44 protein-coding genes and 4 pseudogenes (1 of these 48 running past the window's edge) are annotated in these 57,671 nt (G+C 44.0%); 34 read left to right on the forward strand and 14 right to left on the reverse strand.

The window, feature by feature from the left end:
- Nucleotides 1-364: 364 nt before the first annotated feature.
- From ppc to ASG85_RS39605, 9 genes are all read left to right on the forward strand, one after another.
- Nucleotides 365-3,151 carry a phosphoenolpyruvate carboxylase gene (gene ppc, locus ASG85_RS18725; RefSeq protein WP_057303907.1) on the forward strand — a complete coding sequence of 929 codons (2,787 nt, stop codon included), beginning with the start codon at nucleotides 365-367 and terminating at the stop codon, nucleotides 3,149-3,151.
- 122 nt (nucleotides 3,152-3,273) lie between these two features.
- A complete protein-coding gene (locus ASG85_RS18730; protein ID WP_057303908.1) occupies nucleotides 3,274-4,143 on the forward strand; it encodes a DMT family transporter in 870 nt (289 codons plus the stop codon).
- A gap of 132 nt (nucleotides 4,144-4,275) precedes the next feature.
- Nucleotides 4,276-4,872 carry an RNA polymerase sigma factor SigW gene (gene sigW, locus ASG85_RS18735; RefSeq protein WP_060647440.1) on the forward strand — a complete coding sequence of 199 codons (597 nt, stop codon included), beginning with the start codon at nucleotides 4,276-4,278 and terminating at the stop codon, nucleotides 4,870-4,872.
- Between the two features lie 69 nt (nucleotides 4,873-4,941).
- Entirely contained in the window at nucleotides 4,942-5,547 is a 606-nt protein-coding gene (locus ASG85_RS18740) for a zf-HC2 domain-containing protein (RefSeq protein ID WP_057303910.1), read from the forward strand.
- A gap of 186 nt (nucleotides 5,548-5,733) precedes the next feature.
- The gene (cdaA, locus tag ASG85_RS18745) at nucleotides 5,734-6,549 is read left to right on the forward strand and encodes a diadenylate cyclase CdaA (protein WP_057303911.1); all 816 of its coding nucleotides are present in this window, start codon (nucleotides 5,734-5,736) and stop codon (nucleotides 6,547-6,549) included.
- Entirely contained in the window at nucleotides 6,542-7,786 is a 1,245-nt protein-coding gene (locus ASG85_RS18750; protein ID WP_060647441.1) for a YbbR-like domain-containing protein, read from the forward strand. Before cdaA ends, ASG85_RS18750 begins: the two co-directional genes overlap by 8 nt.
- Before the next feature lie 30 nt (nucleotides 7,787-7,816).
- Entirely contained in the window at nucleotides 7,817-9,157 is a 1,341-nt protein-coding gene (gene glmM / locus ASG85_RS18755; protein ID WP_060647442.1) for a phosphoglucosamine mutase, read from the forward strand.
- Between the two features lie 473 nt (nucleotides 9,158-9,630).
- Nucleotides 9,631-11,460: a glutamine--fructose-6-phosphate transaminase (isomerizing) gene (gene glmS / locus ASG85_RS18760; RefSeq protein ID WP_060647443.1), complete on the forward strand. Its 1,830-nt coding sequence runs from the start codon at nucleotides 9,631-9,633 to the stop codon at nucleotides 11,458-11,460.
- Between the two features lie 260 nt (nucleotides 11,461-11,720).
- On the forward strand, nucleotides 11,721-11,849 hold the full coding sequence (locus ASG85_RS39605) for a hypothetical protein (protein ID WP_268796125.1): 129 nt from the start codon (nucleotides 11,721-11,723) through the stop codon (nucleotides 11,847-11,849).
- A 317-nt stretch (nucleotides 11,850-12,166) separates the two neighbouring features.
- Here ASG85_RS39605 and ASG85_RS18765 read toward each other — a convergent pair whose 3' ends face one another.
- The 3 genes from ASG85_RS18765 to ASG85_RS18775 form a co-directional block, all read right to left on the reverse strand.
- Nucleotides 12,167-13,252: a stalk domain-containing protein gene (locus ASG85_RS18765; RefSeq protein ID WP_057303915.1), complete on the reverse strand. Its 1,086-nt coding sequence runs from the start codon at nucleotides 13,250-13,252 to the stop codon at nucleotides 12,167-12,169.
- Nucleotides 13,253-13,362: 110 nt separating this feature from the next.
- Nucleotides 13,363-13,596, reverse strand: a complete 234-nt coding sequence (locus tag ASG85_RS18770) for a hypothetical protein (protein ID WP_060647444.1) — start codon at nucleotides 13,594-13,596, stop codon at nucleotides 13,363-13,365.
- A 115-nt stretch (nucleotides 13,597-13,711) separates the two neighbouring features.
- A complete protein-coding gene (locus tag ASG85_RS18775; RefSeq protein ID WP_060647445.1) occupies nucleotides 13,712-14,521 on the reverse strand; it encodes an SDR family NAD(P)-dependent oxidoreductase in 810 nt (269 codons plus the stop codon).
- A 273-nt stretch (nucleotides 14,522-14,794) separates the two neighbouring features.
- Here ASG85_RS18775 and ASG85_RS18780 point away from each other — a divergent pair, with 273 nt between their 5' ends.
- The 4 genes from ASG85_RS18780 to ASG85_RS18795 all read left to right on the forward strand — a co-directional run bounded on the left by ASG85_RS18780 (nucleotide 14,795) and on the right by ASG85_RS18795 (nucleotide 18,897).
- A complete protein-coding gene (locus ASG85_RS18780; protein WP_060647446.1) occupies nucleotides 14,795-16,072 on the forward strand; it encodes a glycoside hydrolase family 1 protein in 1,278 nt (425 codons plus the stop codon).
- Nucleotides 16,073-16,096: 24 nt separating this feature from the next.
- Nucleotides 16,097-16,858 carry a glucose 1-dehydrogenase gene (locus ASG85_RS18785; RefSeq protein WP_060647508.1) on the forward strand — a complete coding sequence of 254 codons (762 nt, stop codon included), beginning with the start codon at nucleotides 16,097-16,099 and terminating at the stop codon, nucleotides 16,856-16,858.
- A 174-nt stretch (nucleotides 16,859-17,032) separates the two neighbouring features.
- A complete protein-coding gene (locus tag ASG85_RS18790) occupies nucleotides 17,033-17,998 on the forward strand; it encodes an ABC transporter permease (RefSeq protein WP_060647447.1) in 966 nt (321 codons plus the stop codon).
- A 14-nt stretch (nucleotides 17,999-18,012) separates the two neighbouring features.
- Nucleotides 18,013-18,897, forward strand: a complete 885-nt coding sequence (locus ASG85_RS18795; protein WP_057303920.1) for a carbohydrate ABC transporter permease — start codon at nucleotides 18,013-18,015, stop codon at nucleotides 18,895-18,897.
- A gap of 282 nt (nucleotides 18,898-19,179) precedes the next feature.
- On the opposite strand, the gene ASG85_RS18800 is transcribed toward ASG85_RS18795, so the two are convergent.
- Nucleotides 19,180-20,349 (reverse strand): RNA-guided endonuclease InsQ/TnpB family protein, encoded by a 1,170-nt coding sequence (locus ASG85_RS18800; RefSeq protein ID WP_060647448.1) that lies wholly within the window; start codon nucleotides 20,347-20,349, stop codon nucleotides 19,180-19,182.
- Between the two features lie 277 nt (nucleotides 20,350-20,626).
- Between ASG85_RS18800 and ASG85_RS18805 the strand changes: the two genes are divergently transcribed.
- From ASG85_RS18805 to ASG85_RS18865, 14 genes are all read left to right on the forward strand, one after another.
- Nucleotides 20,627-22,384 (forward strand): sensor histidine kinase, encoded by a 1,758-nt coding sequence (locus ASG85_RS18805; protein ID WP_063860331.1) that lies wholly within the window; start codon nucleotides 20,627-20,629, stop codon nucleotides 22,382-22,384.
- Complete coding sequence (locus ASG85_RS18810; protein WP_060647449.1) at nucleotides 22,381-23,985, forward strand: response regulator transcription factor; 1,605 nt, start codon at nucleotides 22,381-22,383, stop codon at nucleotides 23,983-23,985. The genes ASG85_RS18805 and ASG85_RS18810 overlap by 4 nt, the downstream gene beginning before the upstream one ends.
- Before the next feature lie 100 nt (nucleotides 23,986-24,085).
- On the forward strand, nucleotides 24,086-25,618 hold the full coding sequence (locus ASG85_RS18815; protein ID WP_060647450.1) for an ABC transporter substrate-binding protein: 1,533 nt from the start codon (nucleotides 24,086-24,088) through the stop codon (nucleotides 25,616-25,618).
- A 180-nt stretch (nucleotides 25,619-25,798) separates the two neighbouring features.
- The gene (locus ASG85_RS38000) at nucleotides 25,799-25,975 is read left to right on the forward strand and encodes a hypothetical protein (protein ID WP_156396682.1); all 177 of its coding nucleotides are present in this window, start codon (nucleotides 25,799-25,801) and stop codon (nucleotides 25,973-25,975) included.
- Nucleotides 25,976-26,026: 51 nt separating this feature from the next.
- Nucleotides 26,027-28,840, forward strand: coding sequence for an alpha-L-rhamnosidase (locus ASG85_RS18820; protein WP_060647451.1), 2,814 nt, complete (start codon nucleotides 26,027-26,029; stop codon nucleotides 28,838-28,840).
- Nucleotides 28,837-31,143 (forward strand): glycoside hydrolase family 2 protein, encoded by a 2,307-nt coding sequence (locus ASG85_RS18825; protein ID WP_060647452.1) that lies wholly within the window; start codon nucleotides 28,837-28,839, stop codon nucleotides 31,141-31,143. The genes ASG85_RS18820 and ASG85_RS18825 overlap by 4 nt, the downstream gene beginning before the upstream one ends.
- 140 nt (nucleotides 31,144-31,283) lie before the next feature.
- Entirely contained in the window at nucleotides 31,284-32,840 is a 1,557-nt protein-coding gene (locus ASG85_RS18830; RefSeq protein ID WP_057303926.1) for an extracellular solute-binding protein, read from the forward strand.
- 240 nt (nucleotides 32,841-33,080) lie between these two features.
- Nucleotides 33,081-35,060: a helix-turn-helix transcriptional regulator gene (locus ASG85_RS18835; RefSeq protein WP_162257273.1), complete on the forward strand. Its 1,980-nt coding sequence runs from the start codon at nucleotides 33,081-33,083 to the stop codon at nucleotides 35,058-35,060.
- Nucleotides 35,061-35,318: 258 nt separating this feature from the next.
- Entirely contained in the window at nucleotides 35,319-36,224 is a 906-nt protein-coding gene (locus ASG85_RS18840; protein ID WP_060647454.1) for an ABC transporter permease, read from the forward strand.
- A 2-nt stretch (nucleotides 36,225-36,226) separates the two neighbouring features.
- A complete protein-coding gene (locus ASG85_RS18845) occupies nucleotides 36,227-37,096 on the forward strand; it encodes a carbohydrate ABC transporter permease (protein ID WP_082562226.1) in 870 nt (289 codons plus the stop codon).
- 70 nt (nucleotides 37,097-37,166) lie between these two features.
- Nucleotides 37,167-38,759, forward strand: a complete 1,593-nt coding sequence (locus ASG85_RS18850) for a hypothetical protein (protein WP_057303929.1) — start codon at nucleotides 37,167-37,169, stop codon at nucleotides 38,757-38,759.
- Nucleotides 38,760-38,865: 106 nt separating this feature from the next.
- Nucleotides 38,866-41,511, forward strand: coding sequence for a glycosylhydrolase-like jelly roll fold domain-containing protein (locus tag ASG85_RS18855; protein WP_057303930.1), 2,646 nt, complete (start codon nucleotides 38,866-38,868; stop codon nucleotides 41,509-41,511).
- A gap of 528 nt (nucleotides 41,512-42,039) precedes the next feature.
- Nucleotides 42,040-43,305, forward strand: a complete 1,266-nt coding sequence (locus ASG85_RS18860) for a prolyl oligopeptidase family serine peptidase (protein ID WP_060647455.1) — start codon at nucleotides 42,040-42,042, stop codon at nucleotides 43,303-43,305.
- A gap of 216 nt (nucleotides 43,306-43,521) precedes the next feature.
- Complete coding sequence (locus ASG85_RS18865) at nucleotides 43,522-44,070, forward strand: GNAT family N-acetyltransferase (protein WP_060647456.1); 549 nt, start codon at nucleotides 43,522-43,524, stop codon at nucleotides 44,068-44,070.
- 184 nt (nucleotides 44,071-44,254) lie between these two features.
- On the opposite strand, the gene ASG85_RS18870 is transcribed toward ASG85_RS18865, so the two are convergent.
- The 6 genes and pseudogenes from ASG85_RS18870 to ASG85_RS18885 all read right to left on the reverse strand — a co-directional run bounded on the left by ASG85_RS18870 (nucleotide 44,255) and on the right by ASG85_RS18885 (nucleotide 47,192).
- Nucleotides 44,255-45,022, reverse strand: coding sequence for an ABC transporter permease (locus ASG85_RS18870; RefSeq protein ID WP_060647457.1), 768 nt, complete (start codon nucleotides 45,020-45,022; stop codon nucleotides 44,255-44,257).
- A pseudogene (locus ASG85_RS39220) lies at nucleotides 45,023-45,310 on the reverse strand (ABC transporter ATP-binding protein); the annotation flags it as partial.
- 1 nt (nucleotide 45,311) lies between these two features.
- Nucleotides 45,312-45,661: pseudogene (locus tag ASG85_RS39225) on the reverse strand (ATP-binding cassette domain-containing protein); the annotation flags it as partial.
- A 1-nt stretch (nucleotide 45,662) separates the two neighbouring features.
- Nucleotides 45,663-45,970: pseudogene (locus ASG85_RS39230) on the reverse strand (ATP-binding cassette domain-containing protein); the annotation flags it as partial.
- Between the two features lie 12 nt (nucleotides 45,971-45,982).
- The gene (locus ASG85_RS18880) at nucleotides 45,983-46,849 is read right to left on the reverse strand and encodes a pentapeptide repeat-containing protein (protein ID WP_060647459.1); all 867 of its coding nucleotides are present in this window, start codon (nucleotides 46,847-46,849) and stop codon (nucleotides 45,983-45,985) included.
- Nucleotides 46,850-46,862: 13 nt separating this feature from the next.
- Nucleotides 46,863-47,192 carry a PadR family transcriptional regulator gene (locus ASG85_RS18885; RefSeq protein ID WP_057303936.1) on the reverse strand — a complete coding sequence of 110 codons (330 nt, stop codon included), beginning with the start codon at nucleotides 47,190-47,192 and terminating at the stop codon, nucleotides 46,863-46,865.
- A gap of 371 nt (nucleotides 47,193-47,563) precedes the next feature.
- Between ASG85_RS18885 and ASG85_RS18890 the strand changes: the two genes are divergently transcribed.
- From ASG85_RS18890 to ASG85_RS18905, 4 genes are all read left to right on the forward strand, one after another.
- Nucleotides 47,564-49,339: a Rieske (2Fe-2S) protein gene (locus ASG85_RS18890; RefSeq protein ID WP_060647460.1), complete on the forward strand. Its 1,776-nt coding sequence runs from the start codon at nucleotides 47,564-47,566 to the stop codon at nucleotides 49,337-49,339.
- A gap of 349 nt (nucleotides 49,340-49,688) precedes the next feature.
- Nucleotides 49,689-50,141, forward strand: coding sequence for a MarR family winged helix-turn-helix transcriptional regulator (locus ASG85_RS18895; RefSeq protein WP_057303939.1), 453 nt, complete (start codon nucleotides 49,689-49,691; stop codon nucleotides 50,139-50,141).
- A gap of 24 nt (nucleotides 50,142-50,165) precedes the next feature.
- Nucleotides 50,166-50,684, forward strand: a complete 519-nt coding sequence (locus tag ASG85_RS18900) for a GNAT family N-acetyltransferase (protein WP_060647461.1) — start codon at nucleotides 50,166-50,168, stop codon at nucleotides 50,682-50,684.
- A gap of 30 nt (nucleotides 50,685-50,714) precedes the next feature.
- Nucleotides 50,715-51,326 carry an FMN-binding negative transcriptional regulator gene (locus ASG85_RS18905; RefSeq protein ID WP_060647462.1) on the forward strand — a complete coding sequence of 204 codons (612 nt, stop codon included), beginning with the start codon at nucleotides 50,715-50,717 and terminating at the stop codon, nucleotides 51,324-51,326.
- Nucleotides 51,327-51,517: 191 nt separating this feature from the next.
- On the opposite strand, the gene ASG85_RS18910 is transcribed toward ASG85_RS18905, so the two are convergent.
- From ASG85_RS18910 to ASG85_RS18925, 4 genes are all read right to left on the reverse strand, one after another.
- Entirely contained in the window at nucleotides 51,518-52,099 is a 582-nt protein-coding gene (locus tag ASG85_RS18910) for a CGNR zinc finger domain-containing protein (protein ID WP_060647463.1), read from the reverse strand.
- 419 nt (nucleotides 52,100-52,518) lie between these two features.
- Complete coding sequence (locus ASG85_RS18915) at nucleotides 52,519-53,376, reverse strand: SDR family oxidoreductase (protein WP_156396689.1); 858 nt, start codon at nucleotides 53,374-53,376, stop codon at nucleotides 52,519-52,521.
- Between the two features lie 66 nt (nucleotides 53,377-53,442).
- Nucleotides 53,443-55,083, reverse strand: a complete 1,641-nt coding sequence (locus tag ASG85_RS18920; RefSeq protein WP_060647464.1) for a thiamine pyrophosphate-binding protein — start codon at nucleotides 55,081-55,083, stop codon at nucleotides 53,443-53,445.
- A gap of 33 nt (nucleotides 55,084-55,116) precedes the next feature.
- Nucleotides 55,117-56,235, reverse strand: coding sequence for a mandelate racemase/muconate lactonizing enzyme family protein (locus ASG85_RS18925; RefSeq protein WP_060647465.1), 1,119 nt, complete (start codon nucleotides 56,233-56,235; stop codon nucleotides 55,117-55,119).
- A gap of 180 nt (nucleotides 56,236-56,415) precedes the next feature.
- On the opposite strand from ASG85_RS18925, the gene ASG85_RS18930 reads away from it, so the two are divergent.
- The 3 genes and pseudogenes from ASG85_RS18930 to ASG85_RS18940 form a co-directional block, all read left to right on the forward strand.
- Nucleotides 56,416-56,814 carry a hypothetical protein gene (locus ASG85_RS18930; protein ID WP_057303945.1) on the forward strand — a complete coding sequence of 133 codons (399 nt, stop codon included), beginning with the start codon at nucleotides 56,416-56,418 and terminating at the stop codon, nucleotides 56,812-56,814.
- 79 nt (nucleotides 56,815-56,893) lie between these two features.
- A pseudogene (locus ASG85_RS38005) lies at nucleotides 56,894-56,998 on the forward strand (gluconate 2-dehydrogenase subunit 3 family protein); the annotation flags it as partial.
- A protein-coding gene (locus tag ASG85_RS18940; RefSeq protein WP_156396684.1) for a GMC family oxidoreductase crosses the window boundary here: on the forward strand, nucleotides 56,995-57,671 show its 5' end (the start). It continues 916 nt past the right edge of the window; only the first 677 of its 1,593 coding nucleotides appear in the window; the start codon lies at nucleotides 56,995-56,997; its stop codon lies off the right edge, out of view. The pseudogene ASG85_RS38005 and the gene ASG85_RS18940, both read left to right, overlap by 4 nt.

Raw genomic sequence — 57,671 nt, forward strand, 5'->3', positions numbered from 1 at the left:
GAATATACCCAAGTAGGACGCGCGTCCAAATATACCACTAGCCGCTTCCGTAGGAAGCATTTCAAATAAAGTATTTGGAGTATTCCCGCCGCCCGCTTTACATAAAAAGATCACCTACGGGTGGTCTTTTTATGTTTGATGGGAAAAGAAGAGAACCCACTTAGTTTCAATCGTCCGTTAAATTATATAGGCTGCAAAAGGCGCAATACATAAATTACCACGCTCAGGCGGGGCTTTTTTTTATTTTAATACTATGTGCAGAGGGCGGATTGTGGTAAAATATTCTGAAATGAGTTTTTATAGCATCTAGCTTTTGTAGAGAGAAGCATTAATGCAACATAGTGAATAGATGAGGTGGAGAGTTATGTTAGAGAATGATATTGTCCTACAGAAGCAAGCAACGAATAACCTGCTGCGCAGGGACGTACGCTTCTTGGGCCACATACTAGGTGAAGTTCTGGTTCATCAAGGCGGTAATGATCTGCTTGATGTTGTTGAGAGAATTCGAGAGATGAGTAAGTCTTTAAGAGCACACTATGTAATCGAGATATATGATGAATTCAAGAAAACGATCTCCTCCTTGGATCCGGAGATTCGTCATCAAGTGATTCGCGCATTCGCTATTTACTTCCAACTTGTTAATATTGCTGAGCAGAACCATCGGATCCGTCGTAAAAGAGATTACGAGCGTTCCTCTGGTGAATCCGTGCAGCCAGGTTCCATAGAGAGTATTGTGCAAGAGTTAAAGAATAATCATATTCCATATGCAGAGGTTCAAGAAATTCTTAAAGCTATCTCATTGGAACTAGTCATGACGGCACATCCAACCGAAGCCATGCGTAGAGCTGTGCTTGATATTAATCTGCGTATTTCGGAAGATATGATGAAACTCGATAATCCTATGCTGACTTATCGTGAGCGTGAGCAATTACGTGAGAAGCTGCTTGGAGAGGTTCTTAATCTTTGGCAAACGGACGAGCTTCGTGATCGGAAACCAACGGTTATTGATGAAGTTCGTAATGGTATGTATTTTTTTGACGAAACTTTGTTTGATGTACTTCCAGAGATCTATCATGAGCTTGAGCGCTGTTTAAATAAATATTACCCACAAGACTCATGGCATGTGCCTTCCTTCTTGAAATTCGGTTCATGGATTGGTGGAGACCGTGACGGTAACCCATCTGTTAGAGCAAATGTGACTTGGGAAACATTAGGTTTGCATCGTCAACTGGCTTTGCAGAAGTATGAAGAAGTTCTCAAAAAAACCCTTGAGCATATGAGCTTCAGTAAAAGCATTGTGAATGTTAGCGACGATCTAACTGAATCTATTCAATGCGACCGTGAAGCTATGGGGAATATACAGGACGTTTGGCGTAATGAGAAAGAACCATATCGCATCAAAACGACTTATATGATTGAGAAGGTCCATAACACTGGCAATCCCAATGTTCCTACAAACCAGAAGTACAACAGTCCGGAAGAGTTTATTAGTGATTTGAAGATCATCGAGGCTAGCTTGAGGATGCATTTTGCTGACTATGTAGCTGACAAATATATTAAAAAGCTTATTCGTCAGGTTGAGCTATTCGGCTTCCACTTGGCTGCTCTGGATATCAGACAGCATAGTAAAGAGCATGAGAATGCGATGACTGAGGTTTTGGCGAAAATGGGTATCACCAGTGATTACAGCAAGCTGTCGGAAGAGGAGAAAATCAGCCTCTTAACGGATGTACTGAATGATCCAAGACCGATTACATCTACGTATTTGGATTACTCCGAAAGTACTCAGGAGTGCATAGATGTATATCGGACTGTAGGCAAAGCACAGAAAGAATTCGGTCGCAATTGTATTAACAGCTATCTCATCAGCATGACGCAAGGAGCGAGTGACCTCTTGGAGGTTGTTGTCTTTGCGAAAGAAGCTGGATTATATCGCAAAGAGAGCGATGGCAGCGTGACGAGTACGCTTCAGTCTGTACCTCTTTTTGAGACGATTGATGACCTGCATGCGGCTCCTGGCATTATGAGCACGTTGTTAGCGATCCCTGCTTACAAAGCTAGCCTTGACCCTGTGACACAGCTCCATGAGATTATGCTGGGCTATTCAGACAGCAATAAAGACGGCGGTGTGATTACAGCAAACTGGGAGCTGCGCATGGCGCTTCAGGATATTACGGAAGCCGCTAAGCAATATGGCGTGAAGCTGAAGTTTTTCCATGGCCGTGGCGGAGCACTTGGTCGTGGTGGTATGCCGCTTAACCGCAGCATTCTGGCTCAGCCGGTTGAAACGCTCGGTGGCGGCATTAAGATTACGGAGCAAGGCGAAGTATTATCTTCCCGTTATTCTTTGCAAGGCATTGCTTACCGCAGCTTGGAGCAAGCGACTTTTGCTCTAATTACGGCATCTAAATTATCCCGTTCTCCGCAAAGAAATCCACTGGAAGACAAGTGGGAGAACATTATGCGTGGTATTTCGGAACAAGCACAGAAGAAGTATCAGGATCTCATTTTCCGAGACGAAGACTTCTTAACGTTCTTCAAAGAATCCACACCGCTTCCTGAGATTGGCGAGCTGAATATCGGTTCACGTCCATCGAAGCGTAAAAATAGTGATAAATTCGAAGATTTGCGCGCGATTCCTTGGGTATTCTCTTGGACCCAAACGAGATATTTGCTTCCGGCTTGGTATGCGGCGGGTTCGGGTCTCCAAAGCTTTTATCAAGGGAATGCGGCGAACTTAGAAACTTTAAAAGAAATGTATGAGAATTGGTCATTCTTCCAGACGATGATTGATAATTTGCAAATGGCTCTTGCTAAGGCTGACCTTCAAATTGCTAAGGAATACGGCAACCTGGTCAAAGAGTCTGCAATTGCAGAGCGTATCTTCAATCTCATTAGGGAAGAATATGAACTGACTTCGTCCATCATTTTACAAATTACAGGTCAGCAAGAGATTTTGGATAATGTTCCTGTTATTCAGGAGTCCATCCGTCTGCGTAATCCCTATGTAGATCCGCTTAGCTATATGCAGGTAGAGCTATTAACTGAGCTTCGTGCACTGCGTGAGAACAACGAGGATGATGCTATCCTGCTTCGTGAAGTGCTGCTTACGATTAACGGAATAGCCGCTGGGCTGAGAAATACGGGCTGATAAAAACTTAGAGCGTAGAAATAAGATACAGGATTATAAAGTCGGGGGCCACGTGTAACGTAGGCAGCTCGACTTTTCCTGTCCTTATACGAAATGCCCATAGACGGGAGTTGTGCTTCAACATGGGGCGATGGTTTGCAATGGTTCTTGTCATTATCGGGGCGTCAAGCTACGGCTTGCTTTCCTCTTTTATTAAGATGGCCTATGATCAAGGATTTACAGAAGGACAAATTACACCGGCACAAATGACGATGGGAACCTTGTTTGTATGGATGTTGATTCTTTTTCACAAAAAATCATGGGTCAATCCCTTTAAAGGCCCTTGGATTAAGCTTGGTTTGATAGGTATTTTTGGTTTGGCTTTAACGACGGTCTTTTTCAATATTGCTTTAAAAGAGTTGAATGCTTCTTTATCGATTATTCTTCTGTTTCAGTTTACATGGATGACCATTGCGATGGATTGTATCGTGAAACGAAGGCTTCCAAAAAAGGCAGAAAGCATAGCGATTGTCTTAATATTGGTGGGTACATTACTTGCCGTAAATGTGTTTGAGACGAACTGGGAACAATTTAGTTTACTGGGGATTTTGTATGGATTGTTGTCGGCTTTGACGTACAGCATTTTCCTCTTTTTCACAGGACAAGTGGTTAGTACGCTGCCCCCTCTTATGAATTCGGCTATTATGCTTACCGCGGCGATGCCTGTGATGTATATTCTATATCCTCCGACGGTCTTTATACATGAGAATGGAAGTACGCTGCTGCTATGGGGACTTTTGTTGGGTTTCTTGGGGCAGGTCGTGCCTACGGTGTCGTTTAATATCGGAATTCCGCGAATCGGTAGTACGCTTGCTGCTATGCTTGGATCGGTGGAGCTGCCAGTAGCCGTTATTGCTGCTTATCTACTTATAGGAGAGCCGGTAAATGGGTTACAATGGTTAGGGATGGGACTGATCATAGGAGGCATAATTATTTCTGAAAACAAATCATAATTTCTGCGTATGTATAGCAGAGAGACTTTAATCTACGTTTAAAGATCCCACAGCGGAGAGACTTTAATCTACGATTAAAGATCCCTATATTATATTAGGATTTGAATTGTCGAGAAGCCGGAGGAAATCGAATTGAACTTTGTAGAAGCACGTCTGGCTAAGCTGGCCAGGAATGGGGATCGGAATGCTTTTGCAGAGCTTGTGGAGCTCTATAAGGACAAGATCTTTCATTTGGCTTACCGTATGCTGAATAATAAACAAGAAGCCGAGGATGCTGTGCAGGAGACGTTCTTGCGGGTGTATACCAATCTGCACCGATACGATGAGAATCAGAAGTTTTCGACTTGGATTTTCCGAATAGGGACGAATCTGTGTATTGATAAGCTGCGGCGAAGAAAGAATACTTACTCGCTTGATGCGGAGATGCCGGACGGAGAGGGCAATGATTATTATGCCATGCTCCCGATTCATGAGGACACACCTGAGAAGCAAGTGATTGTGTCCGAAACCCAGGAACAAATACGCAAGGCCATTGAAACCTTACCTGAAAAGTATAAATCCGTTGTGATTCTGAGATATCTGCACGATATGTCTTTACAGGAGATAAGCGACGTTCTTGAAATGCCAGTTACAACGATCAAAACGCGTGTACATCGAGGGCGGGAATACTTGCGTAAAAGGTTAGAGCAGGAGGATCAAGTTGGTAGCACAAATCCTGTTCATATGTGAAACATATTTGAAATTCAAACGTATGGTATACCACAACATGCAAAAGTCTAAGAAAGGGGTGGCTGAATCATGAATTGTAAAGAAGCCCTCCCGCTCATACATGAATATCTCGACGGTGATTTGCAGGGATCCGATTCTCAGCGATTGAAGGAGCATTTGATATCTTGCCAAGCATGTCATGCTCTTTTCAAACAATTGGAGAAAACGGACGCGATGGTTAGAATGCTGCCTCCCGTTAGAGTATCTGATACGTTAACTGCACAAATCATGAGCGGACTGCCTCCAGTGAAGAAACGCAATGGCTGGATGGACTTCATTCGCAAGCATCCTGCTGTATCGGTAGCTGTTGTTTTCGCTACTGTCATGTTCGGAAGCTTCATGTCCATGTGGAATGATGATACGAGTTTGATGGTGAAGGGAAGTAACCTTCAAGACGTTGTTATTGAGGGAGATACAGTTACCGTACCGCAAGGGCATACTGTGAATGGTGATCTTGTTGTTCAGCGGGGTAAACTGAAGGTTGAAGGCGATGTAACAGGAAACTTAATCGTTATTGATGGTTCTCTCAATTTAGCGTCAACCGCTCATATCTCTGGGCACGTCACGCAAGTCGATGAAGCATTGGGCTGGGTCTGGTATAAATTAGGCGAGTTCGTCGGAATGCTCTCGCATTAGCTTGAAACGTCTTCCAAATGGCTTTTTGCCAGAGGAGGGCGTTTTTTTCATTACATAATAATAAAATGAACCAAACTCGTTTTAATAACGTCTTGTGAAGAGAGAAAAATAGAAGTATAACTGGGTTTATGTTATGATTCTATTATAGAGAGATCACTGTGTTCAGTCGCTGGGGGAGAATAATAAATGGACTTACTCACGAGCATCTCGGCTAAGGATATCGTTGATATTCTGATCGTTAGCTATGTGATTTATAAACTGATCCTGTTGGTGCGTGGAACAAGGGCCATTCAACTTATGAAGGGTATCCTTGTTGTCGTCATTACATGGGTATTTAGTATTTGGTTTCAGCTCAGTACGCTGCAATGGATGATGAACCAGACATTTACGTTCGGGGTTCTCGGGGTTATTATTATTTTTCAACCGGAGCTAAGGCGGGCATTGGAGCAGTTGGGCCGGGGGAAGCTATTCAGCCGATCTTCTACAGAAGAGGATCAAGATGTAAATAAGCGGATCAGTGAAGTGATACGTGCTGCGAATTATTTGGCCAAAAGAAAGATAGGGGCCCTGATTGTGTTCGAGAAAGAAACCGGTCTAACTGATTATGTCGAGTCCGGTATTGCGATAGAGAGTAAGATCAGCGCGGAGCTGTTGATTAATATTTTCATACCGAATACGCCGCTTCATGATGGCGCTGTGATTATTCGTCAAGGCCAATTAATGGCTGCTGGTTGTTATTTGCCCTTGTCTGAGAATCCTTTTATTAGTAAAGAACTTGGTACACGGCATCGTGCGGCCATTGGGATGAGTGAGGTTTCAGATGGAATGTGTATTATCGTTTCGGAAGAGACCGGACAAATCTCGCTCACAATGAATGGTCATATCGTACGAGACATCAAAGAAGAATCTTTGATTGCAAAATTGTTCGAAGAACTGAAGCCGAAGGCAAAAACAAAAGAGAAGAACCCTTTCTTGAAATGGAGGGGTCGTTCGAATGGATAAATGGTTACGCAATACGAATGTGGTGCGAATTGTTGCGCTTGTTATAGGTATTTTGCTATGGGTTGTTGTTCATATGGAGGAAACCAATCTATCCGGGAATTCGCCTCTCCGCGAGCGGGAGGAAACCATAAATAATGTAGCCATTACGACAAAATATGATGAAACTCATTATCACATTTCGTCCATGGCTCCTGCTAACGTACAGGTTATTGTGAAAGGGAAGGAATCATCGGTTAAGAAAGTGACGACCAGTAATTCCTATCAAATTGAGCTCGACTTGACACAAGTGGGCAAGGGAGATCATCAAGTTACGCTTAAACCGGTTGGTTTTCCTTCCGATGTGGAAGTTCAAATTGTTCCTAGAACGGTACATGTGATTATCGAAGAGCTGCAAATGAAAGAAGTGCCAGTTGTCATTAATGTCAAAGGAACTCCAGCAGCCGGTCTCAAAGCCGGACAGCCGATTGTGAAGCCAGCCAAGGTGTATATTACAGCGCAGACCAGCAAGCTAGAGCAGATCGAGAATGTTCGCGGCGAGGTTTCCGTTGATAAGGCCCAGGCAGCAGTTACGAAGCAAGTGAGACTGCAGGCTTTTGATAAAGATGGCAAAGAAGTAGCACTGAATATTAATCCTTCTGTGGTCGATGTCGAAGTGCCAATCACAAGCCCGTTCCAAACCATACCGCTGCAAATGAAAATTAGTGGAGAACCGCCGAAAGGTTTCGCGATAGCGATGGTTACTCAAAATCCGGACAAGGTAACCGTCTACGGTACTCAAGATGTGGTAGATCGCCTAGAGTTTTATCAAGGGCCGCAGCTGAGTGTTCAGGATCTGAAGGAAACAAAGGAGTTTGCACTGGACATACCCTTGAGGAATAAAGTAACTCAACTGGATCCTGCCAAAGTTACGGTCCGCGTGGAAATTGTTCCTTCTATTACGAAGGCATTGGAAAATGTACCGATCACGATTATTGGTCAAAACGAAAGCTATGATACGAAAGTTACACTGCCGGAGACGGCTAAGCTAAACATTACGGTAGAGGGCGCTCCTGCACTTATTGATCAAATGAAAGTGCAGGATGTACAGGCGATCCTGGATGTTAGTAATTTGCCGCCAGGTAAGCATGAGCTGAAGCTGACCTTAAATTTGCCGACCTATGTGAAGCTCGGTTTGCCGCAAGAAGTAAAGGCGACTGTAGAAATCAGCGAGAAAGCATCTAAAGTAACAAATCCATAATGGGTTGTAGAAAAAGAGGAGAATATAAACATGGGGAAATATTTTGGTACAGATGGTGTGCGAGGAGTCGCTAATGGCGAACTGACACCAGAATTAGCTTATAAAGTAGGCCGCTGCGGCGGTTATGTATTAACGAGACAGGCTAAGCATCCGAAGGTCGTTATTGGGAGAGATACACGGATCTCGGGTCCAATGCTGGAAGCTTCTCTCGTGGCAGGCTTGCTATCCATTGGTGTTGAGGTTATTCGCATCGGTGTCGTCAGCACACCGGCGGTAGCTTATTTAACGAAGAAACTCGGAGCTGATGCGGGCGTTATGATTTCGGCTTCGCATAATCCGGTTGAGGATAATGGGATTAAGTTTTTTGGGGGCGACGGCTTCAAGTTGCTAGACGAGACGGAGCTTGAAATTGAGCAGCTGCTAGACGCGGCTGTGGATGAATTGCCTCGCCCCGTTGGCGGCGAGATTGGCACGGTTTCCGATGAGCCAGATGCGAAGTTCGCCTATCTGGCGTTCTTGAAGGAGACGGTATCCGAGTCTTTCGCCGGATACAAGGTCGTTCTGGACTGCGCGAATGGTTCTGCCTTCGAGCTGGCCCCTACAGTATTCCGCGAGCTCGGAGCGGAAGTTATCACCATCGGCGTTGAGCCGAACGGTCGCAATATCAACGATCATTGCGGCTCCACGCATCCTGAGAAGCTTCGAGCTGAAGTGGTGAAACATGGCGCAGCCATTGGTCTTGCTTTTGACGGCGACGCGGATCGTCTGATCGCGATCGATGAAACAGGCGAGGAGGTCGACGGCGACTTCATCCTTAGCATTCTGGGCGATGCGCTGAATCGCACAGGGAAGCTGAACCACGGCACGATTGTGACGACGGTGATGGCGAACATTGGATTTTTCAAAGGGATTGAAAAAGCGGGTCTTAAAGCTATGCAAACCGCTGTAGGCGATCGCTACGTGATGGAAGAGATGCGTAAAGGCGGTTATAACTTAGGCGGAGAGCAGTCGGGACATGTCATCTTCCTCGACTACATCCCGACCGGAGATGGGATTCTGACGGCTTTGCAGTTGGTGAACACCATTGTCCAATCGGGGCGCAAGCTTAGTGAGTTAAAAGGAATTATGCGTAAGTTCCCGCAGCTTTTGGTTAATATTCGCGTTGCGGATAAAAGCAAGCTCAAGGACAACGCTGTGATTGAGGAAGCCATTCGTAAGGTGGAGGAAGAACTCGGAGATAACGGCCGCGTGCTGGTGCGACCTTCAGGAACAGAATCGTTGATTCGCGTTATGGCTGAAGGTCCTGACAAAGAGCAAGTTGAAGCTTATGTTCATGATATTGCTAAGGTTATTCAAGAGCAATTAGTATAAAAGGCAGGGACTAGTGGCTCCCCCTTTCGTGCTTATTGCTAATTGGGGGATTTTCCACGAAAATATATGTTGCGCGCTCGCGCTAAAATGAATATGATGTATTTGACTCAAGAAGGAAAGGCAGGATAGAGGTTAATTAAGCAACAAATAGCGCCAGAACTCGCAAGCGGGACGGAAATGTAGTGAGATTGCTACTACTACGCGGTGAGTTGACGAGGTGAAGGTGTTCGAAACATTCGGCGGGGACCTTCCGGCATGAGGAGTGCCGTTAAGTTGGAGAGCAAAAACGTTTGGGCGACCAGGCTGACAAGTATCCAACATCTACTTAATTATTATTTATGAACGTAATGATTGTCCTTATATATGGTTTATTTGATTTGCCGTTTTTCTTGCAAAGCTGATGGATTGTTAAAACAGGATCTTTGAAAAATAGCCCTTTAAGAAGAGGCTTATAAAACTATGGAGGTACTACTATGTGCGGAATTGTTGGTTATATTGGAAAGCGTAATTCTCAGGAAATTTTATTGGAAGGGCTCAAAAAGCTCGAATATAGAGGTTATGACTCTGCAGGTGTAGCTGTGTACACGGCTGATGGTTTGCAAATTAAGAAGGCAAAAGGCCGCATCGCGAATCTTGAATCCAAGCTGGATGAGACTCCACTGACCGGAAGCGTTGGAATCGGACATACGCGTTGGGCGACACACGGTAAGCCTTCGGATGTGAACTCGCATCCTCATACGGATAATTCGATGAAATTCTCGGTTGTGCACAACGGCATTATCGAGAACTACATTAGCCTTAAAGAAGAGTTGACTGCCAAAGGTCATAAATTTGTATCAGAGACAGATACAGAAGTTATTTCTCACTTAATCGCTGATTTGTACGAAGGAGATATCCTCAAAGCAGTCCAAAAAGCGGTAAAGCATATGACAGGTGCATTCGCGCTAGGCGTGCTGACAGAATATGAACCGGATCGCCTTGTAGCTGTGCGTCAGGCTAGTCCATTGATTATTGGTATTGGCGAAGGCGAGAACTTCATTGGTTCGGATATCCCTGCTATTCTTGAATATACACGTAATGTGTTTATCCTGAATGATGGCGAAATGGCGCTGTTAACGCGTGATGGTGTCGAATTAATGACTTTAGAGGGGAATTTTATTTCCAGGGAAATGTTTCATGTCGATTGGGACATTGTAACTGCTGAAAAAGCCGGATATGATCACTTTATGTTGAAAGAGATCTATGATCAACCCAAAGCGTACCGCGATACCATGGGCAGCCGTATTTCCCCTGATGGTCTTAGTGTAACGCTGAACGAGCTTACGATTACACCTGAAGCGATTCGCAACATTAATCGTGTTCATATTGTTGCTTGTGGTACAGCCTATCATGCCGGTATGGTTGGAAAGTATGTTATTGAGAAATTGGCGCGTATTCCAGTGGAAACGGATGTTGCCTCTGAATATCGTTATCGTTCACCGATTATCACGAAAGATACGCTTGTCATCGTAGTTAGCCAGTCTGGTGAGACGGCGGATACGCTTGCTGCGCTTCGTGAAGCTAAACGTTGTGGTGCGCATGTTATGGCCATCACAAATGTGGTAGGAAGCTCAGTAGCACGTGAAGCAGATGATGTAATCACAACTTGGGCGGGTCTTGAAATTGCAGTTGCGTCTACAAAAGGATATACATCACAGCTAATTGCCTTCTATCTGCTCGGCCTTCACCTTGCTCAAACACTAGGGACACAAACAGCGGATGAGATCAAAGAAGCGGTTAAGGCATTGAAAGAGCTGCCGGCTCAAGTGGAAGAAATTTTGGCGCAAGCGGAAGCCATTAAAGTCGTCGCTGAGGAGATGGCTAAGCATGACAATCTCTTCTTCATCGGAAGAGGCTTGGATTATGCTGTAGCGATGGAAGGATCTTTGAAGCTGAAAGAGATTTCTTACATTCATTCTGAAGCTTATGCAGCAGGTGAATTGAAGCATGGTACACTAGCGCTAATCGAGGATGGTGTTCCGGTTATTGCATTGGCTACGCAGCATGAACTGCTTGAGAAGACGGTAAGCAATATTAAAGAAGTTAAAGCACGCGGCGCAAATGTACTTGGGATTGCTGTAGAAGGTGAGCTGGAGCTGCAGAAGTCTGTAGATAGCACTTTCGTTATTCCGAAGACGCTGGATATTCTATCACCTGCTTTGTCGGTAATACCGCTGCAGCTGCTTTCGTATTACGCGTCGTTGGCGCGTGGTAATGATGTTGATAAGCCTCGTAATTTGGCGAAGAGTGTGACGGTGGAGTAAGTTTGGATTATTTGTACACTTCTTGTCTGGTGATAAAAAAGTCGTGAACCAGTAAAAAGAGTTGTGAACCTCTAAGTCAGTCCCGGTGAATTTTATCATTCATCGGGACTATTTTTTTAAGGAATGATACATATCGAAACAATAGGCAGCCGTATTAAAATGATTAGAAAGATGAATACGATTAATCAAGTTGATTTCTCTAATCGAATTGGAATATCGGAGGCTACGCTGATTGTCGAGTTATTCGAGGTGAATGTTGAGTGGATTCTTTTGGGATTGAAAAGGTCAATGATAAAGAGGCTAACTTACTGTTGCATTTTGATAAATTAAAGGCTGCCGATCAGGATGAAATTATTGAGTTTATAAAATTGAAAATGAGCCGATATTAATGTTTTTATAATTCTACTCCTATTTCTCATTGCTCCTCGGTGGGGACTTTTTGATGTTTACTGGAGAAGTTCGCAGCAAGGTTGATAAAGTCTGGACGGAGATGTGGGGCTGGTGAGAGACGGACAGGATAGCATGGAAAAGTAAAAAGAGGCTCCAGATGAGATACACGGGGAGTGAATAAAGAATCTTTATCTAAAAAATATGAACCTATTATAATTAAGGTTAAGCGTCTAATTGATTTTCCGAATTCTGCCCCTGAAAAATAAAAGCCATGATATTCAATGGAGGTTGAATTTCATGGCTAGTTAGAATTCGTTTATCTTCTAGCGTTGAAGCCGACAAAAGCTTTTGTGTTGAAATCGAACACAGCCGTTAACGGTCCAAGAAGTTCATCTTGGTCTGTGTTGTAAGCAACCGTTACGAAATTGCCGTGCGCAGCTTGAATATCTGCGAGCAATTTCTTCTGCTCGTCTGTGGAAGCCAATACGCCTACTTCGTTAGAGGAAACGATTTGAACAGCTGCTTCGTCTTGCTTCGTTGTAATATGAGTCGCTTGCTCCTTCACTTGCGCCCATGCCAAGTTGCGGTATTCCTGCGCTGTCTCTGGCGACATTTTCGGAGTGCCGATTACAGGCGATTGAGCCTGAACAACGAGTAGGAACACAGGGCTTTGCGGAGGTAGGCTTTTCGTTTCAAATGGACCATAGTAAGCTTTTACTTTCGCGCCAGTTTTCAGGTCCTCCCAATTCACGGATTCGCCTTGGGACGTCATGACGCGAGTTTCTTTGCCGCCGTTAAGTACCAAGTTGTCACCTAATTGAACCTGCCAGCCATCATTTGTATGATTCACTGCTTTGATTGTATCTTCCTTGACCGAGCGGTCTGCGTGAACGTTAATGTTTACAGCTTGTGCTTGGCCTGGATAGCTCATCGCCATTGCTGGACCGAACGCGGCATCGATTTGAGTACCGACTTTAAGATCGGCTGCAGTTAGTGTTTTACCGTCTAGGCTCTTGATGGTAGTCGATTTGTCCACGTTTAAAATGACCCATGTGCTGCCAAGCAGCTCGATGCGAGTATTACTACCGTCTTCCTTAGCTTGTACGCTTACGATCACACCAGTTGAACGCATGAGGTCAGCCGCCTCGTCCAACTCGATCTCTTTGTTCGCTTCATCGTAATTCACCGTATATCCAAGCTGAGTCGCAGCATCGCGTACTGGGAGGTATGCTTTTCCATCGATGTACACAGGCGTTAGCGCACTGTCTTGTCCGTTAACAAGAATCTTTACATCTTTTTGTAAGTAACCTGTAACCTTTTCTACCAAATCCTCAGCTCCGACTGCGGCTGTTGTGCCGAGTATCCCAGCCAAAGTTAATATGACAGTTAGTTTCTTCTTCATAGTATAATGCTCCTTCCGATGTTCGAAATGTAGCGTCAATCATGTTGACAATCCATCAGACGGAGGTCGATTCCAATATGTTGCAGTTATCCGAAACTATTTTGTAAGATTTAGGAACTTTGGAAGCTGTAAGGCTGCACATCTCTCTTTTCCATCCCTATAATCCTCGCATGACCCCTGAATATGATCGGATCGTATTTTTTCAATGCTTCTATTGCTTCAGGACCATTCAAAATTTGTGAGCCTTCGCCTGGCTGAAGCTGATCTGGCACCGCCTTATTAATTCGCTCGTTTCTCGCTGCAGTCACGGGATCCACTTGATTATCTGTTTTTTCGATAATCATGAGTTCGCGTCCTGCCTTGTCTTTAATTGTCAGCAAGCCCTTCGTTGAAGCGTAAGCAAATCCACATAGTAGTACAACCGATATAACGATGGATGCAATTGCAAATACGTATGATTTAATCCAATATTTCCGGATGAGTCCATTGGGAGGGTGTTAACTTACCAGCGCTAGAGCCAGCATCAATTGTAATTGCTGAACCACTAATATAACGAGCCAAATCAGAGGCTAAAAATAAAGCTAAATTTGCAACTTCTTTTGGATCGCCTAGCCTTCCATTTGGAGATAGTAACTTTGCATATTGTTGAATAACCTCTTCAGGTGCATTCCCCCAAATCGAGGTCTTGATGGTTCCTGGACAAATCGCATTGACAGTGATGTTATAAGGTGCATAATCGAGTGCCGCGCTCTTTGTAAGACCTACAACGCCATGCTTGGCCGAAGTATAAATAGCCATGGAACTATTGCCTAACAAGCCAGCCAAAGATGCAATATTTATTACGAAACCTGCCGATGCTTTAGACTTAAGAATCGCTTCGATTCCAAACTTCATACCCAGAAATACACCCTTTAAGTCAATAGACGTTAACTTATCAAATTCAGATATTGAATATTCATGAGTCGGCCTATTGTCGGCACTAATACCGGCATTATTTACAATGCCATCTAAACGGCCATAGGTTTCAATGGTAAAATCGACCAATCCTTTAACATCTTCCTCTTTGCTGACATCCGTTTTAAAGAAAGACGCCTCTCCACCTGTAGATTTAATTTCTTCAACTACGCTAGAACCCTTTTCCTCATTAATATCAGATACAACGACCTTCATCTCATGTTCTGCATAGCACATTGCAATTGCCTTACCAAGGCCATCAGAAGCGCCAGTAACAATTGCGACTTTGTTTTGTACACTAGTGAAGTCTGTCATGAATAAAATCCTCCTATTGATTGAGTAGAAATGACTTGCAGTTACTATTAACCTTAAGTCAATCCATGTTTCTTCACTAACGTTTTGACGACTTCATTATGGTAATTTAACGACAATCTTTTTTCTTTGTAGAGACCTAGCAATCAGGTCTTTTTTGTATTTTTAAGAAAGTCGTCAAAACGTTAGTGATGAGTCGTTAAATTGTTAGTTGCCTTGATATGATCCTTATAAAATGAGGTTGCAGCAATTAACCGAAGCTAAGGAGGAGTAGGCATGGCACATTTTCCAGAAGGTTTTTTATGGGGGGCATCCACTGCAGCGCATCAGGTGGAAGGCAATAATAGGAATTCTGATTTCTGGCTGATGGAAAACTTGGAGGGCTCGGTGTTCAAGGAACCGTCAGGCAGCGCAGTAGACCATTATAACCGTTTTAAGAGTGATATTACTGAGATGGCTAAATTGGGATTGAATTCCTATAGGTTCTCCATTGAATGGGCTCGAATCGAGCCGGAGGAGGGGCAATTCGAAGCGTCAGAAATTGAACATTATCGGGAAGTTCTACTTGCGTGTAAAGAAAATAAGATAACTCCGATTGTGACTCTCCATCATTTCAGCTCACCGCAGTGGCTCATTCGGCTAGGGGGGTGGGAGTCGGCGGATACGCCAGCTCGATTTGCACGATATTGTTCGCATGTCATGCGTGAATTAGGCGAATTGATTCCGTTTGTATGTACGATTAATGAAGCGAATATCTCCATTGGGATCAAGAAAATTATGAAGAGATACGAAGCCAAATCTGGCTCTCCTGGTGCACAGGTCGGCATGAATATGGAGAAAATGGCGGCGCAAATGCAAAAATACTACGTGGAACTAAGTAAAGCGTTTGGAGTACCTCCTACCGAGGTTCACTCGTTTTTGGCACCACGCTCGGAGCAAGGTCTGGCTGTTATCTTTCAAGCGCATGTGGAAGCGAGAGCAGCCATTCGGCAGATTAGTCCGGAAACCAAAGTCGGAGTTACCTTATCGCTATATGACATACAGAGTACTCCTGGCGGAGAAGAACATGCGAGTCATGCATGGCAGGAGGAGTTTGTTCAATTTGTTCCATACTTGCAGGATGATGACTTTTTCGGGTTGCAAAACTATACGCGTGCCGTATATGGACCAGATGGCCTTCTCCCCGTGTCAGAAGATGCAGAGACGACACAAATGGGGAACGAATTTTACCCGGAGGCACTTGGGGCAGTTGTCCGATATGTTAGCACACATCTGAAAATGCCGATTATGATTACTGAAAATGGCATAGCAACGGATGATGATACACGTCGTATTGCCTTCATCGATCAGGCCTTGAAAGGTGTCCATGATTGTATTTCGGATGGACTCCAGGTTTTGGGCTATATGCATTGGTCCTTAATGGATAATTTTGAGTGGCAGCTTGGTTTCTCCAAACGGTTTGGATTAATTGAAGTGGACCGCACCACCCAGGAGCGAACCATTAAGCCTAGCGGATTTCATCTGGGGAACATTGCTAAAGAAAACGCAATCTAATGAGTGGAGAGAGGGGAAATGGGTATGAAACTGCAAAATAAAGTCGCCATAGTAACCGGGGCAGCTTCAGGTGTAGGCAAAGCGATCGCGGAGCTGTATGCGAAGGAGGGTGCCAAGGTCGTGGTAGCCGATCTGAGTGAAGACGCCATTTTGGCCGTTGTGGACACGATTAACCAAAATGGTGGTACTGCCATAGGCGTTGTCGCTAACGTCATGAAGGAAGAAGATATCCAGGCGATGGTCGAAAGGGCTGCCGAAGCATTCGGAAGCGTCGACATTCTCGTGAACAATGCAGGAATTATGGACGGCTTCAGATTAATTGAAACGATCGAGGACGATTTGTGGGACCGGGTTATAGGCATTAATCTAACAGGTCCAATGCGTGCCATTCGCAAAGCGCTCCCGTTCATGTTGAAACAGGGGCAGGGCGTGATTGTAAATATTGCTTCCGCCGCAGGAATAACAGGGGGTAAGGGGGGAGTTGCCTATACTTCCTCCAAGCATGGTCTAGTGGGGCTTACCAAAAACGTTGGTTACATGTACGCGAAATCCGGCATTCGCTGTAATGCCATCGCACCAGGCGGTGTTCTAACCAGCATCATGAATTCGATGGGCAATATCGATATGGCAGCTTTACAGGTATTCCAAGATGGAGCGGGCACTCAACGGCGCGAACCGGTGGACCCGAGTGAAATTGCTACCGTTGCTCTTTTCCTTGCATCCGAGGATTCTAAATTTGTGAATGGGACTGTCATCACGGCTGATGGTGGCTGGACGTCCTATTGAGGCAAATGAAAGGCTGAACGGGCGTTTTCCCCGCTCAGTCTTTTTTTATTTCAGAGAAGAGAAATGTCGTTAAAACGTCAATAGGAAGTCGTTAGATTGTTAGTTGGACGATAGTGTATCTATTATGATCAAGGTAAGACATTTGAGCATAAAACGGAAAGGAAGGAACTTTAAATGGAAAAAGCCGTATCAGCGACTGTACCGCGGGCGGGTATCCAGTACAAGATAAGAGAAAATAGGTACCGTAAATACTTGCCGCTTCTGACAATGATGGCGCCTGGACTTCTTTACCTATTGTTTAATAACTATCTCCCGATGTTAGGGATCGTCATTGCCTTTAAAAAAATAAATTTTGCTAAAGGCATTCTTGAGAGTGACTGGATTGGATTTAAAAACTTTGAGTATCTCTTTAAGACATCGGACGCTTTTATCATTACCCGAAATACCATTCTTTACAACCTATTGTTTATTATTGTTGGAACCTTATTGTCCTTAGCCTGTGCAATCTTGTTGAACGAGATCAAAAACAAAATCTTGCTTAAGTTCTATCAAAGCGTGATTACTTTGCCGCATCTGATTTCCATGGTCATCGTCAGCTATTTGGTATATGCCCTCCTAAGTGCGGATACGGGATTCATGAATCACACAGTACTCCCATGGTTCGGAATAAAAGATGGCATTTCTTGGTACACTGAGGAAAAATACTGGCCTTGGATTCTAACGTTGGTTCACTTTTGGAAAAGTGTTGGCTATTCGAGCATTGTTTTCTTTGCTGCATTGCTTGGGATTGACGAAGAGTATTATGAAGCTGCGAGACTCGATGGCGCAAGCCGATTACAGCAGATCCGCCATATTACCTTGCCGATTCTAACACCAGTCATCATCATGTTGACGCTGCTCAGCATCGGAAGAATTTTCTACTCTGATTTCGGATTATTTTATCAGGTTCCCATGAATTCAGGAGCATTATTTAACACAACGGCCACGATCGATACGTATGTATTTAAAGGACTAACGGGCAATGGTGATATTGGCTTGTCCACAGCAGCAGGTGTGTATCAATCTATCGTTGGATTTTTACTTGTTATGCTCGCAAACTATATGGTGCGACTGTACAGCAAAGATAGCGCATTGTTCTAAGGAGGTAGACACCCATGAAAAAAGAGAGCAGAGGCTTGGCATGGTTCAGCCATATCACGATGTTTTTATTCACAGTCTTTTGTATTCTCCCTTTCATCCTGCTCGTTTCTGCTTCGTTAACGGATCAGAATGATATTATTGCGCATGGTTATTCGTTCATCCCCCATACGTTTAGTACGGCTGCATATGAATATTTATACGAAAGGGGGGGGGATATCGCCCGTGCTTACGGAGTAACAGTCTTCGTTACGGTAGTCGGAACGGTGTTAGGGGTAGCCATGACAGCCCTTCTGGCTTACCCGTTATCTAGAAGTGTGACCCCGCATCGCAATTTAATTATGTTTATCGTCTTCTTCACCCTGTTATTCAATGGTGGATTGGTTCCCTCGTACTTGGTCTATACACAAATCTTCCATATAAAAAATACGATCTGGGCATTGATTGTGCCAGGGCTCCTGATGAACGGATTTTACGTGATGTTGATGAGAACCTTCTTTCAAACGACAATTCCAGGCGCATTAATCGAATCCGCACAAATAGACGGAGCCGGAGAATACAGGACCTTCTGGTCAATCGTGCTTCCGCTGTCAACTCCCATATTGGCGACGATTGGTCTCTTTGAATGTATTATGTACTGGAATGATTGGCAGCTTGGCATGATCTATATTACCAACCCCAAACTTTTCAGTATACAAAATTTGCTTAATCGAATCATGCAGGATATTCAATTCATAAGCACTAATATGACGAACAATGCCGGTGATGCTATGCAACAAATGCCTACTGATGCTGTAAAAATGGCCATTGCTGTCATTGGGGTCCTCCCGATCTTGGTGGCGTACCCATTCTTCCAAAAATACTTTATCAAAGGAATTATGATTGGTGCTGTAAAAGGATAAAGCACTGACTGGATTTCCCCATATGCGTTGGCGCCATAACTGACTTATTTGGTTGTGGCGTTGTCAGTTCTTAAAAGAGTATGATAGATTTGAAATATGAACCTCCCCTGTCTACGCTTCGTTTAGAGGCGGGGGTTTCTTACTACTACTTGCCGTAACTTTCTTCAAGACAGCAGGTTTGCTATTGTCTTTCGCTACACAAGTAGCGGAAATCAAACTGCAAGCTATCGTAAGCAACACTTTTACAAGTGGGTGGGAACTCACCATCTACTACTTCTAGCTCTAGGCTATCCGTAGATACTTCACTTCTTGGGTTTCTCCCAAATATCGGATATCTCCGTATAGATACTTGGATAATATCCCTTTGCTGCCATGGACATCCCGATGTTCTTTGTATCCGCACGAACATTTGTAATTTCTTGTAGAAATCTTTTTCCTTCTACCACAACAAGGACATTGTTGGCTCGTATAGCTTTCGTCAATCGTTTTCACACTTGTTCCATATTCTTCAAGTTTGTATCTTAGTTGCCTCTGAATCTTGCCAAAACTCCAATTGGATACCTTTTGATTCACGGTTTTTTTTCTTTTCTTTTTCGTGTTTCGCTGTACACCTTCGACTTGACCGATAACAACTTCTTTAACTTCATTTTCCGTACACCACTGCACGAACAGTCTTGTTGTTTTGTGGATCGTATCACGAAGTTGTCGCTCGCTTTTGCTCAAGATATATCTTTTGGCTCTATAATACTTTTTCCATTGCCGACTGCCTTTTTGGCATTTGCTCATTAGCCGCTGAATCTCAGCCAGTTTTTTGTTGCGCATACGATGGATGCTCCTTACTTTTCGTCCGGTCACCATGATCGAATTACCTGATGTCGTCGTCGCTGTGATCGTATGGATTTCGCCAAGGTCTACACCTGCAGTTTGGGTGCCCGTATTTTCTTTGGCGATGTTTCCGTCGTCGTAGCTCATGCTGATCATGAGTTTTCGATCGAATACGAGTTCGATTTCCTTAATTTCTGCATGAGGCAAATTCGGCACTGTGATTCTGATGGGTTGTTGTCTCTTTCCATTCCGTACGCCAAGACTGAGCTCAACCGTATGACCCACTACTTTGAATGCTTTATCTACCCATTTGGTATTGAAAAACTTCTTGATTTTGTATGGATACTTGTTATTAAGTCCTTGATTTTTTGCTTGTTTGGCACTGTCCCGTGAGAACAAGTACTTATGACATACTGCTTGAACAGACTGTGAGTGAAGGGGAAATCGATTTTTTAGTTCTGATTGAAGCTGTGATTTGCCAATCCATTTCCCATCGTTATATAGCGAATAATACTTTGCGATCTTGAGGCATTCGTTCCAAATTTCAGCCGAAATTCGATTGCACTGAAACAAGCGGTCGAGGTTAGATTTGGATGCATGAAATGATGTTTTGATACATCGTATCATTTTGTTTTCAACTCCTTCACACTTGCCCGGATTATATGTTATGCATGCGATTCAAGGATCTGGCTGTTTTCTTGGAATTCCCCCCCAATTTGCAAACCAACTAAATGCGAATATATGTTCTCTTATCTATTATAGCATTATTTTTTGTTTTCCAAAAGATAAGAGTTTGCTAAAGGTTAGACAAAGAAATGGCGATTCATCCCGCCCCCCCGTAGAGGATGGGGGAATTCTCGCTTAATCATGTTAAATTTTAGTAACAAAAGGAGCCCAAAAGATCATGCATACTCCCGTACAGCACTGGAGACGAGCCTCATTGCGAGTCAAATTAATCGTCAGCGTGCTTATAATGACGATGCCGCTGGTGGGGATGCTCTTATACAATAACTATTATGCTATTCATGTCGTTCGCGGTCAGGTTGCGGATTCCTATAAGAACATGTTGAACCTGTACACGAACCAAAGCGATTCTCAATTAGACGACATCGACTCTTATATGAGTACGGTTGCCGGTACTGGATATGATTTGTTATCGCTTAGCCAGGAGGCAGCGGATGGAGAGTATTACAGTGCTAAAATATATTTGTTTAACAAGTTAAGTAATGATATTAACTTGTACGATCCGATAAGTTCATTTTTTGTATATACGGATCACAGACAGGATTTCTTAAACATTTCTAAGAAAAATCCTTCAGCCATTAAGGAAAATGAGATTATTGAACATTATATAATTGATTATATTCATTCTGAGCTATATTCGAAGGGGAGTTCCTCGAAGGTTTGGAAATATGTCCAGATTAACAAAAATAATTACCTCATTGACATTGTGCGTGCGGGGGACTCGTACCTTGGAGCTTTGATTAATACTGACGAATTAGTACAGCCCCTTCGTTCTCTTCAGATTGGAGAAGAGGGAGAGGTCTTACTAGCCAATATGCAAGGAGAACCTATTTCTGATTCAAAACTAGTAAGCGAATATGGGATTGAACTGTTACAGAAAGTAAACGAATATTATATTTCAGGCGCTAAAAAAAAATTTCTTGTAGTTGGAGCTCCGTCTCATCGAGGAGACTTCAGTTTAAATGCTTTGATACCCGATCATTATATATTGGCTAAGCTTCCTTATCTGCAGTCCATTGTTTGGTTTATTACGATCGCTGCCTTCCTCTTTATTCCGATAGGGTTGTATGCCATGAGACAATCGGTTTTGGTACCGTTATATCGGTTACTGCGAACAATGAAAAAGGTTCGAGAAGGAGATTGGAGCAGCAGGGTAGAGCTGAGCAATACTTCGGGGGAATTTCAACTGATGGGTGGCGCGTTTAATGCCATGATGTCCGAGGTTGAACGGCTCCGCATTAACGTTTATGAGGAGCAGCTGGATAAGCAAAAGGAGGAATTACAGCGGCTGCAGCTGCAAGTCAATCCTCACTTTTTCTTGAATACGCTTAATATCGTTTATAATCTGGCCAAGATAAAGAATTATGAGTTGATCTTGGACATGACCATGTCGTTAATCGAATATTTCCGATTTATGTTCCGCAGTAATACGTCGTTCGTTCCGCTCAAAGACGAACTTGAACATACTCGTAATTATTTAAAGATCCAGAACTTGCGGTTTCCGGAGAAATTGAAGTGGACGATCCACTCTCCGGATTATTTATCGGATGTCCCTATCCCCCCGCTAGTCATTCAATCCTTTGTCGAGAATTCCATTAAACATGCTGTTACGTTGGATGATCCGCTTACCATTGAGGTTCAGATTGAATTTCTGATTGAAGAGCACGGCTCCAGAATGAAAATAAGCATTAGTGATACAGGACTTGGATTTAAGAACGACGTACTTGAAAAACTGCAGGCAGGTAGAAGTGTGGAAAATGAACGGGGTGAGCATACCGGGATTTGGAATGTGGAACGGCGATTACGACTCTTGTACGGTGAAGCCGCATCCATCGTATACGATAACGATCAGGATACCCACGGAGCAAAAATAGAAATGATTATTCCTACAAATCCAGGAACGGAGGAAACCAGATGAATGTTCATCTACTTATTGTAGACGACGAAGTTCTCGCCATTGAAGGGGTGAAATCTGATCTTGATCTTACTAAATTAGGCATCAGCAAACTGCTCACAGCCATTAATATCAGACAAGCCAAAGAACTCTTCGTAGAGGAAAGGATCGATATCCTGTTATGTGATATTGAAATGCCCCAAGGTAGTGGTTTTGATTTACTGACTTGGGTGAGAGAGCATCATCCGAATACGGCGACAATCTTCTTCACTAGCCATGCAGATTTTAAATACGCTAAAGAAGCGCTGCAGCTTGGGAGTATTGATTATTTACTAAAGCCTGTTCGTGCAGTTGACTTGGAAAATGCCATACGAAAGGCACAGGGCATTATAAATCGAAACAGTGAATTCAATAGAAACAGTCAATCCCATCAATTATGGCTCAAGCATCATTCCTTTATTATCGAAAGGTTCTGGGTGGATTTAATCAACCATTCCATACCTAGCCAGCCAGCTGCGATACGAGATCAAGTGGAATTGCATCACGTTCCTATTACTGAAGAATCGATCTTCCTTCCCATTCTCATTTCGGTCCAGAGATGGAAAAAGGAGTTAAATCGAAGGGATGAGAAGATCCTAGAGTATGCCCTTAAAAATTCAGCCGAAGAAATTCTGATTGGTGACGGTTCAAACGGAATATGTTTTCATCTGGATCGGGGAGTGCTCTTGATGATAATGGTCGCAAACAGGAGAACAAATTGGGAATATGAACAACTTTACCAAGCATGCGAACGATATATCGATTCTTGTAATGATTATTTTTACTGTGACCTCTCCTGTTATTTTGGAAACTCTGTAGAAGCTTATGAGATGGCTGGAATGGTAGCAGAATTAAGGAGACAAGATCGAAACAATGTTGCCTTCGTGAACCAAGTCTATCTTCAGCGTGATAACGGCACCTCCATGCCCCATGCAAAGCTGCCAGCATTGGGAGTAGTTGCTTCCCTTATGAAGACAGCTACTAAGGATGCAGTCGTTCATGAAGTGGAGACGATTTTAGGCAGTCTTGTCAACAATCAAGGAATAAATGCTGAAATCTTACACCAATTCAATCAAAATTTCACACAAGTCGTATTCTCCTATCTGAACTTGAAGGGCATTGAAGCCAATCAATTATTTGGTGATGAAGAGTCAAGACGTATTTCGGAATCGGCGGTGCGGTCCACAATGGATATGCTCGCCTGGGTCCGTCATTCTGTGAGCAAAGCGATGATCCATGCAGAAGCGATCAAAGAGACAGAAAAAATTGTCCAGATCGTAAAAACCTATATCTCTATTAACTTGGATCAAGATATGACACGCGAAAACATCGCGGACCAAGTATTTCTCCATCCCGATTATTTAACGAGAATTTTCAAAAAAGAGACGGGTTATGCTTTATCCGATTATATTGTGCTTGAAAAAGTCAAAGTGGCCAAAGAGTTATTGTCGCATACGGAGCGCCCTGTAAGCGCTATTGCATCAACTTTGGGGTACACGAATTTCTCCTATTTTACAAAATTATTTAAAAAACATGTCGGATTAGGGCCAATGGAGTATAGAAGTCAAAACAGCGACAGTCAATAAGTCGTGAAAACGCTATTATGAAGTCGGTAGAGTGTTAGTCGCTCACGACATTGAACGATATGATGAAGGTGTAAATGAATGATACTTTTGGGGGGATACGATGAAAAGGAAAGCGAAGTTGGCGACATTGTCACTTGTCACAGTCATGTTAACGGGGGTGATTGCCGGGTGCGCGTCTTCGAAAAATGAAGGAAGCAGTGGCGCTACTGCATCTCCGGCTTCAAGCACAAACCCGAACAGTGCTACGAAAGACCCTTATGAGATCGCAATTGCCATTCCGGCATTCGGAGCAGCACCTAAGGATACGCAAGCGGTACAAGATGAGATTAACAAAATTACAAAGGCTAAAATCAACGCAACAGTGAAAATCATGCCCGTCAGTATCGGGGCCTGGGCGCAACAAATGAATTTGATGACTTCCGGCCGTGAGAAACTGGATTTGTTCTTTGAATTTGGTGCGGGGTACAGCCCCGATGTGGCGACTGGAAAAATAATCGCGATTGACAATCTGTTGGACAAGTATGGTGATGGCATCAAAAAACAGATCGATCCCGTCTATCTAAACAGCGTTAAAATTGAAGGAAAGACCTATGGTGTGCCTGTTTATAAGGACTATACGACAGGGGTTCCCGGGGTTCTTATGCGAAAAGATTTAGTGGATAAGTACAAAATTAATGTAGCATCCATCAAGACGATTGATGACCTGGATCAAGTGTACAAGACAATTAAGGATAATGAGCCCACTATCGTTCCGCTCGGAGCCGGGTTATCTATGCCGTCGGATTTTTATGTTTGGTATGATAAACTGGGGGACCGTTTGGGCGTGTTGCCGGGATATGACAATGGTCTAAAGGTCGTGAACTTGTTTGAGACCAAAGAGTATGAAGACTATTTGAACAAGGTTCATAGTTGGGCTAAGGCCGGATATATCAACAAGGATGCTGCGACAACTCAAGCTAACGCCTCTGACTTATTGAAAGCAGACAAGGCATTTTCTTATTTCATCGGCCTTAGACCGGGCAACTTGGAATCTGAAATCCGAGCGAATGGCAAAGAGCTCGTTTTTGCACCATTAATGCCTAATATTTATGCGACTACTTCCAGTACGCAATCGGGATTGTGGACCATATCCGCTAATTCTACCAACCCTGAACGCGTCATGATGCTCATGAATTTGATGTACACGGATAAGGATCTTGCTAACTTGTTTATCTATGGCATTGAAGGGAAGCACTATGTGAAGGTGTCGGATAATTCGATCGATTACCCTACCGGTATTGATTCAAAGACGGTGGGATATTCGATTCAAAGTTGGATATACGCTAATCCATCCATAGCCTATTTGATGAAGTCAGACTTGCAGGAAATGTGGAAATTGACTGCAGAAGCCAACCAAAAAGCGATTAAATCGAAAGCGCTCGGCTTCACATTCAATTCGGAGCCTGTTAAAAATGAGATTATTGCTCTCAAAAATGTAACAGATCAGTACGCGAAAGGGTTGGAGTCAGGAACACTCGAACCGGTAGATAAATTACCAGAGTTTAGAGCTAAACTGAAAGCAGCGGGTATCGATAAAGTTATTGTGGAAAAGCAAAAGCAGCTTGATGCTTGGGCGACTGCAAACAAAAAATAAGAAAGTTCAAAACCAGGCTTCCATTTTAATGGGCCTGGTTTTTTTATTAGACCATTGCTTGTTAACAGGAAGTCGGTAAAACGTTATGGATAAGTCGTGAGAGTGTTAGTGCGTTATTTAGATTGACCTTAAGATGATAGTAAATCCTTTTTTTTTCGAGAGGGGGACACCTGTGCTTAAGTGATCCTTCGCAGGCGGATCGGGTCGCTCTGGAAAGTGGAGCTCGAAGAAGAGTTTGAAGGCTCAAACATCATCCTCGGTTTAGAAGCGGAGCCGGTAAACCATGCGAAGCTCCTGCCTTATTCGATTGGTTTCAATATACGCCCACTATGTGACGTGGGACATGAATTGCGTTAAAGATCGATTCCGGACTTTAATTATCAATCTTAGCTTTGGGAGGTTACCAAAATGTTGAAAGTAGTATCATTGCGAACGGAGTATTTGGAAAATCCCCTGGGATTGGATACGAAAAAGCCGCGCCTAGGCTGGAAATTCCGTTGTGACGGCAGGAACGTCATACAAACCGCATATCAAGTTCAAGCATCTGCAACCGAGAGCTTCACTAACATAATGTGGGACAGCGGCAAGGTTGAGACGGACAAATCGCAGGGCATTCTGTATGAGGGTCCGGAATTAAAATCGCTTGAACGGATCTATTGGAGAGTTAAAGCTTGGAGTAATCATGAAGGGGAGTCATCCTTCAGCGATCCAGTTTTCTTTGAAACTGGATTGTTGAACGCTTCAGATTGGAAAGCCCGTTGGATTGAGCCGGAGAAAGAAGTGGATATTCACGCCTACAAACCAGCTCCATATATCCGGAAGGAATTCACCGTAAAGAAGGGGCTCAAATCGGCCAGAGCTTGCCTGACATCGAAGGGGTTGTATAGTTTTTATCTGAATGGAATCGAGGGCACGGACCATCTGTTCACTCCAGGCTTCACTTCATATCATAAACGCCTACAATACCAAGTTTACGATGTAACTCCATTCTTGCAAGAAGGCTCTAACGCGTTAGGTGTCATTCTCGGGGACGGTTGGTGGAGAGGGGCTACGGGTGGAGCAAGTTTAAAGAACAATTTTGGCTATAAAGTAGCTTTTCTGGGGCAACTCGTGTTGGACTACGAAGATGGAAGCCGCGAGATCATCGGCAGTGACGATTCCTTTAAGACGTCCCTTGGACCATTGCGTAAATCGGACATGAAAGCTGGGGATCTTTATGACGCCCGAATCAACATAGAGGGTTGGAATCAACCTTTCTATGACGATTCCTCCTGGGAGCCAGCCCAGCTCACAGACGATGGATTCGACAACTTGATTGCTACTCGAAGTGTCGCGGTAAGAGAGAAAGAAAGATTTACGCCAAAAGTTATGCGAACGCTAAATGGCGAAACGATTCTCGATATGGGTCAAAATATCGCAGGTTGGGTAGAAATGAAGGTTCAAGGCGATGCAGGGACTGAGATTGTTCTAATCCATGGGGAAGCCTTAGATAAGCACGGAAACTTTACTCTACAAAATCTGGCGGATCATGGAACGCTGGAGGATTTCCAAGAGATCCGTTACATAATGGCTGGTAACGGTGAAGAGCGCTACCGTCCGCGGTTTTCGATCTTCGGCTTTCGCTATGTACTCATTAAGAATTATCCAGGAGAAATAATACCTGACAATTTTACAGCTGTAGCGGTGTATTCCGACTTGGACGAAACGGGGGATTTCACTTGTTCAAATCCATTAATCACGAAGCTGGTATCTAACTCCAAATGGAGTCAAAAGGGAAACTTTATGGAGGTGCCAACCGATTGCCCAACCCGGGAAAGAGCGGGATGGACAGGGGACGCCCAAGTATTCTGTAGAACGGCGTCGGATTTCATGAACGTGTACCCATTCTTTGAAAAGTGGATGGCCGACGTTGCAGCGGAACAATTTGCTGACGGTTCGGTCGGCAGCACAGTGCCAACCGTTATTGGGCATCACAGCATGGAGGAATGGGAAAGATTCATAGAGCAAATTAACAACCCGATGGAAGCTATGCGCAGGCCCAAACCTGGTTCAGCCAGTATTCTTGACGGTTCTGCAGGATGGGGCGATGCGGCTGTTATCATTCCATGGACGATGTATCTTTGTTATGGGGATAAGGCTATTTTAGAGAAGCAGTTTGATTCAGCAAAGGCATGGGTCGATTATATGGCTGCCTGTGCGAAGAATGCGAATGAGCTTTACCAAGATTCGCCGGCTTATCAAAATTATACAGACGGGGAACGTGACGCTGATTACATCTGGGATACAAGGTTCCATTGGGGGGAGTGGCTGGAAACTGACACTGAATTTGGGGATCTCATGGCCGTTTTGAGCAAAACCAAAGGAAACCATCCGGATGTATCAACCGCCTACTATGCCTATTCCACTCGATTGTTGGCTGAAATGGCATCTGTACTCGGAAAGGCGGAGGAAGAAGCCAAGTACCAAGCCCTTTATGAGAAAATTAGACGCGTATATAATCAGTACTTTATTAAAGATGACGGCGCTATATTGGAAGGCAGGCAGGCACCTAATGTTCGTACGCTAGCATTTGACTTGGCGTATGAAGATAAAAAACAAGCCGTTGCCGACAGACTGGCGCAGTTGGTTGTTGAACAGGATTATCACTTGAACACTGGCTTCCTATCGACACCTTTCATCCTCCAGGTGTTGGCGGATTACGGACATGCTGATATCGCTTTCCGGTTGTTGGAGCAGGATACGTGTCCTTCGTGGCTGTACGCTGTCAGCAATGGTGCGACGACCATTTGGGAGAGTTGGAAAGGTATTAAGCCAGACGGAGAACTATCAGGATCATTGAATCATTATTCGTATGGGGCCGTATGCGATTTTCTCTTTGCGGGCATAGCCGGAATACGTCCTGTTTGGGAGAAACCAGGCTACAAGCATTTCATATTGAAACCAATGGTTGGAGGAACGCTGACGCAAGCATCCGCAACGTATGAGTCCCTCTATGGAACCATTAAATCGAGCTGGGGAAAAATGAATCGGGGCGTAACCTATCGTTTTGAGGTGCCGGTGAATACGACGGCGACGATCATGCTTTCAGGCAATCTAGATGATCTTAAGGAAGTATCCAACGAATTCCCGGATGCACGATATGAAGATGGACGAATTGTATTTAATGCGGGAAGCGGCGAATATCAATTTACAATTTTGGTTGGGAGAGTGGCTACACAATGAGAAGATGTATTGAGATAAATGATGCTTGGCGATTTATTCGGCAGAACGAAGAACAAGCTGAAAGTGAATTGTACAATGATGATCATTGGAATACTGTGAATATTCCCCATACATGGAACGCAATCGATGGAGCAAATGGCTATGAATATTATCAAGGTGCGTGCTGGTACAGAAAGGCTTTTACGGTTGAGCCATCATACGAGGGAAGTAAAGTGTTTATCGAGTTCAATGGATCTAACAGTATTACGGATGTATACGTAAATGGTCAGCATATGGGGCAGCACAAAGGCGGGTACTCCATCTTCAGGTTTGACATTACAGATGTCGTTAAACATGGAGCTAAAAATGTACTTGCGGTAAAAGTTGACAATACAGTTGTGGATGACGTTTATCCTCAGAAAGCAGACTTTACCTTCTACGGGGGGATTTACCGCGAGGTTAAAATGGTTGTTACGTCTCCTGTTCATTTTGATTTGTTGGATTATGGTTCACAGGGCGTATATATTGTTCAGGAAAAGGTATCTAAGGAAAGAGCCCAACTAAGCATTAGAACAAGACTTGTAAATGACAGTAATGAAGAGAAAAAAATTAGACTTTGGGCAGATATTTTTGATGCCGATAATCATATTGTAACCTATGCTTCTAAGGAAGTTATACTGGCTGCAGGAGAAACCAAAACAGAAGAGCTGCCTTGTGTTATTGACCATCCAACACTATGGCATGGTAGAAAAAATCCTTATATGTACAGTGCCAATCTATCGATGACTAGCTTTAATGACACGATCGATGAAGTATCGATTCCTTTTGGCGTAAGATACTTTCATGTTGATCCTGAAAAGGGCTTCTTCTTAAACGGCGAGCATCTGCCTTTGCATGGTGTATCTAGACACCAAGACAGGAAGGATATGGGCTGGGCTATTACGGAACAAGAACAAGTCGAAGATATGGCCTACATTCAGGAAATTGGAGCATCTTCCATTCGATTAGCCCATTACCAGCACAGCCAATATTTTTATGATTTGTGTGACAAAGAAGGTATGGTGGTATGGGCTGAGATTCCCTTCATTTCAGTTATGTCACAGAACGAATTGGAAGGGATCAATGCCAAGCAGCAGATGGTCGAGTTGATCAGACAGAACTATAATCATCCTTCCATCGTATTCTGGGGGATACAGAACGAAATTCAAATCGGCGGTGAACGACCAGAGGTCAGAAGACTTGTTAAAGAATTACATGACTTAACGAAAAAAGAAGACCCCACTCGCCTTACGACAATGGCTAATGTTTTATTTGTCAGTGAGGAAGATGAATATAATCGTATGACGGATGTGATCGGATACAATAAATATTATGGTTGGTATCACGGTAATGCGGAAGATTTTGCACCCTGGCTTGATAAGTTTCACCGCATTAACCCCGATGTGCCGCTTTGTATATCCGAATACGGGGCAGAAGGTATTGTCCAATACCATAGTGCTGATCCCAAGGTAAAAGACTACACGGAAGAATATCATGCTCTGTTCCATGAAACGGTTTGGAAGACTTTCGAGAAGAGGCCTTTCCTTTGGGCAACTTATGTATGGAACATGTTTGATTTCGGAGCGAATATCAGAGATGAAGGTGGCGTCCAGGGAAGAAACAACAAGGGTCTTGTCTCCTATGACAGAAAGATCAAGAAGGATGCCTTTTATATGTATAAAGCGCATTGGTCTGAGGAAAAATTTGTTCATATCACCAGTAAGCGACATGTCGATAGAGCAGAGGGTATCATTCATGTAAAGGTGTATTCAAACTGCAATGAAGTAACGCTATACGTAAATGGAAATCAATTTCAATCTAAAACCAGTGATGATAAAGTTTTCATCTTCGAAAATGTATCCCTGGTTGAGGGTATAAATGAAATACGCGCAGCAGCCACCGGAAATAATGCTCAATACGTAGATATTGCAAAATTTAATAAGGTGGAAGAACCGAATCCAAGTTATGAAGCCCCAGTAGAGGAAAAAGGCGGCGAAGTTACGAACTGGTTCCAAATGCCTGATTTGGATGGAGAGATCGAGGAATTACAGTTTACGGACGATGTTTACTCTACGCGTTGTACGTTTAAAGAGCTTTTTGAGAATAAAGATGCGGAAGCGGTCTTAAATAAATATTTAGGAGAAAGTTTTAGGGAGAGACCAACGTATGGCATGACGCAAGGATTTAAGATCGATATGTTGGCGGAAATGGCACCCGAACACTTCACTGAAAAGCTGCTATATGCACTAAATAGAGAACTGACAAAAATTAAAAAGAACAAGTAATATCCATGAAAGAGCAACGAAAAAAAGCCGGTGATTTCGGCTTTTTTTCGCATTCTCTCTAAAAGCAAGTGTAATGTTGGGCTTGAGTCCTCTCAATGATATAATATTTAATTAGTTGCAAATTGAAAGGGGCAAGAAAGATGGCAGTACAATCAAGAATGATGCGGATGATCGTATTGTTAACCGTAGGCGCATTGCTTGCCCTAACAGTAACAGGATGTTCAAGTGTTGGTTCAGGTGGTAATGACACCGCAACTGGTAGTGCTTCTGGGAGTGAACAGAAAAAGGAAGTTAAGACAGTTAGCATTCTCATGTATGGCGATTGGGGGAAAATGCCTGGGCCAGATGATAAGCAGATCAAATATGTTACTGAGAAGACCGGTATTGAAATTAAATCAGAAACGCTGCCTTGGAATGGCGGCACTGATTTTACCAAAGCTTTGAATGTTAAGATTGCTGCGAATGAACTTCCGGATTTGTTCTTGCCTCACGGGGTTGAAAATACTTTGCTGAAGCAAGGTACTTTGCTTGCCTTGGATGATCTGTTGCCAAAGTATGCGCCAACCTTGTGGAATGCAATCCCTCAGGATGTATGGGATAGCGTAAGGGCAAACTCTCCAGATGGAAAAATTTATTTTATCCCGAGAGTTAATTTGTATCCACGATATAGTTCATTGATTCGCAAAGATTGGTTAGACAAGGTAAACATGAAGATTCCGACAACGAAGGATGAATATGTTGCTGTCCTTAAGGCATTTCGCGATCAAGATCCTAACGGCAACGGTATAAAGGACGAGATTCCGACCAGCGGACGCGAAGCGGGGCGATGGATGGACGACTTATTCTTGATGTACGGCGTTGCCATGGTAGAAGGTTACCCGGTTTGGGATTTGTACAACAATGAACTTACGTACTCGGCTGTCACTCCCAATATGAAAGCAGCCCTTACATTTGCCAGAGACCTTTACAAAGACAAATTGCTTGATAATGAAACATTTTTGAATAAAGAATTGACATGGAAAGCAAAGATTCAGCAAGATAAGGTTGGCGTCTGGTACCATATTCCATATGGAATTAAGCAAAACTTTTTCGAGAATCTGCCTAAAATAAATCCAAATGCTTATATTGTCGGAATGCCGGTCCCCAAAGTAGAAGGGTTTGATAGTTTTACTCCGAGACCACTTATCAATAATATGGAGTGGGCTATTCCCAAATCATCCAAAAACGCAGTGGAAGCTTTGAAGATCATTGAATTTTATGCGAAGCCCGAGAATCGTAATTTTGCTTCTTTTGGGATTGAAGGCGAACATTTTGAAATGAAGGATGGCAAAAAGAAGCGGCTGCCCGTCAGTTCGGATCAAACTTATCTGATTGATTTATTTCCAGTTATAACAACGGAGCAGATGACACTGACGCTTCAGGATCAGTATGAACCAAAGGTTGCCCAGATGATGATAGATGCGATGATGGTAGGTGGAAGAGACGGCAAACGGATTGCTGGCGATGGCATTCCTTTATCGATCTATGACGGCTTCCCAGACATTAAATCCAACAAGCTCTATCAAGAATACATGTCCAAAATTATTGTCGGTGATTGGCCGATTGATAAATTCGATGAATTCGTTCAAAGATGGAAAAGCAGTGGGGGAGACGAAGTCACGAAGCGGGCACGCGAGTGGTATGCAAAGAAGAAATAATTAGGAAAAACGGCAGGGGAAAGTATGAATGTATACAAGTACAAAGCGAAACTGATTTTCTCGAATATCAAAACAAGATTAATTCTCATACTTACACTTGTCATTTGCCTCGCAATTGCTTTGGTTGGAACTGTCATGTATAGCCTAGCTAGACATTCGCTATTAGAGGAGATCAAAGTTCCGCACCAGCAAATGTTGACCTTTGTCAGGGACGATGTTGACAGGAAAATGACCGACATTATGACAACGTCTATTTATGCAGTTCTAGACCCTCTGACGATCGATTTCTTGCGTTATGACAATCATAAAAGTATGGATACCATCCTTGGGGTTGTGTCTATGTTGGATACACTAACTCAAAATAGTTCGATCATAGATAGTATCTATATATATGATGAAAAAAATCGTCATGTTGTTGGCAGTTCTCCTTTCGGGTTTAATTCCAGTATTGAGACCTTTGGTGACAAGGGTTGGTTGTCTCAATTGTCTTTAGCTGAACAGGGCACCAATAATTTGACTTTCGCTAAAAGAATGAAAGACCAGGGCGAAGTGATAAGTTTCATTAGACGAATATACGAAGAAAATAAAATATCCGGGTACCTGATCATAAACTTGAAATCCTCAAAACTATTTTCCCAAATCACTCCTGAAGGTTCTACTAACAATGAGGCAGTTCGAATCATTCAAGACGCAAAAGGAGAAACTTTATTCTCAATTGGTGAAAATAAGAAAGAGCAGATAAACCCAAAGAAATATTTTATTACTCGTCTGACTTCAACTTCAACACAATGGAATTACGTTTATGCGGTTCCTCAAAAACAAATTTTTGGCAAATTGTATTGGATTCGGACCATGACTTTCTTGGTGTCCGCGGTTACCATGTTGATCGGAATGTTGATTATTTTCCAAGTTAACCGCATTACATTTAGACCTATTGAACGATTGATTAAAACGGTTCAGAGCCATCGGAATGAGGCGCTAGAGGTTGACTTCACTCAATTGGAGTCCTATGTCGGCAGACTGCTCACGCAACTAACTTTCTTGCATGGCAGCAGCAAAGAACTAAAAGCCAAATTTATTCAAGATATGGTTTACGGAAGACTACGCCGTAAGGAATTTGATCGGAAGTGGCGGTTGCTTTACTCAGAATGGCGTTCTGACTTACCTGTTTATGCTGTTATTGTTTCGGTGGATGCCTATTATAATTGGTTGAATGCATACAAGCAAGATGATCAGTTATTACTTAAGTTTGCAGTAGGTAATATTTTCGAGGAAATTCTTGGGGAGAGTTTTAGGGTGCAGTTTGAAGATTTAACCCAGGATCGGAGTGCCCTCATTGTACAACCCTTGTCTTCTGATATGGCTTTGCAAATGCTCTATGATAAACTTTCAAATGGGATTGAAGTCGCTGATAAATTGTTGAAAATTTCATTATCTGTTGGTGTTGCCGAATCGCTTTATCCGATTAGTAGTGATCTCAGCACTCGCTACAAGCAAGTTGAAGTGCTACTGCTGGATCGTCTGTATATTGGGTATAAAAAACTTCATGTGCCTGAGCAAGCATTACCCTATTCAGATGCGCATGGCTCTGGTTCTAAAAATGAAACCATCCATGAAATTACTCAAGGCATTAAAGAAGGAAAAACAGAATATATAAACAGTATTTTAGAAAAAATACGAATGGAGTGGGAAACGTCAAATTCAAGGCCACTGCACCTATACCGCTGGTATTCCAATTTACTTAAGGAAATGATAACGAAATTCAGAGACCCAGAAGATGAACAATTCCAGGAAATCATGGATTCGTTGGATTCCCTTCAAACGTTGACATTTTCAGATTTGCATCAAATGACATTAGATGAAGCTACCTACCTAGCAGAAGAAGTGAAGAAGAGAAAACCAACAAAACATGGTAATTATTTTAGGAAGATGGTCGAGTACATCCAAGAGCATTATCCAGAAAATATTGGCGTGTCGCACGTAGCGGAGGCTGGAGGCATTAGTCAGTCTCAGGCAAATGTCCTCTTTAAACAAGAAACCGGAACTTCGATCTACGATTATATTACACAAGTACGAATTGAGAAAGCGGAAGAATTACTTAAGAGTACGAATTTGAAAGTGATTGAGATTTCTGAGAAAGTTGGATACGCTAGCGAAAACAGTTTTATTCGTAACTTCAAAAAAATTAAAGGGATTACACCTGGCAAATTTAAAGAATAAAAAGATTTATATTGGAAGCGGAGAAGCTGAAAAAGCTCTCCGCTTCTATTTTTTTTCATCTTCATATTCAACAAATCATATCTATATCCACCATTTATCCGGTGATTTGTTGGATTCAGTGGTGAATTGGACAACTTCAATGTTGAGTCCAGATACAGATGACCGTATTGTTGAATCCAACAGAAGTGGAGGAGCCAGGTAGAGCTGAAGCCGATCACAGTTTCTAACAACTAAGAATCAGATTCAGGGGGGAATAAGTTGAAAGTCGTTGCATCTCATCGAATGAAGGTGTTTTGGCCGCTGTATATCATGGCCATACCAGGTATAGTTTTTCTCATCATTTTTAAGTACATTCCGCTTGCGGGCTCCGTAATCGCTTTTCAAAACTTTTCTGTATTTAAAGGATTCTTGGACAGCCCTTGGGTTGGATTCAAAAACTTTGAAACCTTGTTCCAGTATCCGGATTTTATAAGGGTGTTCAGCAATACACTAGTGCTTGGATTTCTACGCATTGTAATCGTGTTCCCAATTCCTGTCCTGTTGGCGCTCATGATCAATGAAATCCGGAAATCGCTACTTAAGAAAGGAATTCAAACGGCTCTGTATGTGCCGCATTTCCTTTCATGGGTCATCGTATCAGGCATTGTGTTTGATATGTTTTCACTAAGCGGACTGTTTAACATCGTGATCGGGTGGTTTCACCATGATCCTACCTTGGTTATGCAGGAAAGTTCCTATTTCCGTATTGTTTATGTGCTTTCCGCCATCTGGAAAGATGCGGGGTGGGGAACAGTTGTTTATATGGCAGCGATTAGTTCGATAGACCCTCAGTTGTACGAATCAGCGATGATAGACGGAGCATCTAGGTTCAAGCAAATCCGGCATATAACATTTCCGCTGCTGCTACCTACTGTATTAGTCTTACTTTTACTAGAAATCGGTAATTTCTTGGATTTGGGCTTTGACCAAGTATTTAATCTTCAGACGCCAATGACTTATAGTGTTTCGGATATCTTAGATACTTACGTGTTCCGAACAGGCATTCAACAAGGGCAGTATAGCTTTGCGACAGCCGTCGGATTATTTCAATCGTTAATTGGATTTATTCTAGTATTTACTTTCAATAAGTTGTCGAAAAAAGTTTCAGACGGGGGGTTATGGTAAGTATGCTTGAATCCAGAGGGGAAAAATTATTCGGTTCAGTCGTTACTATCATCCTCCTGCTTGTATCTTTCATCGCAATTATTCCGCTACTATCCGTACTCTCGACCTCATTCAGCTCTAAACGGATGGTGGATATGAATCTGGTCACAATTTGGCCAAAGGAATTTACATTAGCCTCCTGGGATTTTATGATGTATCGTCCCGATCTATGGAAGTCGTTCTTCTTAACACTGGGCACAACGGTGATTGGAACGATTTTGGCGCTGCTCGTCACGGCCCTTCTTGCATATCCGTTGTCTAAATCGGAATTTCGTTGGGGCCCTGTCATTATGATCGGTGTCGTGATTGCGATGATTTTCAAGGCTCCCCTTGTTCCTTATTTTCTGACAGTAAAAGGTATCGGGCTTTACAATAACCCATTGGTGTTAATCATCCCTCATATTCTAAATCCATTTAATTTGATCATTATGCGTACATTTTTCAAGCAGTTTTCCAAAGAGTTGGAAGAAGCTGCTTTTATAGAGGGTTGCGGATATTTCCGAATGCTGTTCCAATTCGTACTTCCGCTTTCCAAGGCTGTGTTAGCTACTTTGGCTTTATTCTACGGTGTTGTGTTATGGAACCAGTTCCAGCATCCGTTGATGTTCTTGCAAGACACGAATCTATTCCCACTGCAAATCAAGATTCGGCAATTTATCACCGACGACAACATCTTGGTTACGGGAGCCGTCTCTACAGCTGGTTTAGCGTACAATGAGCGTACACTTCGGGCGACAACCGTTATTTTTGCCATGATCCCTGTTGTGGCGGTATATCCTTTCTTGCAAAAATACTTCGTTAAAGGGGCTATGCTTGGCTCTGTAAAAGGATAATATCACATCGGTTTGTAGGCTCATTGAGTCTTAGAACATAAACTATTTTAAAAATTAGGGGGAACATGGAATGGTCATCAAAAAGATTGGGGTACTTGCGGCTGTCAGCGCCCTTGCTTTTACTGTAGTAACAGGCTGTAGTGATAAAAAGAATTCTTCCGAAAGTGCAAGTTCTTCATCGGCAGCGCCGAACCAAGGGGCATCTTCAAAGGCGGAGGACATTGTTGATATTGAAGTCTGGGGAACTAACATCGGGTATAAACCAACCACCAAAGGCAGCAAATTGTATGAATTTTATAAGGAAAAATTAGGCGTAGGTGTGATCAGCCCGTATGTGGAATGGAACGGAGGGACTGCTTATTTAAATACGTTAAATCTAAAGATTGCATCCGGTGAATTGCCCGATTTGTTTTTACCCCAACAGGGTATCGAAAATAGCTTAGCAAAAAACGGAGCTATCGCCGATCTGACCGATTTGCTGCCGAAATATGCACCGAATTTATGGGAAGCCATTCCGAAGGATATGTGGGATATTGTGAAAGCAAATGACCCTACTGGTCAGGGCAGAATTTATTATATCCCTGGCATGGTAGACTACGGAAGATATTCCGGCATGATTCGCAAAGATTGGTTAGACAAGCTGGGCTTACAGATGCCGAAGACGCAAGATGAATACGTCAAGGTCTTGGAAGCATTCCGTGATAAGGATCCTAATGGTAATGGGCAGAAGGATGAACTTCCAACTGGCGGCCGTCAGGAAGCACGCTGGATGGATCAACTGTTTGCGATGTACGGAGTAGCTATGTTTGAAGGCTATCCGGATTGGGACCTTTATGATGGCAAGCTGACTTATTCCGCGGTATCACCGAATATGAAGTCTGCCTTGGAGTTTATCTCCAAGATGTACAAGGACGGATTAATTGATAAAGAATCCCTACTGAACGATAAAGCGAAGTGGGACGGCAAGGTTGCAGCTAATAAGGCAGGCAACTACTTCCACTGGGCAGAACAAACCAATCTTTATTTGGATAATTTGCAAAAGAACAGTGGTGTGAAAGGTACATTTGCTTCTCTTCCAATACCAGAGGTTCAAGGCTACAAGGGCTTCTATACCTGGAAACGATTTACACCTCCGGCTTGGGTCGTGAAGAACGAAAAGGATCAAAAGAAGTTAATGGCTACCTTAAAGTTACTGAACAACATGTATGACAAGAAAAATTGGAATGCTTTGTACCTGGGTGTTGAAGGCATGCACTATACAATGAAGGATGGCAAAGCCGTTAAACTTCCGGATGATAAAAGTACCCAAGAGAATCTTATCCTTGATCCTTATTCCAAAATCTCGACCCTTGATTTTACAAGTAATCTCCTGAAAAGTACGTCATCGGAAGATAGAATGTGGGAGATTGACCAAACCGTTCAAATCATGCAGGATGCCCAGAAGTATGCGAAAGTCATTGCTGGAGACGGAATGCCGGCTAGCGTCTATGAGGGTTTCCCAGATATCAATAATCGCACACTCTATATCGAATACGTTAGTAAGATCATTACAGGGCAGTACCCGATCAGCAAGTTCGATGAGTTTGTAGAAAAGTGGAACAAATCGGGCGGCGAAGAGGTTACGAAGCGGGCAAGAGAATGGTATGCAAAAGTGAAAAAATAACTGTTAGACGCTAATATCCGCTCGGCTTCTCATCGAAGTCGAGCGGATATTTCAATCTAATCTCGGGAATCGAATGAACCGAACCTAAATAGGGGGCTATACTATAATGAGTAATCGTATTAAGGAAGTGCTTGAGGGTCAAGAACATAATTATATCCTTCCTTTTCTCTGGCAGCATGGAGAAGAAGAACAGGTGATACGTGAAGAGATTGCCCGTGTTCATGAAGCTGGAATCAGAGCCGTTTGCATCGAAGCACGTCCTCATCCTGATTTTCTAGGGCCGAAATGGTGGACGGATATGGACATTATTATGGACGAAGCCCGGAATCGTGGAATGAAGGTATGGCTGCTGGATGACGATCATTTTCCAACGGGTCATGCGGCAGGCAAGGTGAAGGAGGCTCCGGAAGAGCTTCATCGCAAGTTTTTGGGTGAACGCTATATCGATACCATCGGTCCTGCCCAAGGAACGTCTCTGCTGCTGGATACCTTGCTGATGCGTGGGCTTCGACCTACCATCTCACAGCCCGAAAAAGCGAGTGGAAAGAATAAATTAATCTCCGTTATCGCGGTCCGCCGACATCCCTCTAATGGAGAATTACTCAGTGATTGTATCGACATTACTGATCTTGTGCAAGACGGTATCCTATATTGGGATATCCCTGAAGGGTACTGGCGAGTATTTATTATTTCAGAAAATAAGGATGGCGGCAGCCAGCAGCAGGATGATTATCTCAATCCGATAGATCGAGATTCCGTCCGGATTCTGCTCGACACGGTGTATGAAGCTGTATATGAACGATACAAGGCTGATTTTGGAAAGACATTTGCCGGATTCTTTTCGGACGAACCCGGATTTTACAACGATAAGACAACCTTTGACTTCAATTCGAAACCTGGAAAACAAGGAGTGCCGCTTCCTTGGAGCAGTGAAATGCAGGCCTTGCTTGAGCAGGCATTGGGTGAGAACTACCGTAAGCACCTCTATCTACTCTGGCATGATGGGGGAGAACAGTGCAATATTGTACGTTATACTTATATGAATATCGTTAGTAAGCTCTACGCGGATAACTTTTGTAGGCAAATCGGAGAGTGGTGCAGAGAACGCGGAGTAGAATACATTGGACATGTCCTCGAAGACAACAATGTGCATGCAAGGCTTGGCTCTGGGGCCGGACATTTCTTCCGCTCAATGTGGGGACAAGATATGTCTGGCCTCGATGTAGTGCTATGGCAAATTGTTCCCGGATTTGATGAATTGTCTTATAGCAAGCCTGGCGGGGATACGGATAGCGAATTTTTCCACTATGGCCTTGCTAAGCTTGGTGTATCGCTTGCACATATCGATCCTAAAAAACAAGGCAGAACCATGTGTGAGGTGTATGGTGCGTACGGCTGGGCAGAAGGTCTGAAACTAATGAAATGGCTCACAGATCATATGTTAGTTCGTGGTGTTAATTATTTTGTCCCGCATGCTTTTTCTCAAAAAGCTCCTGATCCGGACTGCCCGCCGCATATGTATGCAGGCGGGAAAAATCCGCAATACCGCTATTACAAACATTTAAATCATTACATGAATCGGATTAGTCACTTGATCTCAGGCGGAAGACATGTGGCCACTGCAGGCGTCGTATACCACGCTGAAGCCGAATGGTCTGGGGAAGCGATGTATTTCCAAAAGCCCGTGAAGCAATTGATGCAGCATCAGATCGACTGCGATGTGCTTACCATTGATATTCTTCTAGGTGACGCACGTGTGATAAACAACAAGCTGCATGTCAATAACGAGGATTTCCAATGCCTTATCTTCCCTTATGCAGAGGCAATTCCCGCAGCGATGATTAGGCGGTTAGTGGAGTTTGCCGAGCAAGGGCTAGCTGTTCGTTTTGTAGACGGACTACCGGAACGATCTAGTGAGGGTTCCGAGGTTTCTGACGATCTAGCTTACCTTGCCGATCACAAGAACGTAAAGGTTGTTGACTTAGAAGATCTGGCTCGAGTACTTATTACTGACGGACATTATGAAATTAGTGTGGACGAACATGAGCCATATCTTCGGAACTATCACTATAAGCATGACAAGTTGGATGTTTTTATGTTCTTTAACGAACATCCGCATCAAACGATCCGTAGGAAAATAACTTTGCCTGTCCAAAGTGATGTATATGCTTACGATGCATTTCGTAATCAGTTGACTAGTTTACATGTAACTCGGGAGAATGGGGCGAATGTGGTGGAGGTCGTTCTTCATCCGTATGAGTCCAACGTACTGCTGCATGGTACTAACCTTGAAGGTTGTGAGGCATTGCCGTCTTATATTGCTGGGGCTGAACGTGAACTAAAAGGAGAATGGAGCGTATCCACTGCAGAGTCTGAGCACTATCCTCGTTTTAAGGAATGGGGGAAACTGGGGGCTTTAACGAATATGAGCGGACCTAGTTATTTACCTCGATTTACAGGTACCTTCCGTTATGAGACGGAATTTGAGTGGAACGAGCCTGCTGACCAAGCAATTTTAGACTTGGGAGAGGTCTATGAGACCGCTCAAGTGTGGATTAATGGTGAGGAAGCAGGAGTACGCATTTGTCCGCCTTACCAGGTTGAGATCAATGGCCTAATTAATAAGGGTAAAAATAAGTTAGTTATCGAGGTTACGAATACGTTGGCGAAAGAACAACCTGATTTCTTGTCGGCATTTGCGCAGCAAGAACCAAGTGGACTTATTGGACCTGTGCGAGTGGTCAGATTATGATATCCTCCTCCGTATTTGGATCGAGGAATTATTTTACGGAGTTTGACGGATTTGTAATTTGGAAAAGCTGCGTGGATTAAACAAATTCAGTCTATTTTCACCGTATGAAAGATGACCTGCATCCGAATTTTTTTCGGTCAGGTCATTTTTCATACGGTGTTGAGCAAGATCATGGATTCATAAAGAAAATTACAAACCAATGCTTGGTTTCGAAACGTTCACATTGCAGAACAGACGTTGAAAGGAATCAAGGCCATAAATATGATTAGTAAAGGGCAGGCGAAAAATAATTCGTCTGTTCTATCTGCTGTTGAATGGCTCAATATAATATTTAGAAAAGTGGCATAGCAAAATTACAAATGATCGCAAAAACGAAATAAAAAGGTCGTCATATCGGATGTGAGCCTCCATATGTTTCCGGTAGAATGAAAACATGGGGGTGAAACGGCAGGAGGCTTATCTAATCCAGATCGCTGATTAGAACGATTTTGAATCAAACATTTTATCTAAGAAAAGGAGGATTGTGCTATGGGAAGAAGTTACTACGCAATTATCGATATAACGGATTATGGTCCTTACGTTACCAAACTGGTGCTGCCCATAAACGTGAAGGCGGAAGAGGTGAAGCCGGAATGCTTTAGTGTATATGTGGAGCGGAAGGACAAGAAGGGTGAGATCCTGAAGCTTTCGAGGAACTGGTTAGAGAAGACGGAAAAGGAGCTAAGCAAGGGCTACTGCGTGGTGGAAGCCGCTTATCCTTCTTGTAGCCAGGGTGTACGAAGAGAGGAAGGGGAGTTCGTGACTCTAGAAATGAAGTATGGACCGCTCGATTCCTTATCCGCTGCAATTGCCTGTCCGAACAACTTCAACGAGTTTATCGTCAGCGATTATCGGATTACCCAGATTGCGGAAATTCCGGCGGAGGAAGAGAGGCTGACGGGATTGGTATTCGACCTGTGTGCAGGTAATACCATGAAACAGGCGGAGAAGTTCCTGCACGGCATTTCCTCCTATGAAGAGGAGCCGCTAAAGTATGGCTACTTCGTGCCGCAGTATGGAAACGGCAGGCGGCCACTCATCATCTGGTTGCACGGAGCTGGAGAGGGCGGAGAGGATCCGACCATCGCTTATACAGGCAACAAGGTAGTGAACCTGGCCAGCGATGCAATCCAAGCCAAGTTTGGCGGAGCTTACCTGTTGGTACCGCAGACACCGACCTTCTGGATGAACGATGGCAGCGGACAGTACGGCAGGACAGGTAAGTCCAAGTATGGGGAGGCCTTGAAGGCTCTGATTGATGAGTTCATTTTCAGGAATGATGCGGCAATCGACACTAACCGGATCTATATCGGCGGCTGCTCCAATGGGGGATTTATGACCATGCGTATGGTGCTGGATTATCCGGATTTCTTCGCAGCTACATATCCTGTTTGCGAAGCGCTGTTCAATGACGTCATACGTGATGCGGATATCGAGGCGATTAAGCATGTGCCGATTTGGTTTACCCATTCCAAGGATGATTTGATTGTAAAACCGGAGGAAACTGTAATACCGACTTATAAGCGCTTGATTAAGGCCGGTGCGAAAAATGTGCATTTCTCGTTCTTTGATAAGGTTGTGGACATCCATGGCTTGTTTACGGATGAAAAGGGAGAACCCTTTAACTATATAGGACATTTCTCCTGGATATATGCCCTGAACGATGACTGTCACCTGGATTATGACGGGAATCCGGTCGTGGTGGAGGGGAAGGAAGTATCTTTGATGGATTGGCTTGCTATGCAGAGCAAGTAAATGAAAAACATATCCTATTACTGGAGAGTTTAAAAAACTTCTTAACGGGGAGATAACGTAATAAAATCCCTTGATCTCCTTATATTTTCCAGCTTATAATGTAGTAAATATTTGGAAGATCACTACGGGGGAGCGCATATTTCATAAAAGCCGTTCGCCTGGGCAAAGTATTTGGTCAAATGACCGAATACTTTTCTATTTTAAGGGGGAATTGCATTGGTTGATTTATCAGATCGAAAGCCCAGTAAAGGTAAACTTAATAGTCAATGGATTGATATTAGGAAAGCTCGAATTGAAGACTTAGACGAGGTGCAGAAATTATATGTAGAAGCAGCTAAATGGATTCGCTCCTCGCAAGGTATCATTCAGTGGAACGAAGATACGTTTACGATGAATTATTTGGAGCAATTTATTCGTGAGAAAGATGTATTTGTCGCATACCTGGATGGTGAGCTTGTGGGTTGTTTCTCTGTCCAGTGGAAGTATGAGGAAATATGGGGGGAATTATTTCATGATAATGCGGGTTACATCCACAAGTTAGTTGTTTTGCGGAAGTATAAGGGACAGGGGATCGGAAGCTATTTCCTTACTTGGGCGGAAGACTATATAAAGAACGAAGGAAAGAAATGGTTAAGATTAGACTGCATGGCGGATAACCCAGCGTTAAATCAATATTACCTTAGTCAAGGATTGGTTTTCCAGGGGAGATACGACGGTCGTGGGTGGAGCGCAAATTTATACGAGCGTGAAATTATAACAAAATAAAAAGCACCACTTAGGTGCTTTAAGCTGAGCTGATATTTCAGCACTAGGGGCTGTTAACATTTTTTCAACATGAGCGACCACCGCAAGATAACTCGGATAAACACCCTCATAAGCCCAGTGTAAGCGATTATAACGACTTTCGTATTTTTACACTGCTAATCAGTTGCGCCAGCTGATCTTTTTTTCACACCCGCTTTTTGTACACCCTCATTGCAAAGAAATAGGCTACGAACAAAATCCCGACGCACCACGCAAGAGCGATCCATATATCATTGCCCACCGGCTGACCTGACAGTAACGCACGAATAGCTTCCACTATCGAGGTCACTGGTTGGTTTTCGGCAAAGGCTCTAACGACAGAGGGCATCGACTCGGTCGGCACAAACGCCGAGCTGATAAACGGCAGGAAGATAATCGGGTAGGAAAAGGCGCTTGCGCCATCCACCGTTTTTGCAGACAGTCCGGCAATCGCCGCGACCCAAGTTAATGCCAACGTAAACAGAGCGAGTATGCCGGCTACTGCAAGCCATGAAAGTATCCCCGCGGACGAACGAAAGCCCATAATCAACGCTACGAGAATGATGACGACAACCGATATGGCGTTGGATACCAGCGAGGTCAGCACATGCCCCCACAGTAAGGTGGAACGTGAAATCGGCATGGAGTGAAACCGCTCGAATATGCCACGTTGCACATCGGTAAACAGGCGGAAAGCCGTATAGGATATGCCGCTAGCAATAGCAATCAGCAGGATGCCGGGCAACAGGTAATTCACATAGTTATCCGTTCCGGTTTGAATGGCACCGCCGAACACATAGACGAACAGCAGCATCATCGCGATCGGCATGATGGTGACCGTGACGATGGTGTCCATACTGCGGAAAATATGGCGCATGGAACGTCCAAGCATAACGCTCAGATCGCTGAAAAAGTGATTCTTTACCGTCTCCATTTATTTTCCCTCCTTTTTGCCGACGATGGAGAGGAATATCTCCTCTAATGTCGGCTGTTTTTCAAAATATTCCACCTTTGCGGATGGGAACAGCTTTTTTAGATCCGAGAGTGTGCCGTTGGCAATAATTCTACCCTCGTGCAAAATGGCAATTCGGTCGGCTAGCTGCTCAGCCTCCTCCAAATACTGCGTGGTCAGGAGTACCGTCGTGCCGCCGTCGGCAAGCTCCTTGACAATCTTCCAAACCTCGATACGCGACTCGGGATCAAGTCCAGTGGTCGGTTCGTCNAGGAGTACCGTCGTGCCGCCGTCGGCAAGCTCCTTGACAATCTTCCAAACCTCGATACGCGACTCGGGATCAAGTCCAGTGGTCGGTTCGTCGAGGAAGATGATCTGCGGTTTTCCCACAAGGCTCAAGGCGATGTCGAGCCTGCGGCGCATACCACCCGAATAAGTAGATGCCCTTCGGTCGGCGGCATCTGTCAAGCCGAAGCGATTAAGCAAGTCGTCCGCAACCTGACGCGGATTATTGAGGTATCGCAGCTTGGCAATCATGATCAGATTTTCCCGTCCGGTCAAAATTTCGTCCACGGCGGCAAATTGCCCGGTCAGACTGATCGCCTGCCGCACATTCTCGGGNGCAATCATGATCAGATTTTCCCGTCCGGTCAAAATTTCGTCCACGGCGGCAAATTGCCCGGTCAGACTGATCGCCTGCCGCACATTCTCGGGTTTTGATGCAACATCGAATCCGTTTACGGTGGCAGTTCCGCTGTCTTGTTTGAGCAGCGTGGTGAGGATTTTGACAACCGTTGTCTTGCCCGCCCCGTTGGAGCCGAGAAGGGCGAAAATACTGCCCTTCTCCACCTCGAAATCAACGCCCTTTAGGACTTGATGCTGCTTGAAGGACTTTTGCAGCCCTGTCACTTTAATGGATTTAGTTTGCATATTTTTCCCTCCTTATCGGACATTAACCTTTGACAAATCGGCCCCCATGCCTTTAAGCGCAGCATAGGTCAGCTTATCCATGACTGCGCCGTCAAAGCAGATAGTTTTGATGCCACGGTAATACTTGTTGGTCAACGAAAAAAACGCTTGAAAAGATACATTCTTGAGTGTAGCGCCCCTAAACGAAACTTCGTTTAATGCCGACTTGTCAAACTTAACGCCGATAAAGGTTTGCCCGTCAAGGCGCAGTCCGCTCAGGTCGGAATATTTGAAGTCCACGCCGTCAAAGATACAACCTTCAAAGATCGTTTTTCTAAGGTCAATCTTGGTAAGCGTGACGTCGGTCAGTTTTATGCCTGTGAATTTGGCTCCGTCCAGCCCCGAAACGCTGAAGTTGGTGCGTACAAGGATCGATTTATTGAAGCTCGCATTCGAAAGGTCTAGTGTGGATAGGCTGCAGTCAGTTAGATTTGCACCGTCAAAATTGGCTTCACGTAAATCACTGCTCTTAAAGGAACTTCCGGTCAAGTCTGCGCCCGCAAAGTCGGCACCGCGTAACGCGCTAGCGTTAAATTGACCTTTATGGGCCGTAACGCCTGCAAAGTCGCTCATTGCCAGGTTGCTTGCGCTAAAGTTTGTCACTACTTGCCGTTCCAGCGAGCGGGAGAGGTTGGCGACTTCCAGTATCGTTTGTTCGATGTCGCCGATGCTCTCAATAGTCATATTAAACGCTGTTTCATCGTTTTTGCCCTCGGCTTTGAGTTCACGATATCGCTCCTGCAAATCGGAGTGCAGGTCGGCTTTTAATTCGGTGACGCTTTTTACCCCATCGTATGGCGTGAACACGCCGTTCAAATAGTTCGTCAATTTCGGATTCATAACATCAATCTCCTTATAATAGATTTTCTAGTACGCGCTTTGAATACTCCCAATTGCTTTTGTTGCGTACGTAAGCATCCTTGCCTTTTTCGGTAATCCTAAAATACTTGCGCCGTCCGCCCTGTGACTCATCGCCCCAATACCACTCGATATCGCCGTCTGTCTCAAGCCGCCGGACGCTGGAGTACATCGTGGCTTCCTTTAATTCATACTCGCCGCCCGAGCGCTCGGCGATCAGTTTGACAATTTCGTACCCGTAGCGGTCAGCTTCGGATAAGAGTCTTAAAATCATCGTATCGGTATGTCCGCGAAGCAGGTCGGATGTAATTTTGTTCTCGCTCATTTCATCACCTCCGCATTTTTATAATACGACATATTACTATGTCTGTCAAGGTAGTGTTTTAAATAAAATACTTTGTTTGAAATGCATGATGTATTCAAAACGATATCTAACGGATTCATTGCTTAAGGAGTAAGTCGTGGAGGAGTTTCTGTGTATAAAGAACATAAATATATTTAAACGAACTCGACAAGGATATTTTGTTGTCAATCATTCGAAAAGATTTTGTCGTGCCGATTTCCTTACTCTTTGCTGAACCCAAGGCCGGAACACTAAGGTATAATAAAACTATGGAGAAGAACGCAGAGGGTTCTGACCAGATACGCTTGTTGTAGTTTGGAGTGCAGCTTGAAAAAATAAAGGAGGCTGTGTCGATGAGTGTCAATTTAAACTGGATTTCAGCAGGCAATTTGGAAGCGCTTAAACAAGAGGGCGCAAAGGTTATACGAGGCGGTATCGCTGTTTTTTATCATGAAGACCAAGTATATGCGGTGGACAACCGCTGCCCGCATTTAGGCTTTCCGCTCCATATGGGGAGCTTGTGCGACGGGATTTTGACGTGTCATTGGCATCATGCCCGGTTTGATGTCTGCAGCGGCGGTACGCTTGATCCGTGGGCAGACGATGTTCCGTCGTATGAAGTGCGGGTCGACGGCGGTGAAGTGTGGGTAAATCCGGTTTCCAGAAGAGCGGAAGGCGCGGAAAAATATAAGCATAGACTGAAAGAGGGACTCGAGCAAAATATCGGCATCGTCATCTCGAAAGCGGTTGTCGGACTGATCGAAGCGGGAGTGCCGGAGCAGGACATCGCCCGCATTGGCATCGAATTCGGCACGACATATGGAACGGGCTGGAACGCCGGACTTACGATTCTTACCGCGATGGCGCAAATCGTTGACAAGCTGGACAAGAACGGCAAAATACTCGCCTTGTACCAAGGCCTTGTCCATGTCGCTCGAAGCAGCTCGGGCAGAGGAACCCGCCACTTGCTGTCAGCGCTGCCGTCGGCGGACGTGCCCTTCGAACGGTTGGCAGAGTGGTATCGCAGCTGCATAGAGGTGCGGGATACGCAGGGCGCTGAGAAAGTGCTGATCACCGCCATTTTGAAAGGCATTGACACGAAGCGTCTGTCAGAAATGATGCTTGTCGCCGCAACAGATCACTTTTACTTGGACGGCGGCCATGTGTTCGATTTCCACAGTAAAGCTTTTGAGGCGCTGGAGTGGGCGGAGGTGTCGCAAAAGGAGCGGATTTTAACTTCGCTTGTGCCGATGATGGCTCGTCCGACACGGAGCGAAGAGCTGCACCAATGGCAGGCACCGCTGAACCTCGTAGAGCCGATCAAGCAAGCGGTCAACGAGCTGGAGCAGAATGCAGCGCAGGCGAAGCTCGCCGGTGGGTCAAAGGATGCGCGGCAGCAGACAGCTCTGTCTGCTGATACGGAAGAGCAATTGCTGAAGCAGCTGCTGAGCGATACGCCTGAGCAGACGATCGCTTTGCTGCGCGACCTGCTCATCGCGGGAATGGCTCCGGCGCAATTGGCTCAGCTCGTTGCTTTGGCCGCCGCGGAACGGATCGTTCGTTTCCATACGCAGAACGATTTCGGCGATTGGATTGCAGTGCTCCATACGTTCACTTATGCTCACGCCGTGCATGAAAGGCTGCTGCAATCGGATGAGCCGATGCTGCAGCGAGCGATTTTTCACGGAGCCGTCAGCGTATATCTCGACCGTTTCTTAAACGTGCCGACAGCTACACGTCCGAAGCCGTCCGGCTCCGCCGCGCCGGCCAACCATCAGGAGCTGCTCGATTTGCTCGATCTGCGCCAGCAGGTCGGACCGGCCGCGCAATGGGTGATGGACTACATTCATGGCGGTGGTGAGCCGGGAGCGCTGCTGAACACGCTTGGACATGCGTTGTTGCGGGAGGATGCGGAATTCCATTCTTTTCAAATGTATGAGGCCGCAGTGGCCGAATACGACCGCTGGCAAGCGGCGACAGGCTCTTTTGCGGAGAAAGCCAAAGAAACGATGCTGCTCGCCTGCACCCGATATTTGGCGGCACACGCACCAACCGCGCGCGAGCTCCCGCATACGGCTAAAATTGCCTGGAGGCTGCATAAAGGTGAACGATTGTTTGAAGAAGAATAACAGATAGACACGCCAGCTGGAGCGTAGATGCGCTTTGGCTGGTTCTCAAAGATGAGCGGAGCAATAAGAAGCAGGGCAGCATCGCCGCGCTCGAAAGCATTTGATTGGAGGCTTGGAGCAGTGGCTGCTGATTCAGAGCAGCAATGCGAGCAATCAGCTGCTTGCTTATTTAAACGATAGCGTTCAATAAGCATAGAAACAGGCTACCGCAGAATTTAATCGCGGTAGCTTATTTCCGTTAACGGTTAGTATGGAAAAACCTGTAGGAATTTTTGTTGTAAATACAATAAAAATGATGTACTATTTTTTTACGACGTTTGATAAATACACGATTAGTGGGGTTGCAATTATGAAGGAAATTCTACGTGAGGTTGGAATGATTGCTAGGGCATTGGATTCTATAAGTAATATAGAATTTAAAAAATATGACCTTACAAAAGGACAGTACTTGTACCTCGTACGAATATGTGAAAATCCAGGAATTATTCAAGAAAAGTTAGCTGAAATGATAAAGGTAGACCGAACAACAGCTGCTCGTGCTATAAAGAAACTGGAGATTAATGGATTCATTGAAAAGAATGATGATCCATATAACCAAAAAATTAAAAAACTATTTCCTACAGAGAAAGGGAAGACTGTTTACCCTTATATAAAAAGGGAAAACGATTATTCCAATATGGTCGCACTATCTGGATTCTCTGAAAGTGAAGTAGAAACGATTTTTAACCTGCTGCAAAGAGTCAGAAAAAATGTGGAAAAAGACTGGGAGTTTGTAAAAAAGGGAAACAAGAGAAATTATTGATTTAGTAAAAGGAGGACAAATAAAATGACTATAAAAATAAAAAAGTGCACATTTGAAGATCTAGCATTACTTCAAGAAATTAGTGTTGAGACATTTAAGGAGACATTTAAGAATCAAAATTCACCTGAAAATATGAAAGCCTACTTGGAAAAAGCTTTTAACTTAAAACAATTAGAAAAAGAATTATCAAATATCTCTTCGGAATTCTATTTTATTAATTCTAATGAGGAAATTGCCGGGTATTTAAAGCTAAACACCATGGATTCTCAAACTGAAAGAATGGGCAATGATTCGCTTGAAATCGAGAGGATTTATATAAGGGGAAAATTTCATAGACAGGGGCTTGGTAAATATCTAATAAATAAAGCTATAGAAATAGCGATAGAGCGGAATAAAGAGAAGATCTGGCTAGGGGTTTGGGAAAAAAATGAGAGCGCAATTACCTTTTATAACAAATTGGGCTTTGTTCAAACAGGGGCCCACTCTTTCTATATGGGTGATGAAGAACAAATAGACTTTATAATGACCAAAACACTCATCTAACATTTTCCGACAAACGAGGAGGAGAAAACCATGTATATTCCTTCACACTTTCACATTGATGAAATAAAAGTCGCTTACGACATTATCAGAGAAAATAGCTTTGCAACACTGTTTTCACAACAAAATGGAGTACCCTTTGCTACTCATTTACCATTAATTTTGGATAAGGAGAACAAATACTTATATGGGCATTTTGCACGTCCGAATCCTCAGTGGAAGGATATTAGCAATCAAATTGTCTTAGCCATTTTTCATGGTCCGCATTGCTATATCTCTCCTTCATGGTATGAAACAAATAAAGCAGTTCCAACATGGAATTATGTAACTGTTCATGTAAACGGTGAAGTCCAACTTATTGATGATGAAAAAGAGTTAATGGATTCCTTGCATGAAATGGTATTGAAGTATGAAGACCCTGATAGTTCATATAGATTGCAAGAGGTAGACGCAGACTTTATCGCTGGGCTGAATAAAGGGATTCAAGGATTCAAAATAAGAATCAACAAGATAGAGGGAAAAGCAAAGTTAAGTCAAAACCATTCCGTACAAAGGCAAGAACTTGTCATTAACCAACTGGAACGATTTCAGAATGTAGACGAACAAAAGATTGCCTCTCTTATGAAAGCAAACCTAAAAAAATAACTTTAGGTTATATTCTTTTACAACAGAACTTTGAAGTTTGGAAACGATGTAAAAGTTTAATAGAAAGGTACAAGAAGACCCGAATGGGCCCTCTAATGTTTAGAAGATGTGAAGAATCACCATTTAATTTCTATGCGGGGGCGTCGATGCCTTCTTTGACCGTAAATGTCCATTCCTTTGTCTTGGGGGAATCATGTTTCGGACGAGCCGTGTATCGAGGAGCCGCCAGTTTTAGCGGCTTTTTGGCGTGCGCGGAACCGCCGGACCTTCATTAGGTTGCCGCATGCTTTATCATCGCAGAACCGTTTGGAGCGGTTCCGGGTTTCGTCGTAGTAAACCACCTTGCAATCCGGATTATCGCAAATACGCAAGCGGGAGTGATCGCTCTCCGCGAGTAAGCGGCCGAAGGAAGCGGCCACTTCCGCTCCGATGCGGGGCCATCCTTTTTGTAAAGGAGTGGATTCCAAGCGATACTCCGAATCCGAATCCGCTATGCGCAGAATCATGGGTCCGCCCGATAGCGCCCGGTTCAGCCCCTCGAGATTTGTAGGGTCTGCGGAATCGCGGACCGTCAGCTTTTGGACGATACGAAGTATGTGCCCTCGCAACCGTTTCAGCTCATCCAATTCTTCCGCGGATGGAGCGCCCGGATATGGAAGGTTGTGGAAAGCCAGCCATTGTTCCAACCATCCCGGTTTGTCCAGAAAATCTTCGGAATGACCGCTGCCTCTCCAGTCGTGATAATCGCTTTTCAGAAAATCGTCCCATAACATCGCGTCGCAGCTCCCTTGTCTTCATATGGAATGTATTTATTGTAACACTCAAATCATTCCTTAGCTAGTGACTTGACGGCCATAATGCATCATGATAAAGTGTGCCCAATTTAAAAATGCGCTACTTTCCATAACTTATGAAGCTTGCCACAAATGACGCCTGTGTGATTTATGGTTTAAGTTGAAATAGCATTGATTCTATCCTATAAAAATAGAAAATTATTTTGATAGGTAAACAAGAAGGCATATTAACTGTGATTAAGCAGTCAATATGCCTTCTTGTCTCTAGTAGATAATTAAGATTTATACAAACTAATAACCTTCGATGTTTTGGGACTTACCTAAGGCTAACAATGTACTAATGGCCACGGCGCCAGTGCGACTTTTCCACCACCTCTATATCGTGATTAATAATTCTTTTAGCCGTTCATAATCACTCCACCAGTGATATGAATAAATTGTCCTGATACATAAGTAGAATCTTCCGAAGCTAAATAGACGTAAGCGGGGGCGATTTCAAAAGGCTGTCCAGCACGTTTCATCGGATTTTTGGCTCCCCAATCCGCAACTTGAGCCGCCGGGAATGAAGCTGGAATAAGCGGAGTCCATATTGTTCCGGGAACGACACCGTTGACACGAATGCCCTTGCTGTGTAAGGACTTGGATAGCGAACGTGTAAACGATACAATTGCTCCCTTAGTTGAGGAATAATCAATCAGTTGTTCGTTTCCTTCATATGCCGCAAGAGATGCTGCGTTGATGATGGAGCTGCCGGGTTTCATATGCGGCAAAGCTATTTTGGTCAAATAAAAAATGGAGAAAAAATTCGTTCGGAACGTTTTTTCCATTTGTTCGGAAGTTATGTACTCCAAGCCATCTTGAACGTGTTGTTCCGCTGCGTTGTTCACCAAAATATCAAGTTTTCCGAATTGCATAATCGTTTGCTCCATCACCTGCTTGCAAAACGCTTCGCTTCCTATATCGCCTGCAATACATAGACAACGCCGACCCTTTTGTTCCATATATTGTTTTGTTTCTTCAGCGTCGGAATGTTCATTCAAGTATACAATGACAATATCCGCCCCTTCTTTGGCGAAAGCGACAGCAATAGCACGCCCCTGGCCACTGTCTCCACCAGTAATGATAGCTACCTTATCCTTAAGTTTTCCACTGCCCTTGTAGTTGGGATTATCGAATATGGGTCTTGGATTCATGAGCGATTCAATGCCCGGCTGCTGATCCTGATGCTGAGATGGATATGGGGGGACTGGCTGCATGGGGGATTTCATTGGAATCGAATCTTGTGTTGTTGTCTCTGTCATCGAGGGGCTCCTATTCATTTATTATGATTTGAAATCGGGATGCGGAATTTTGGCGGTAAACACGTCAAGTAAGACAGGTATGCTGCTGGTTCGTGAATGTTTCAATGCTTCTTCCAGTTGTTCAATAGTTTCGATTCGATATGCGTTCCAACCGCTAGCTTCCGCTACCGTGGCGAAGTCCAGATTGGTCAACTGTGTCCCTTCAGGTTGAAATCCTTTCATGAACATTTTATCCCTTTCCATTTGCAGAGTACCATTGTTAAAGACGACAACAGTAATGGGCAACCCGTACCGAGTGGCGGTAAGCAAGTCAGCCAGTACCATTGCTAAACCACCATCTCCCGTTATACAGACGACTTGTTTTTCCGGCCAGCATAGTTTTGCTGCCATCGCGGCAGGTAGACCAAACCCCATTGTTCGCCACTGGTTAGAGAGCAACACGTGCTGGTGGTTTGCACGGAAATTCCTCAGAAACCAAAGTGTTGAATCGCCCTCATCCAAGGCAATTACCGCATCTTCCGCAATGTTTTGTTCCATTAGTTTAATAATGGTTGAGGGAGGGAGTGGAGATCCAGATTGATTCCTCTCAACCTCGCTTTGTAGCATCCACGAATGTTTGCATTGTTGAACTTGGTTGACCCAATCGGATTGAGGTTTATATGACTTTAAGCCTTCTATTAGCTGAGGAATAAGATTCGCCAATTCTCCTACTAATCCGATGTCTACTGGAACCGAAGTCCCAATGTTCGACGGATGTTTTGAAATATGAACAATGCGTACATTACTAGGGACATATCCATCAGGGAACCATGACGTTTCAACAGCTAATACAACATCTGCCTTTAGGAACAGCGCTTTGAGAAAAGGGTTACCGCCTTCTCCAAGAGCGTTCAACATGAATGGATGTGCATCTGGTAAGATTCCCATTGCACCATAGCTCATCGCGACGCCGCAACACCAAGTTTCGGCTAATTTTTGGATTCCTTCACGATCTGAAATAGCGCCACTTCCCACCAACATTATAGGTTGCTTGGCGGATTGTATGAGTTGTAGGGCTTTTTGTATGATTTCCCGATCGGAAAAAGGGAAGGCGACCTGTGGTTGCCTGCGAGGTTGAATAGTAGTTGTCATGTTGAATACGTCAGTAGGAATCGACAAATGCGATACGCTACGCTGCAAAATAGATGTTTGCATCGCCTGTGTCAGTGACTCGATTACCGAATCTGGATGAACGACGATTTGACTGTATCGTGAGATCGCTTGTACAAGTTCTTGTTGATTGATGTACTGTTTATAGGATGTGCCTATTTTGTTCACCGGTGCTTGACCAGTGATTGCAAGCACTGGGGTATTATCCAAATAAGCATCGCCCAAACCATTAATGAGATTGGCAAGGCCAGGTCCCATGTGTGCGATACAGACCCCAAGTCGGCCAGTTAATTTAGCCTCTGCCGAAGCCATCATGGCAGCGACGGACTCATGTTTAACGGCAATAAATGAGATAGTATCTTGCATGGCAAGTGCACTCATTAGTCCAAATACAGAATCCCCAACTACTCCATAAATCCGTTTGACATTCCAGAGTTGAAGTTGTTCCAATATAGCCTCTGCAACTGTAAGGAAAGAACGGCTCTTATTGATCGAATTAGATAACTTTGTCATCCATGTTTTACTCCTCATAAATTGTTTTTGGATTTATCCATAACTATTCCCATCCCATTGATAGAAGGCAAGCATCTCGCTATCAATCTCGAGTCCAATTCCAGTGCCGCTTGGTATAGAGATTTCACTATTCGAAGGTTGAATTCCGATTAATTTTGTAAAAGGATTATCCATGACGTCCCATTCAAGAGGTTCGATTGAGTCTTCTCCCATCTTGCCCCAAGGCTCCAAACAAGCATGAGCGAAGATGGCGTATAGGCGTGATAATGCACCATCATAGGAATGTGGAGTTACGCGGGTCCCAAAGCTTCTAGCAAGGCTTAATGTTTCCCTGTAACCGTCAATACCAGCCACATGCAGAGTATCCGGCGTTATAAAGTCAAGAGCATATTGGAGAAAAATAGGCATGAAATCTGCTGCTTTTTCGAGGTTCTCACCGCCGGCCAGCGGAGCAGACAAACGACTTCTTAGCCATACGTATTCAGTAATGCGACTGATCTCAAGCGGCTCTTCAAACCATAAAAAATTAGGCCACGTATCAAGCATAGACTGCCAGCGTAAAGCTGCAATTATGTCATAGCTTTGATTGGCGTCCAAAGCTAAACCAATCTTTTCTTGTAACAATGTCTGAACCATCTTTATATGTTGTTGATCCTCGTGGATTGATTTACCGCCTATTTTTACCTTAATTTTATCAAATCCTTGATGGATTGCCTGCTCAATAGCTTTCAGGGAATGCTTTTGCCAATTTGCTTCATCTGAATAGGACTGAAACGAAGCATAGACGGGTACACTCTCTCGAAACTTCCCTCCCCAAAAGTCACACACGGATACATTGCATGTCTTGGCCATAATCTCTGTTAATGCCATACTAACAGCCGCAGATGAACGGGAATGCCATTTTTTCAAGGTACGAACCAAGGTAATTCTGTCAGTAACTGACTTACCGATTAGATAGGGAATGATTCGTTCCTGAAAGCCTTTATGCAAGGTTGGCAGCCAATCGACGCATTCTCCCCAACCTTCGACACCTAAATCAGTCGTTATCCGAATCAGATAACAGGTTCGATACGTTTTTAAACCGTTGGCATCTCCGTATGGTTTAGGAAGATGATAAAAGAGTGGAAATGTTTCTATTTTACGAATCAGCAAGGAGATATACCCTTTCAAATTATGATGTGTTTACAAGTAGGATTTATTAAAAAAGGGATAAATATACAATAAATTAAAGTTACGTCCATAGAGACATAGCCTTTGTTAATATATGTAATAATTTCTCGAGAAGCAGGAAATAATTAGTTGCAATATATTGTTTATGAAAAGAGGTATAGCATGAATTGGCACAATTGGTCCATTGATCGGACTCTCATTCTTTTTGTCGGTTTGGCATTTCTAGCTCTTGGTATCCAAGTGACGATGTTTCATTATCGGCAAAATTTTCACAATAAAGCTATGTGGGTACCCGTCATTTCAGCTCCCATTTTTTTTATAGCGGGTATCATTTTGGCCTGGTATAACGTTTATTGGCTGCGTAATTTATTTCAGGTTCTAATGTGGCTGGGCGTTTTGTTCGGTCTGGTTGGTTTCTATTTCCATTTTCGGGGAGTAGGTGTTCGGGTTGGAGGATGGGCTTTGCGCAACTTTCTCATCGGCCCGCCAATCATACTTCCTTTATTGTTCTCCGCTATGAGTGTTCTCGGTTTGATCGCCATATATTGGGAGGTAAGGTGATTCTATGCTAACGAGTAGCTACTACCCCTCTTACGATGTCATGAATGAGTTAGATGAGTGCGATGACCATACCCAACGGGTGGTTTGGTCTGAAATTGGTTATGCAGGTCCGGCTTATCCGCGTGGATACGTACGTACACAGCTGGGGCAATTGGATCCATGGGAGGCGCAACCGAAACAATGATGAAACGAAAATATGGAAATGAAGAAGTAGATGTAGTTATAGTTGGGGCAGGGGCAGCCGGAGGTGTACTCGCCAAAGAATTGAGCGAAGCAGGAATGAGCGTGGTAGTCCTGGATGCAGGTCCTTTCCGTGATACTCAAAAAGATTTAGCAAGTGATGAGCTTACCATGCAAAACTTAGGGTGGCAGGATACTCGAATCGTGGATGGAAGCAACCCGTTAACGATGGGACACAACAATTCCGGCCGGGGTATCGGTGGAGGGACGGTGCATTTTACGGCTGTCTTTTTACGATTTCATGACGCTGATTTTAAAGCGAGGACAATGGATGGTGTCGCAGAAGATTGGCCGATTAGCTATGAGGATTTAGAGCCTTTCTATGCCAGGGTCGAAAAGGAAATTGCCGTATCTGGGCCTAAGCACTTCCCATGGGGAAATTACCGCGGCCCCTATCCTTATCCCGAAAGGGAGCCTCTTAGTCCAAACGCGTATATGTTTATGAACGGTTGTGAAAAGCTTGGGATCCGTTCGTCTGTAGCTCCACTTGCTATACTATCCGCACCATTCGAAGGCCGTCCCCCATGTATCAATCGAGGCTTCTGCAATCAAGGGTGTATGCCCGATGCTAAATTCAGCACCCTCATCGTACATATTCCTAAAGCAATCAAAGCTGG

The sequence above is a fragment of the Paenibacillus sp. Soil724D2 genome (genome assembly GCF_001427935.1).
Taxonomy (GTDB): domain Bacteria; phylum Bacillota; class Bacilli; order Paenibacillales; family NBRC-103111; genus Paenibacillus_E.

What these genes read in the sequence shown, in the direction of transcription:
- ppc (WP_057303907.1), top strand. Translation starts at nt 365, where the DNA reads ATGTTAGAGAATGATATTGTCCTACAGAAGCAAGCAACGAATAACCTG.
- ASG85_RS18730 (WP_057303908.1), top strand. Translation starts at nt 3,274, where the DNA reads ATGGGGCGATGGTTTGCAATGGTTCTTGTCATTATCGGGGCGTCAAGC.
- ASG85_RS18740 (WP_057303910.1), top strand. Translation starts at nt 4,942, where the DNA reads ATGAATTGTAAAGAAGCCCTCCCGCTCATACATGAATATCTCGACGGT.
- cdaA (WP_057303911.1), top strand. Translation starts at nt 5,734, where the DNA reads ATGGACTTACTCACGAGCATCTCGGCTAAGGATATCGTTGATATTCTG.
- ASG85_RS18750 (WP_060647441.1), top strand. Translation starts at nt 6,542, where the DNA reads ATGGATAAATGGTTACGCAATACGAATGTGGTGCGAATTGTTGCGCTT.
- glmM (WP_060647442.1), top strand. Translation starts at nt 7,817, where the DNA reads ATGGGGAAATATTTTGGTACAGATGGTGTGCGAGGAGTCGCTAATGGC.
- glmS (WP_060647443.1), top strand. Translation starts at nt 9,631, where the DNA reads ATGTGCGGAATTGTTGGTTATATTGGAAAGCGTAATTCTCAGGAAATT.
- ASG85_RS18765 (WP_057303915.1), bottom strand. Translation starts at nt 13,252, where the DNA reads ATGAAGAAGAAACTAACTGTCATATTAACTTTGGCTGGGATACTCGGC.
- ASG85_RS18770 (WP_060647444.1), bottom strand. Translation starts at nt 13,596, where the DNA reads ATGATTATCGAAAAAACAGATAATCAAGTGGATCCCGTGACTGCAGCG.
- ASG85_RS18775 (WP_060647445.1), bottom strand. Translation starts at nt 14,521, where the DNA reads ATGACAGACTTCACTAGTGTACAAAACAAAGTCGCAATTGTTACTGGC.
- ASG85_RS18780 (WP_060647446.1), top strand. Translation starts at nt 14,795, where the DNA reads ATGGCACATTTTCCAGAAGGTTTTTTATGGGGGGCATCCACTGCAGCG.
- ASG85_RS18785 (WP_060647508.1), top strand. Translation starts at nt 16,097, where the DNA reads ATGAAACTGCAAAATAAAGTCGCCATAGTAACCGGGGCAGCTTCAGGT.
- ASG85_RS18790 (WP_060647447.1), top strand. Translation starts at nt 17,033, where the DNA reads ATGGAAAAAGCCGTATCAGCGACTGTACCGCGGGCGGGTATCCAGTAC.
- ASG85_RS18795 (WP_057303920.1), top strand. Translation starts at nt 18,013, where the DNA reads ATGAAAAAAGAGAGCAGAGGCTTGGCATGGTTCAGCCATATCACGATG.
- ASG85_RS18800 (WP_060647448.1), bottom strand. Translation starts at nt 20,349, where the DNA reads ATGATACGATGTATCAAAACATCATTTCATGCATCCAAATCTAACCTC.
- ASG85_RS18805 (WP_063860331.1), top strand. Translation starts at nt 20,627, where the DNA reads ATGCATACTCCCGTACAGCACTGGAGACGAGCCTCATTGCGAGTCAAA.
- ASG85_RS18810 (WP_060647449.1), top strand. Translation starts at nt 22,381, where the DNA reads ATGAATGTTCATCTACTTATTGTAGACGACGAAGTTCTCGCCATTGAA.
- ASG85_RS18815 (WP_060647450.1), top strand. Translation starts at nt 24,086, where the DNA reads ATGAAAAGGAAAGCGAAGTTGGCGACATTGTCACTTGTCACAGTCATG.
- ASG85_RS18820 (WP_060647451.1), top strand. Translation starts at nt 26,027, where the DNA reads ATGTTGAAAGTAGTATCATTGCGAACGGAGTATTTGGAAAATCCCCTG.
- ASG85_RS18825 (WP_060647452.1), top strand. Translation starts at nt 28,837, where the DNA reads ATGAGAAGATGTATTGAGATAAATGATGCTTGGCGATTTATTCGGCAG.
- ASG85_RS18830 (WP_057303926.1), top strand. Translation starts at nt 31,284, where the DNA reads ATGGCAGTACAATCAAGAATGATGCGGATGATCGTATTGTTAACCGTA.
- ASG85_RS18835 (WP_162257273.1), top strand. Translation starts at nt 33,081, where the DNA reads ATGACAACGTCTATTTATGCAGTTCTAGACCCTCTGACGATCGATTTC.
- ASG85_RS18845 (WP_082562226.1), top strand. Translation starts at nt 36,227, where the DNA reads ATGCTTGAATCCAGAGGGGAAAAATTATTCGGTTCAGTCGTTACTATC.
- ASG85_RS18850 (WP_057303929.1), top strand. Translation starts at nt 37,167, where the DNA reads ATGGTCATCAAAAAGATTGGGGTACTTGCGGCTGTCAGCGCCCTTGCT.
- ASG85_RS18855 (WP_057303930.1), top strand. Translation starts at nt 38,866, where the DNA reads ATGAGTAATCGTATTAAGGAAGTGCTTGAGGGTCAAGAACATAATTAT.
- ASG85_RS18860 (WP_060647455.1), top strand. Translation starts at nt 42,040, where the DNA reads ATGGGAAGAAGTTACTACGCAATTATCGATATAACGGATTATGGTCCT.
- ASG85_RS18870 (WP_060647457.1), bottom strand. Translation starts at nt 45,022, where the DNA reads ATGGAGACGGTAAAGAATCACTTTTTCAGCGATCTGAGCGTTATGCTT.
- ASG85_RS18880 (WP_060647459.1), bottom strand. Translation starts at nt 46,849, where the DNA reads ATGAATCCGAAATTGACGAACTATTTGAACGGCGTGTTCACGCCATAC.
- ASG85_RS18885 (WP_057303936.1), bottom strand. Translation starts at nt 47,192, where the DNA reads ATGAGCGAGAACAAAATTACATCCGACCTGCTTCGCGGACATACCGAT.
- ASG85_RS18890 (WP_060647460.1), top strand. Translation starts at nt 47,564, where the DNA reads ATGAGTGTCAATTTAAACTGGATTTCAGCAGGCAATTTGGAAGCGCTT.
- ASG85_RS18895 (WP_057303939.1), top strand. Translation starts at nt 49,689, where the DNA reads ATGAAGGAAATTCTACGTGAGGTTGGAATGATTGCTAGGGCATTGGAT.
- ASG85_RS18900 (WP_060647461.1), top strand. Translation starts at nt 50,166, where the DNA reads ATGACTATAAAAATAAAAAAGTGCACATTTGAAGATCTAGCATTACTT.
- ASG85_RS18905 (WP_060647462.1), top strand. Translation starts at nt 50,715, where the DNA reads ATGTATATTCCTTCACACTTTCACATTGATGAAATAAAAGTCGCTTAC.
- ASG85_RS18910 (WP_060647463.1), bottom strand. Translation starts at nt 52,099, where the DNA reads ATGTTATGGGACGATTTTCTGAAAAGCGATTATCACGACTGGAGAGGC.
- ASG85_RS18915 (WP_156396689.1), bottom strand. Translation starts at nt 53,376, where the DNA reads ATGCAGCCAGTCCCCCCATATCCATCTCAGCATCAGGATCAGCAGCCG.
- ASG85_RS18920 (WP_060647464.1), bottom strand. Translation starts at nt 55,083, where the DNA reads ATGACAAAGTTATCTAATTCGATCAATAAGAGCCGTTCTTTCCTTACA.
- ASG85_RS18930 (WP_057303945.1), top strand. Translation starts at nt 56,416, where the DNA reads ATGAATTGGCACAATTGGTCCATTGATCGGACTCTCATTCTTTTTGTC.